The organism is Chryseobacterium sp. JV274, assembly GCF_903969135.1.
Taxonomy (GTDB): Bacteria; Bacteroidota; Bacteroidia; order Flavobacteriales; family Weeksellaceae; genus Chryseobacterium.
The window spans coordinates 2,625,001-2,682,671 of sequence record NZ_LR824569.1 but is presented as its reverse complement, the minus strand read 5'-3'; the positions used below and the strand labels follow the sequence as shown (position 1 = coordinate 2,682,671).

General features: G+C 36.4%; 50 protein-coding genes, 2 tRNA genes and 2 rRNA genes (2 of these 54 only partly in view). 32 read left to right on the top strand and 22 right to left on the bottom strand.

The features are described 5' to 3' along the window. A protein-coding gene (locus tag CHRYMOREF3P_RS12400) for an NAD(P)/FAD-dependent oxidoreductase (protein WP_180564752.1) crosses the window boundary here: on the bottom strand, positions 1 to 130 show its beginning. 1,127 nt of this gene lie to the left of the window's left edge; 130 of the gene's 1,257 nt are visible here — the first part of the coding sequence; it begins with the start codon at positions 128 to 130; the stop codon falls past the left edge of the window. 98 nt (positions 131 to 228) lie between these two features. On the opposite strand from CHRYMOREF3P_RS12400, the gene hutH reads away from it, so the two are divergent. The 9 genes from hutH (at position 229) to CHRYMOREF3P_RS12355 (ending at position 10,063) form a co-directional block, all read left to right on the top strand. Then, positions 229 to 1,749, top strand: a complete 1,521-nt coding sequence (gene hutH / locus CHRYMOREF3P_RS12395; protein ID WP_180564751.1) for a histidine ammonia-lyase — start codon at positions 229 to 231, stop codon at positions 1,747 to 1,749. Between the two features lie 81 nt (positions 1,750 to 1,830). Next, positions 1,831 to 2,562 (top strand): 3-oxoacyl-ACP reductase FabG, encoded by a 732-nt coding sequence (fabG, locus tag CHRYMOREF3P_RS12390; RefSeq protein ID WP_077419531.1) that lies wholly within the window; start codon positions 1,831 to 1,833, stop codon positions 2,560 to 2,562. Between the two features lies 1 nt (position 2,563). Further along, entirely contained in the window at positions 2,564 to 3,784 is a 1,221-nt protein-coding gene (locus tag CHRYMOREF3P_RS12385) for a beta-ketoacyl-[acyl-carrier-protein] synthase family protein (protein ID WP_180564750.1), read from the top strand. A 4-nt stretch (positions 3,785 to 3,788) separates the two neighbouring features. Continuing rightward, the gene (locus tag CHRYMOREF3P_RS12380; RefSeq protein WP_047377388.1) at positions 3,789 to 4,043 is read left to right on the top strand and encodes an acyl carrier protein; all 255 of its coding nucleotides are present in this window, start codon (positions 3,789 to 3,791) and stop codon (positions 4,041 to 4,043) included. A 121-nt stretch (positions 4,044 to 4,164) separates the two neighbouring features. Beyond that, positions 4,165 to 5,049, top strand: coding sequence for a lipid A biosynthesis acyltransferase (locus CHRYMOREF3P_RS12375; protein ID WP_077419533.1), 885 nt, complete (start codon positions 4,165 to 4,167; stop codon positions 5,047 to 5,049). Between the two features lie 175 nt (positions 5,050 to 5,224). Beyond that, complete coding sequence (locus CHRYMOREF3P_RS12370; RefSeq protein ID WP_077419534.1) at positions 5,225 to 6,751, top strand: phytoene desaturase family protein; 1,527 nt, start codon at positions 5,225 to 5,227, stop codon at positions 6,749 to 6,751. A 1-nt stretch (position 6,752) separates the two neighbouring features. Beyond that, positions 6,753 to 8,441 (top strand): C45 family autoproteolytic acyltransferase/hydolase, encoded by a 1,689-nt coding sequence (locus CHRYMOREF3P_RS12365; RefSeq protein WP_410500204.1) that lies wholly within the window; start codon positions 6,753 to 6,755, stop codon positions 8,439 to 8,441. After that, positions 8,438 to 8,803 (top strand): hypothetical protein, encoded by a 366-nt coding sequence (locus tag CHRYMOREF3P_RS12360; protein WP_180564749.1) that lies wholly within the window; start codon positions 8,438 to 8,440, stop codon positions 8,801 to 8,803. Before CHRYMOREF3P_RS12365 ends, CHRYMOREF3P_RS12360 begins: the two co-directional genes overlap by 4 nt. 6 nt (positions 8,804 to 8,809) lie before the next feature. After that, complete coding sequence (locus tag CHRYMOREF3P_RS12355; protein WP_232539020.1) at positions 8,810 to 10,063, top strand: DUF3887 domain-containing protein; 1,254 nt, start codon at positions 8,810 to 8,812, stop codon at positions 10,061 to 10,063. 51 nt (positions 10,064 to 10,114) lie between these two features. Here CHRYMOREF3P_RS12355 and CHRYMOREF3P_RS12350 read toward each other — a convergent pair whose 3' ends face one another. From CHRYMOREF3P_RS12350 to CHRYMOREF3P_RS12275, 16 genes are all read right to left on the bottom strand, one after another. Then, on the bottom strand, positions 10,115 to 11,287 hold the full coding sequence (locus CHRYMOREF3P_RS12350; protein ID WP_180564747.1) for a DUF2062 domain-containing protein: 1,173 nt from the start codon (positions 11,285 to 11,287) through the stop codon (positions 10,115 to 10,117). A gap of 4 nt (positions 11,288 to 11,291) precedes the next feature. Further along, a complete protein-coding gene (locus tag CHRYMOREF3P_RS12345) occupies positions 11,292 to 11,768 on the bottom strand; it encodes a hypothetical protein (protein WP_077419539.1) in 477 nt (158 codons plus the stop codon). Further along, on the bottom strand, positions 11,765 to 12,145 hold the full coding sequence (locus tag CHRYMOREF3P_RS12340; protein WP_077419540.1) for a 3-hydroxyacyl-ACP dehydratase: 381 nt from the start codon (positions 12,143 to 12,145) through the stop codon (positions 11,765 to 11,767). The genes CHRYMOREF3P_RS12345 and CHRYMOREF3P_RS12340 overlap by 4 nt, the downstream gene beginning before the upstream one ends. A gap of 81 nt (positions 12,146 to 12,226) precedes the next feature. Continuing rightward, positions 12,227 to 12,862: a hypothetical protein gene (locus CHRYMOREF3P_RS12335; protein ID WP_077419541.1), complete on the bottom strand. Its 636-nt coding sequence runs from the start codon at positions 12,860 to 12,862 to the stop codon at positions 12,227 to 12,229. After that, positions 12,828 to 13,454, bottom strand: a complete 627-nt coding sequence (locus tag CHRYMOREF3P_RS12330) for a LolA family protein (RefSeq protein WP_077419542.1) — start codon at positions 13,452 to 13,454, stop codon at positions 12,828 to 12,830. Before CHRYMOREF3P_RS12330 ends, CHRYMOREF3P_RS12335 begins: the two co-directional genes overlap by 35 nt. Next, the gene (locus CHRYMOREF3P_RS12325; RefSeq protein ID WP_180564746.1) at positions 13,447 to 14,202 is read right to left on the bottom strand and encodes a polysaccharide deacetylase family protein; all 756 of its coding nucleotides are present in this window, start codon (positions 14,200 to 14,202) and stop codon (positions 13,447 to 13,449) included. The genes CHRYMOREF3P_RS12330 and CHRYMOREF3P_RS12325 overlap by 8 nt, the downstream gene beginning before the upstream one ends. Positions 14,203 to 14,353: 151 nt before the next feature. Beyond that, positions 14,354 to 15,415, bottom strand: coding sequence for a beta-ketoacyl synthase N-terminal-like domain-containing protein (locus CHRYMOREF3P_RS12320; protein ID WP_180564745.1), 1,062 nt, complete (start codon positions 15,413 to 15,415; stop codon positions 14,354 to 14,356). Further along, positions 15,412 to 16,611, bottom strand: a complete 1,200-nt coding sequence (locus CHRYMOREF3P_RS12315; RefSeq protein WP_180564744.1) for a beta-ketoacyl-[acyl-carrier-protein] synthase family protein — start codon at positions 16,609 to 16,611, stop codon at positions 15,412 to 15,414. The genes CHRYMOREF3P_RS12320 and CHRYMOREF3P_RS12315 overlap by 4 nt, the downstream gene beginning before the upstream one ends. Positions 16,612 to 16,695: 84 nt before the next feature. Beyond that, positions 16,696 to 16,953 (bottom strand): phosphopantetheine-binding protein, encoded by a 258-nt coding sequence (locus tag CHRYMOREF3P_RS12310; RefSeq protein WP_034692439.1) that lies wholly within the window; start codon positions 16,951 to 16,953, stop codon positions 16,696 to 16,698. Positions 16,954 to 17,026: 73 nt separating this feature from the next. Then, entirely contained in the window at positions 17,027 to 17,566 is a 540-nt protein-coding gene (locus tag CHRYMOREF3P_RS12305) for a 3-oxoacyl-ACP synthase (RefSeq protein ID WP_180564743.1), read from the bottom strand. 10 nt (positions 17,567 to 17,576) lie between these two features. Further along, positions 17,577 to 18,716: a beta-ketoacyl synthase N-terminal-like domain-containing protein gene (locus tag CHRYMOREF3P_RS12300; RefSeq protein WP_077419546.1), complete on the bottom strand. Its 1,140-nt coding sequence runs from the start codon at positions 18,714 to 18,716 to the stop codon at positions 17,577 to 17,579. Then, positions 18,713 to 19,141: an acyl-CoA thioesterase gene (locus CHRYMOREF3P_RS12295; RefSeq protein WP_077419547.1), complete on the bottom strand. Its 429-nt coding sequence runs from the start codon at positions 19,139 to 19,141 to the stop codon at positions 18,713 to 18,715. The genes CHRYMOREF3P_RS12300 and CHRYMOREF3P_RS12295 overlap by 4 nt, the downstream gene beginning before the upstream one ends. Positions 19,142 to 19,217: 76 nt before the next feature. Next, positions 19,218 to 20,486, bottom strand: coding sequence for an ABC transporter permease (locus tag CHRYMOREF3P_RS12290; protein WP_180564742.1), 1,269 nt, complete (start codon positions 20,484 to 20,486; stop codon positions 19,218 to 19,220). After that, a complete protein-coding gene (locus tag CHRYMOREF3P_RS12285; RefSeq protein WP_180564741.1) occupies positions 20,473 to 21,231 on the bottom strand; it encodes an ABC transporter ATP-binding protein in 759 nt (252 codons plus the stop codon). The genes CHRYMOREF3P_RS12290 and CHRYMOREF3P_RS12285 overlap by 14 nt, the downstream gene beginning before the upstream one ends. A gap of 1 nt (position 21,232) precedes the next feature. Continuing rightward, positions 21,233 to 22,228, bottom strand: coding sequence for a BtrH N-terminal domain-containing protein (locus CHRYMOREF3P_RS12280; protein ID WP_149835523.1), 996 nt, complete (start codon positions 22,226 to 22,228; stop codon positions 21,233 to 21,235). A 56-nt stretch (positions 22,229 to 22,284) separates the two neighbouring features. Then, positions 22,285 to 22,689 (bottom strand): hypothetical protein, encoded by a 405-nt coding sequence (locus CHRYMOREF3P_RS12275; RefSeq protein ID WP_077419550.1) that lies wholly within the window; start codon positions 22,687 to 22,689, stop codon positions 22,285 to 22,287. Positions 22,690 to 23,001: 312 nt separating this feature from the next. On the opposite strand from CHRYMOREF3P_RS12275, the gene CHRYMOREF3P_RS12270 reads away from it, so the two are divergent. Next, entirely contained in the window at positions 23,002 to 23,181 is a 180-nt protein-coding gene (locus CHRYMOREF3P_RS12270; RefSeq protein ID WP_180564740.1) for a hypothetical protein, read from the top strand. A 474-nt stretch (positions 23,182 to 23,655) separates the two neighbouring features. Here the strand turns inward: CHRYMOREF3P_RS12270 and CHRYMOREF3P_RS12265 are convergent, their stop codons facing one another. The 5 genes from CHRYMOREF3P_RS12265 to CHRYMOREF3P_RS12245 are packed head-to-tail and all read right to left on the bottom strand — an operon-like array spanning position 23,656 to position 30,289. Then, complete coding sequence (locus tag CHRYMOREF3P_RS12265; protein ID WP_180564739.1) at positions 23,656 to 24,099, bottom strand: ABC transporter permease; 444 nt, start codon at positions 24,097 to 24,099, stop codon at positions 23,656 to 23,658. A 7-nt stretch (positions 24,100 to 24,106) separates the two neighbouring features. Next, positions 24,107 to 24,538 (bottom strand): hypothetical protein, encoded by a 432-nt coding sequence (locus CHRYMOREF3P_RS12260; RefSeq protein WP_077419553.1) that lies wholly within the window; start codon positions 24,536 to 24,538, stop codon positions 24,107 to 24,109. Then, positions 24,538 to 25,677 (bottom strand): beta-ketoacyl-ACP synthase III, encoded by a 1,140-nt coding sequence (locus tag CHRYMOREF3P_RS12255; RefSeq protein ID WP_077419554.1) that lies wholly within the window; start codon positions 25,675 to 25,677, stop codon positions 24,538 to 24,540. Before CHRYMOREF3P_RS12255 ends, CHRYMOREF3P_RS12260 begins: the two co-directional genes overlap by 1 nt. 1 nt (position 25,678) lies before the next feature. Further along, on the bottom strand, positions 25,679 to 26,593 hold the full coding sequence (locus tag CHRYMOREF3P_RS12250; RefSeq protein WP_180564738.1) for a dialkylrecorsinol condensing enzyme DarA: 915 nt from the start codon (positions 26,591 to 26,593) through the stop codon (positions 25,679 to 25,681). Positions 26,594 to 26,635: 42 nt separating this feature from the next. Beyond that, on the bottom strand, positions 26,636 to 30,289 hold the full coding sequence (locus CHRYMOREF3P_RS12245; RefSeq protein WP_180564737.1) for an MMPL family transporter: 3,654 nt from the start codon (positions 30,287 to 30,289) through the stop codon (positions 26,636 to 26,638). Between the two features lie 192 nt (positions 30,290 to 30,481). Here CHRYMOREF3P_RS12245 and CHRYMOREF3P_RS12240 point away from each other — a divergent pair, with 192 nt between their 5' ends. From CHRYMOREF3P_RS12240 to CHRYMOREF3P_RS12135, 22 genes are all read left to right on the top strand, one after another. Next, positions 30,482 to 31,480: a hypothetical protein gene (locus CHRYMOREF3P_RS12240; protein WP_180564736.1), complete on the top strand. Its 999-nt coding sequence runs from the start codon at positions 30,482 to 30,484 to the stop codon at positions 31,478 to 31,480. Between the two features lie 10 nt (positions 31,481 to 31,490). After that, positions 31,491 to 32,630, top strand: coding sequence for an EpsG family protein (locus CHRYMOREF3P_RS12235; protein WP_228408921.1), 1,140 nt, complete (start codon positions 31,491 to 31,493; stop codon positions 32,628 to 32,630). Between the two features lie 205 nt (positions 32,631 to 32,835). Continuing rightward, on the top strand, positions 32,836 to 36,249 hold the full coding sequence (locus CHRYMOREF3P_RS12230; RefSeq protein ID WP_180564735.1) for a T9SS type A sorting domain-containing protein: 3,414 nt from the start codon (positions 32,836 to 32,838) through the stop codon (positions 36,247 to 36,249). A 277-nt stretch (positions 36,250 to 36,526) separates the two neighbouring features. Further along, positions 36,527 to 39,103 (top strand): type I DNA topoisomerase, encoded by a 2,577-nt coding sequence (gene topA, locus CHRYMOREF3P_RS12225; protein ID WP_077419560.1) that lies wholly within the window; start codon positions 36,527 to 36,529, stop codon positions 39,101 to 39,103. Between the two features lie 378 nt (positions 39,104 to 39,481). After that, the gene (locus CHRYMOREF3P_RS12220) at positions 39,482 to 39,856 is read left to right on the top strand and encodes a hypothetical protein (protein ID WP_180564734.1); all 375 of its coding nucleotides are present in this window, start codon (positions 39,482 to 39,484) and stop codon (positions 39,854 to 39,856) included. A gap of 226 nt (positions 39,857 to 40,082) precedes the next feature. Next, positions 40,083 to 41,153 (top strand): formimidoylglutamase, encoded by a 1,071-nt coding sequence (locus tag CHRYMOREF3P_RS12215; RefSeq protein WP_077419562.1) that lies wholly within the window; start codon positions 40,083 to 40,085, stop codon positions 41,151 to 41,153. 3 nt (positions 41,154 to 41,156) lie between these two features. Further along, positions 41,157 to 42,158, top strand: a complete 1,002-nt coding sequence (locus CHRYMOREF3P_RS12210) for a glycosyltransferase family 2 protein (protein WP_077419563.1) — start codon at positions 41,157 to 41,159, stop codon at positions 42,156 to 42,158. A 115-nt stretch (positions 42,159 to 42,273) separates the two neighbouring features. Continuing rightward, complete coding sequence (locus tag CHRYMOREF3P_RS12205; protein ID WP_077419564.1) at positions 42,274 to 43,392, top strand: glycosyltransferase family 4 protein; 1,119 nt, start codon at positions 42,274 to 42,276, stop codon at positions 43,390 to 43,392. Positions 43,393 to 43,427: 35 nt separating this feature from the next. Further along, a complete protein-coding gene (locus CHRYMOREF3P_RS12200) occupies positions 43,428 to 44,312 on the top strand; it encodes a polysaccharide biosynthesis/export family protein (protein ID WP_077419565.1) in 885 nt (294 codons plus the stop codon). A gap of 2 nt (positions 44,313 to 44,314) precedes the next feature. Then, positions 44,315 to 46,807, top strand: a complete 2,493-nt coding sequence (locus CHRYMOREF3P_RS12195; protein ID WP_077419566.1) for a polysaccharide biosynthesis tyrosine autokinase — start codon at positions 44,315 to 44,317, stop codon at positions 46,805 to 46,807. Between the two features lie 213 nt (positions 46,808 to 47,020). Next, on the top strand, positions 47,021 to 47,911 hold the full coding sequence (locus tag CHRYMOREF3P_RS12190) for a DUF6089 family protein (protein WP_077419567.1): 891 nt from the start codon (positions 47,021 to 47,023) through the stop codon (positions 47,909 to 47,911). A gap of 1 nt (position 47,912) precedes the next feature. Further along, the gene (locus CHRYMOREF3P_RS12185) at positions 47,913 to 48,662 is read left to right on the top strand and encodes an isoprenyl transferase (protein ID WP_077419568.1); all 750 of its coding nucleotides are present in this window, start codon (positions 47,913 to 47,915) and stop codon (positions 48,660 to 48,662) included. Between the two features lie 28 nt (positions 48,663 to 48,690). Beyond that, positions 48,691 to 51,225 carry an outer membrane protein assembly factor BamA gene (bamA, locus tag CHRYMOREF3P_RS12180; RefSeq protein ID WP_077419569.1) on the top strand — a complete coding sequence of 845 codons (2,535 nt, stop codon included), beginning with the start codon at positions 48,691 to 48,693 and terminating at the stop codon, positions 51,223 to 51,225. An 8-nt stretch (positions 51,226 to 51,233) separates the two neighbouring features. After that, positions 51,234 to 51,788: an OmpH family outer membrane protein gene (locus tag CHRYMOREF3P_RS12175; RefSeq protein WP_047381939.1), complete on the top strand. Its 555-nt coding sequence runs from the start codon at positions 51,234 to 51,236 to the stop codon at positions 51,786 to 51,788. A gap of 66 nt (positions 51,789 to 51,854) precedes the next feature. Next, on the top strand, positions 51,855 to 52,358 hold the full coding sequence (locus CHRYMOREF3P_RS12170) for an OmpH family outer membrane protein (protein ID WP_047377419.1): 504 nt from the start codon (positions 51,855 to 51,857) through the stop codon (positions 52,356 to 52,358). Positions 52,359 to 52,428: 70 nt separating this feature from the next. Then, positions 52,429 to 52,914, top strand: a complete 486-nt coding sequence (locus CHRYMOREF3P_RS12165; RefSeq protein WP_047377420.1) for an acyl-CoA thioesterase — start codon at positions 52,429 to 52,431, stop codon at positions 52,912 to 52,914. A 48-nt stretch (positions 52,915 to 52,962) separates the two neighbouring features. Continuing rightward, positions 52,963 to 53,826, top strand: coding sequence for a dTDP-4-dehydrorhamnose reductase (rfbD, locus tag CHRYMOREF3P_RS12160; protein WP_180564733.1), 864 nt, complete (start codon positions 52,963 to 52,965; stop codon positions 53,824 to 53,826). Between the two features lie 5 nt (positions 53,827 to 53,831). Beyond that, positions 53,832 to 54,512: a hypothetical protein gene (locus CHRYMOREF3P_RS12155; RefSeq protein ID WP_180564732.1), complete on the top strand. Its 681-nt coding sequence runs from the start codon at positions 53,832 to 53,834 to the stop codon at positions 54,510 to 54,512. Positions 54,513 to 55,099: 587 nt separating this feature from the next. Further along, a 16S ribosomal RNA gene (locus CHRYMOREF3P_RS12150) occupies positions 55,100 to 56,616 on the top strand. Between the two features lie 197 nt (positions 56,617 to 56,813). Next, positions 56,814 to 56,887, top strand: a tRNA-Ile gene (locus CHRYMOREF3P_RS12145). Positions 56,888 to 56,970: 83 nt separating this feature from the next. Continuing rightward, positions 56,971 to 57,044, top strand: a tRNA-Ala gene (locus CHRYMOREF3P_RS12140). Between the two features lie 203 nt (positions 57,045 to 57,247). Beyond that, positions 57,248 to 57,671, top strand: a 23S ribosomal RNA gene (locus tag CHRYMOREF3P_RS12135); it runs 2,335 nt beyond the window's last position. The 16S and 23S rRNA genes sit together here with 2 tRNA genes alongside, the layout of an rRNA operon.

Sequence of the window (57,671 nt, the reverse complement as noted above, 5' to 3'; positions counted from 1 at the left end):
CAACCAGTCTTGGAAACTTTGTCTTTTCGACTACTTTTACGCTGACATTATTCTTCTTTAAGTAGGAAGAAGACACGCATCCGGAGGGTCCGGCTCCGATTACAAGAACGTCAACAAATTCTTTGCTCATCTTTGATTTTTTATTTTAATAATAACTTTTATCTTTGCCGCAAAATTAGTGACAAATAATTAATATTTTACAAAATTATCAACTATTACTTTTAATTGATGAAAATAAATAACTTTTTAGAACTGAAAGACTTTCAAAAAATTATCATTGAGAATGAAAAAATAGAACTGGATGAATCACTTTTATCAAGAGTGGATAAGAGTTTTCAGTTTTTAAAGGAATTTTCAAAAAATAAAGTAATATATGGTGTAAACACCGGCTTTGGGCCGATGGCTCAGTTCAAAATCAGTGATGAAGATACACACCAGCTTCAGTATAACCTTATAAGAAGCCATTCTTCAGGAATTGGAAACCCTTTACCTGCAGATGAGGTGAAGGCATGTATGCTGGCAAGACTGAATACTTTATCATTAGGGAATTCAGGAGTACATCAGTCTGTGATCTATCTTCTTCAGGAGCTGATCAACAGAGATATTACCCCATTGATATTTGAACATGGAGGAGTAGGAGCAAGCGGCGACCTTGTTCAGCTGGCTCACCTGGCTTTGGTACTGATAGGAGAAGGAGAAGTCTTTTATAAAGGAGAAAGAAAATCTACAAAACAGGTTTTTGAAACTGAAGGATTGGAACCGATAAAAGTAGAGATCCGTGAAGGTCTTGCTTTGATGAACGGAACTTCTGTAATGTCAGGAATCGGTATTGTGAATGCCTATAAAGCGAATCAGCTTACAGATTTCTCTCTTAGACTTTCTTGTGCAATTAACGAAATTGTTCAGGCTTATGATGATCATTTATCAGAAGCTTTGAACGGAACCAAAAAACATTACGGTCAGCAGAAAGTAGCAGAAAGAATGCGTGCTCACCTGGCAGACAGTAAACTGATCAGAAAAAGAGAAGATCATCTTTATACTCATTTCGAGGAACAGGAGAAAGTATTCAAGGAAAAAGTTCAGGAATATTATTCTTTAAGATGTGTTCCTCAGATTTTAGGTCCGGTATTGGATACGTTGGAATATACAGAAAAGGTGCTTGAGAACGAGATTAATTCTGCCAATGATAACCCAATCATTAACGTTGAAGACCAACATGTTTACCACGGAGGAAACTTCCATGGAGACTACATCTCTCTGGAAATGGACAAACTTAAGATTGTGGTAACCAAACTGACCATGCTAGCTGAAAGACAGTTGAACTATCTTCTGAATGCTAAAATCAATGAAATTTTGCCTCCTTTTGTAAATTTAGGTAAATTAGGTTTCAATTTCGGGATGCAGGGTGTACAGTTTACGGCAACCTCTACAACGGCGGAGAGTCAGATGCTGTCGAATTCTATGTATGTTCACAGTATTCCAAACAATAATGATAATCAGGATATCGTTAGCATGGGAACCAATGCTGCGGTGATCTGCAGAAAAGTGATTGAAAATGCCTTTGAAGTATTAGCAATCGAAGCGATTACGATTATTCAGGCTGTTGAATATCTTGGGTTCCAGGATAAAGTTTCATCCTCTACAAAAGAGCTGTATGATGAAATCAGAAAAATAATTCCTGCTTTCTCAGATGATATGGTAATGTATCCGTATCTGGAGGAAGTAAAGAGATATCTGAAAGGAATGTAACTATTTGCTGTTCTGGATTGTCTTCAAAGAAAGACGTATCACTCAACTTAAAAAAACTAAAAACGATATAAACACTAACGCATGAAATGTGCAATTGTAACAGGAGGTTCCAGAGGAATCGGGAAAGCAATCTGTATAAAACTGGCTGAAGAGAAAAACTATCATATCCTTATCAACTACGCTTCAAACGAAGTGGCAGCAAAAGAAACATTGGCTAAAGTTGAAGAATTGGGTGCTACCGGAGAAATCCTTAAATTTGATGTAGGAAACACTGAAGAAACACAAGCTGTTTTAACTGAATGGCAGGATAGAAACCCTGATTCAGTGGTAGAAGTTATTGTCAATAATGCTGGAATCACAAGAGATGGCCTTTTTATGTGGATGCAGAAAGAAGACTGGAATAGCGTGATCAATACAAGTCTGGATGGATTTTTCAATGTAACTAATTTCTTTATCCAAAAGCTGCTTCGTAACAAATACGGAAGAATCATCAATATGGTTTCGGTATCCGGTGTAAAAGGAACAGCCGGTCAAACGAATTACTCTGCAGCAAAAGGAGCTGTGATAGGTGCTACAAAAGCTCTTGCTCAGGAAGTTGCCAAAAGAAATGTTACCGTAAATGCTGTTGCTCCGGGTTTCATCAAAACAGATATGACCCAGGACTTTAATGAAGAAGAACTGAAAGCAATGATTCCTGCCAACAGATTTGGAGAAGCGGAAGAAGTGGCGGATCTTGTAGCATTTTTAGCATCTAAAAAATCTTCTTACATTACAGGAGAAGTGATTAATATTAACGGAGGAATTTATTCATAACATGGAAAATAGGGTTGTAATTACCGGAATGGGAATTTATTCCTGCATCGGGACGTCTTTAGAAGAGGTCAGGGAATCCCTATATCAAGGAAAATCCGGTATTGTTTTAGATCCGGATAGAAAAGAATTTGGTTTCAGGTCTGGCCTTACAGGAGTTGTTCCAAAACCCGATCTGAAAAACCTCTTAAACAGACGCCAGCGTATCAGTATGGGAGAAGAAAGCGAATATGCGTATCTGGCTACTATGGATGCATTGACGCAGGCGAATCTGGATGAAGAGTTCCTGAATTCTCATGAAGTGGGAATTTTATATGGAAACGACAGTGTTTCCCAGGCAGTCGTAGAATCTATTGATATTGCCAGGGAAAAGAAAGATACTACATTGATGGGGTCGGGAGCGATCTTCAAATCAATGAATTCAACAGTGACAATGAACCTTTCAACTATTTTTAAACTGAAAGGAATCAATCTTACCATCAGTGCAGCCTGCGCAAGTGGATCCCATTCATTGGGACTGGCTTATATGATGATCAAAAATGGTTTTCAGGACATGATTATCTGTGGCGGTGCTCAGGAAACTAATAAATATTCTATGGCGAGCTTTGACGGGCTGGGAGTTTTTTCAGCCAGAGAAGATGAACCCACAAAAGCATCCAGACCTTTCGATGCAGAAAGAGACGGATTGATTCCAAGCGGAGGTGCTGCCAGTCTGATTGTTGAAAGCTTAGAATCTGCCCAAAGAAGAGGTGTTCCAATCATTGCAGAAATTATCGGATACGGTTTTTCTTCAAACGGAGGTCATATTTCAACACCCAATGTAGACGGACCTGCTTTGGCCATGGACAGAGCATTAAAACAGTCAGGATTAAAAGCTTCAGACATCGATTATATCAATGCTCATGCGACTTCTACTCCAATTGGTGATGCCAACGAGGCAAAAGCAATCTATGAGATTTTCGGTAGTGAAGTTCCTGTAAGTTCTACCAAATCTATGACCGGACATGAGTGCTGGATGGCGGGTGCAAGTGAAGTGATCTACTCTATTCTGATGATGCAGAACGATTTTGTAGCTCCCAATATTAATCTGGAAAATCCTGATAATGAAGCACAAAAGATAAATTTGGTCGCAAAAACAAAAAATCAAAAAATTGATGTATTTTTGTCGAATTCTTTTGGGTTTGGGGGAACCAATTCTGCACTAATAGTAAAAAAATTTGATTAAAAACATGGAAAGGGAAAAAATTGTTGCCATCGTTAATGATTTTCTGGTAAACGAATTCGAGGTAGACGGAGACGAAATCAGTAATGATGCCAACCTTAAAAATACACTGGGCTTAGACAGCCTGGATTATATCGACATGGTAGTCGTGATCGAATCCAATTTCGGCGTGAAATTAGGAGAAGCTGATTTCAAAAAAATGGTAACATTTGATGATTTCTATACAACGATTGAAAATAAGATTGCTGAAAAAAACGCTTAGTTATTGAGTAAATCTTTATTCTATAAAATGGGCCAATGTAATAATATCAGGGTGATCCGGTAACGGTTACTTTTAAAAAAGGTATTATTACATTGGTTCTCTGTTATATTAAATTCTATATATGAACAAGTGGAAAGGTAAATCTAAAGGAACAGTACTCGGATACAGAATATTCGTCTGGTGTATTAGAAATATCGGAATCAGAAGTTCATATGGGGTGCTTTACTTTGTAGCAGCCTATTATTCACTGTTTCAGAAGAAGAGTAATCAATATATACGGTATTACTTTCAGAAAAGACTGAACTATGGATACTGGAAATCCAAAGCCTTTATATTTAAAAGTTATTTTACCTTCGGAAAAGTTCTGATTGATAAAACGGCAATTTCTGCCGGGCTCAGAGGCAAATACACTTATGAGTTTGACGGTATTGAAAATCTCAGAGATCTTTTAGCTGCTAAAAAAGGAGGAGTGCTGATCAGTGCTCATATCGGTAATTTTGAAATTGCAGAGCATTTTTTTGCAGATATCGACTTCGACTGCCAGATCAATCTCGTGACCACAGATCAGGAAGTTACCGTGATTAAAGAATATCTGGAGAGCGTTGCCGTAAAAGAAAGTAATATCAAGTTCATCTATGTAAAAGAAGATATGTCGCATATCTTTGAGATCAATAAAGCTTTATCCGAAAATGAGCTGATCTGCTTCACCGGAGACCGTTATTTTGAAGGATCCAAATATCTGGAGGCAGAATTGTTGGGAAAGAGCGCAAAGTTTCCGGCGGGTCCTTTTATGATCGCCTCAAGATTAGGAGTTCCTGTGATCTATGTCTATGTAATGAAAGAAAATAATCTTCATTATCATCTGTATGCAAGAGTGGCCCAGAATATCAAAAACCGAGATTCACAAGGGCTTTTGCAGTCTTATGTTCAGAATCTTGAAACCATGGTGAAAAAATATCCTCTTCAATGGTTTAATTATTTTGATTTTTGGGATGATGTTGATTAATTTTTCTATTTTTATCCTGTAAAAACAAACGAAAAACTAAAAACCATTAAGATTTACTGAGAATTAAGATCATTAAATAGTATTTTCCAAATAAAATTTCTTTGTTTACTGTACCAAAGTAATCTTTAAATATCTTAAATTCCCTGTTTCTTAATTATTAAAAGCACGTTCTCTTTTGAAGAAAGCATATGACATACTTGTAATCGGCAGCGGATTGGGAGGTCTTGTTTCGGCTCTTATTTTGGCGAAAGAAGGTATGAAAGTGTGTGTTCTTGAGAAAAATAATCAATACGGAGGAAATCTGCAGACCTTTTCACGGGACAAACTGATTTTTGATACAGGTGTCCATTATCTCGGAGGGCTGTCCAAAGGGCAGAATCTGAACCTCTTCTTTTCCTATCTGGAAATTATGGATGATCTGGAGCTTCAGCTGATGGATGAAGATGGCTATGACAGGATCAGTTTTGGAGAAGATGAAATAGAATATCCACATGCACAGGGCTATCAGAATTTCGTTGAGCAGCTTTCTAAGTATTTTCCTGAAGAGAAAGTAAACCTTGAAAACTACTGTGAAGAGATTCAGTATGTCTGCAGCCAGTTTCCAAGATATCATGTGGTAGGAAAAGATAATTACAACGAGGAAATACTGCATCTTAATACCAAAAGATTTATTGAATCCGTTACCCAGAACAAAAGGCTTCAGGCTGTTTTACTGGGTTCCAATTTTTTATATGCCGGAGACTCTGAAGATATACCTTTCTATGTACATGCTTTAACGGTAAATTCTTATATCCAAAGCGCCTACAAATGTGTAAAAGGAGGCAGCCAGATCTCTAAACTTCTGATCAGAAAACTTCGGGAATATGGAGCGGAAATACACAAACATTCAGAAGTTTCGGACTTTGTTTTTAATGAAAATAATGTACTGGTATCCGTAAAAACGAAAGAAGGAAAAGAATATTCAGCAAAACAGTTTATTTCAAATATAGAGATTCGTTCCACTATTAAACTAATTGGAGAGGAAAGACTTAAGAAATCCTTTCTGAACAGGGTTTTGAGCTGGAAGCCGGTTTCATCATGCTTTAGTATTTATCTGGTTTTAAGACCTCACAGTCTTCCGAATTTCAATTACAACAGATATCATTATTCATCAGAAGAACAGGTCTGGAATGCATTCCGTTACCGGAAAGAATCATGGCCGGAAACCTATATGCTTTCATCCACGCCCTCGAAGCATCATCCTGAATTTGCAGAAAGTCTGACTGCAATTTCCTATATGGATTTTGATGAGGTTAAAGAATGGGAAAATACATTCAATACCGTAGCGGATGAGCATGAAAGAGGAGAAGCGTATGAAAGATTTAAACTTGAAAAAACAGAAAAAATGCTTGATGCTCTGGAAAAGAAAATTCCTAATCTAAGGCATGCCATCAAAACAATATATACTTCTTCTCCCTTGTCTTACCGTGACTATATCGGGAATTTTGAAGGAAATATGTACGGATACATGAAAAGCTCGGAGAATCCTCTTAAAACAATGGTTTCTCCCCGTACCAAAATCGACAATCTGTTTCTTACCGGACAATCCGTTAATATGCACGGGATTTTAGGTGTTACCATTGGTGCTTTTAATACGTGTGCGGAAATCTTAGGAAAAGAGACCATAGATATTCGGTTGACACAAATGATTAATAAAAACTAAAGTGAAAAAAACGAATTCCATTTATTCATCCTATAAAAGAACTCTTCTTTACCTTGCTTTTTGTTTTTTCCTCACTTCCTGCGGAATATCAAAATCTATCCGTCATATTCCTGATGTAAAACAGTATTCGCTGGAGGTTCCGAAAGTAGCCCGTATCAATGACAGTACTTTCAGTTATAATCAGAATTACCTTACAAAAAACAAGCAGCAGCTCTGGGAACTTTATATCAAAGGAAATCCTTTGCAGCTGGGATATAATAATGGAGCATTGACTCAAAGTTTAATGCAGAAACAGGAAGGAATCTTCTTTTCAAAAGTTGAAGGATTTGTACCGTCAAAATTTAAGCAGAGGCTGCTAAGAGGCTTTTTAAAATGGTACACCAGAAAAATGTATCTCAATGTAAGAGAAGATTATCAGGCAGAATTGTATGGTTTGTCACAATATTCATCTGATCAATATGATTTTATCGCTCCGAAATATTTAAGAAACCTTTACCTGCATGGAGCTCATGATATTGGGCATGCAATGCAGGATCTCGCTATGGTAGGCTGTACTTCTCTTGCGGTTTGGAATGAAAATACAGAAGATGGTGATCTGCTGATCGGAAGAAATTTCGATTTTTATGTAGGAGATGATTTTGCAAAAAATAAGTTGGTAGAATTTGTTCAGCCGGAAGAAGGAATCCCATACATGTCAGTAAGCTGGCCGGGAATGATTGGTGTGGTGTCCGGGATGAATAAAGAAGGAATTACAGTAACTATTAACGCTGGAAAATCAAAAATTCCTTTAACGGCAAAAACGCCTATTTCCCTTGTTACAAGAGAAATTCTGCAATATGCTAAAAATATTGAGGAAGCGATTGCCATTGCTAAAAAAAGGAAAGTTTTTGTTTCAGAATCCATTCTTGTGGGAAGTGCTGCGGATAAAAATGCAGTCATCATTGAAGTTTCACCTAAAAATTTCGGAGTGTACAGAGTACAAAATACCAGCAGGGTTCTTTGCACCAATCATTTCCAGTCTGACGCCTATAAAGATGATAAAAGAAATCAGAAACATATTGAAGAAAGCCATTCTGAATACCGTTATGAAAGACTTCAGGAGCTGTTACAGGAAGAAAAAAAGATGACCCCGGAAAAGATGGCTTCCATTTTAAGAAACAGATCCGGCTTAAAAGATGAAAACATAGGCTATGGTAATGAAAAAGCACTCAATCAGCTTTTAGCTCACCATGCCGTTATATTTTCGCCTCAGAAAAAACTGGTCTGGGTGTCTTCAAATCCTTATCAGCTTGGAGAATTTGTATGTTATGATCTGAACGAAATCTTTTCAGAAAAAGGATTGCAGCCTGATGACTTTTCAAAATCAAGTCTGAATATTCCACATGATCCCTTCGCAGATTCTGAAGAATTCCAAAACTATGAATTGTCTAAAATGTACGGTAAAGAAATAAATGAGGCTGCCGACGATAAAAATACACTGTTAACAGATGATGTTATCCCTTCTTATCAATCTATGAATCCGGATTTTTGGCTGGTCTACTATCAATCAGGAAAATATTATTTTAACAAAAAAGAATACTTAAAGGCAAAAATTGAATTTGAAAAAGCTTTGACGAAAGAGATTACGACTGTTCCAGACAGAAAAAATGTAGAAAAATACCTGAAGAAAACTTTAAAGAAACTGAAATGATCCCTAAATATATAAAACTGCTGTTCTGCATTCCCTTTGTCATCATTATTGGCTATTCTGTTTATTTGTGTACGGTTTACAGCTCAATACCTGAAATCATAACCATTCATGGATATGGAAATATGAAAGACAATTACGGAAGTAAAATATTTCTGATAATGCCTGTAATTATGAATTTAGTTATTCTGCTTTTTATCTGGTTGGTTATCAGTAGGCCGGATAAGATAAAATTTACTTTTGAAATTGACGAAAACGAAAGAGAAAAAATATATCATATAACGCAATTAGCTCTGGTAATTATTGCGATATTTGTCACCATCATGATGACGCCATTAGCATTTTCTGATATTGTTTATAAATAATTGAATATGACAAAACTTTTAACCCTATTCCTTACTGTATGGTCTCTCTTATCATTTTCTCAGGACAGAAAAGAGATCGGAAATACTTTTATCAAAACCTTACTGGTAGATAAAAATATAGAAAAAGCACATTCTTACTTTGATCCTTCAGTAGCAGGACAGATTCCCGTGGAGCAGCTTAAGGCTATCACAGAACAGCTTCAGGGACAGATAGGAGGATTAAAAAATATCCTGGAAGTGTATAATGAAGGAAATATCTATTATTACTATTCCGAATTTGAAAAAACAAAACTGGATGTTCAGCTTACTTTTGGTGAGAATAATAAAATGCTGGGTTTCTTTTTAGTTCCTCACAAAATATTTGAAAAACCGGATGAGAAGACTACACTGAAAATAAAAAGCGATGGTATTGAACTGAATGGAACACTGCTGGTTCCTCCGTCGAATGATAAAAAGAAACTGGTTATTTTTGTTCATGGTTCCGGAGCGAATGACAGAGACGAAACAATTGGAGAAAACAAACCCTTTAAAGATATTGCAGAATACCTTTTAGCCAACGGAATTGCTTCCTACCGATATGATAAAAGAAACTATTCTTACCCTGAGACATTGAATGAAAAATCTACCGTAGAAGAGGAAACCATCAATGATGCCGTAAATGCAGCTCTTTATTTTAAAAATAATCCTGAGTATAAAGGATATCAGATTATCATTCTGGGACACAGCCAGGGAGCTTATATGATGCCTAAGATTGCAGAAAAAGCACAAGTTTCGAAGTATGTTTTTATGGCTGGAAATGCGAGACCACTACAGGATTTATTAGTAGAACAGTACGAATATCTTCACTCTATGGATCCAGCTAAAGTACCTGCTGAAGCTGTTCAGGAAGTGAAAAAACAGGTCGCATTTTTAAATTCACCCCAATTTAACTTAAATTCACCAGCAACAGAGCTTCCTTTGGGGCAGCCTGCTCCGTATTGGAAATATTTAAAGGACTATAATCAGCTTAAAGAGGTAAAAAAAATCAAAGCTCCCATGTTCTTTGCACAAGGAGGAAGAGATTATCAGGTGACAGAGAAAGATTTCAACCTGTGGAAAGAAACATTGAAAAATGATAAAACAGCCGTTTTTAAATTTTATCCAACATTAAGTCATTTATTCATTGCAGGTTCCGGAAAACCATCTCCAAGGGATTATGAAACAAAGGGGAAGGTGGATGAACAGTTTTTAAAAGACCTTACACAGTTTATTCTGAAATAAATGCAATGAGATCATTGCTCTCATAAGCCTGGAACTTTGTTCCGGGCTTTTTTAATTATTTTCCGGGCTTACTTTATTCAGAAACAGAAAAGAAGTTATCCCTGCAATAGCAGAAAGTGTAGTGCTTAAGATAAAACTGCCGATGATATATTGTACCAGATTGTTTTTAATCAGTTCAAAGTTTAAATCCTGGTTTAAAATATCGCTGTCACCACTTACAAATGGAGCACCCAGAAACAGAGAAGCCGCAATAATAAAAGGAATAAACGGAGGAAGGCTCACATTGGAGGCCACAAATGCAAGTACTTTATTGAGTTTAAAAAGTACAGATAAACTGATGACTAAAAGTGTCTGAAACCCCCAGAACGGTGAAAGTCCTATAAAGACTCCCAATGCAATAGAAAAGGCCTTTGTACGGTTGCTTCCGTCACTTTCTAAGACATCTTCCTGAATGAACTTTTTAAAGCTTTTTTTTTTGAAATTATTCAGAAAATTTCTAGGAATAATATAAAATAAAGTGATCGTTACCAGAATTGTATTCAGAATACTGATTCTCGTAAAATCTTTGAAAGGTCGGAAATGTGAAACACGTTCTGCCGGATCATACAAAACTTTGATTGGAACATTCTTTACCGGAACATGTCTCCATGCGGTTCTTACAATGATTTCAATTTCAAATTCAAACTTAGGGGTAAAATATTTCTTTGGAATTCTATGCAAAGGATAAAGCCTGTAACCGGATTGTGTATCTTCCAGTTTAATTCCGGTTTCAAACCAAAACCAGAAATTGGAAAAACGGTTTCCAAAGCTGCTTTTCTTGGGAATACCATCCTGAGACATATTTCTGTTTCCAATCAGAAGAACCTCCTCTTTTTCCTGAAGAAGGGCCTCTACAAATACAGGAATATCATCCGGATAATGCTGCCCGTCCGAATCAATGGTGATAGCATAACCATATCCTGATTTCTTTGCCGCTCTAAAACCTGTTTTAAGGGCATTCCCCTTTCCTTTGTTCTCCGGTAAAGAGATTATCATGATCTGAGGATATTGGGCAAGAATCTGAGGGGTAGAATCGGTGGAACCGTCATTGACCACAATAATACTTCCGGTGTAGTTGAGAACACCGTCAATAACCCTGTTCAGAGTCTTTTCATTATTGTAGGTAGGTATTAAAACGCATATCTTCTTTTCAGAAATTGCATTTTGTACTTCAGCAAGGGACATTCTTTTATTTTAAAGTGGCTCTTTCCGCCTCTGTAATGGTTTTAGACTGCATTGCAAACCTTTTGATGTAGCTTTTTAATGCTGCATTTTGTTTGCTGTAATTATTCAGAAGAAATGCTTTATCATCCTTCAGGCTTCCACGGTATCCAACAATTTTAGGGATGTTTTCCTGAACACTCATTCTGATCAGACGAAGTTCCGCATTGCTGGGGTTACTTTTGATAACCGCTTCAAGACTTGTAGCACCTGTTTTAACCAGCGATTTTCTGTTGCTTTTGACAACTTTTGCTTCCATAATCTTCGCCGCGGCTTTATACCCTACAGTCACCGCATCAGAACCGGATTGTTTTTCCGCGGTTTCAATGAAGTTTTGTGTATTACTGCTAGATTCATTGGCTTTAGCATAGCTGTTTCTCAGCGTTTCAAGGTCAGACTGAAAGAAAAAGACAAATGCTGTTATGAATGAGAAGATAAGATTCATGACGATAATTTTTTATAGCTTACAGACAATTTTAATGCAATAGTCTCGCCAAAAGAAGTTATATTTTTTACTTTCACATCTTCTTCACTTTCATTAATATCCAGTTGAAGTACCAGATCAGGTGTTTCAAAAGGATTGATAATTGCCATGAATTTTACATTGGATGCTGTTTTCAGAAACAATTTTGAATCTGTAAATTCCTCTGTCAGTTCTTTAATGATCTGCATCATACAAACACCGGGAGTCACCGGATTTCCAGGGAAATGGCCTTTGAAAATATCGTGGTCTTTATTGAGATGGATGTGAGCAGTAAACTTTCCGTCTTCTGCTTTCTCATAGGATGTTAATGTATAAAAATCTGTAAGAATGGTTTGCATGATCTTATTTTTTAAGATTAAATGTACAATACAATCTGATCTGAAAAGAACTCAAATAGGGTACAATTTTTCTATTGGAAATTACTCTGTTTCGGTTATTTGAAATAGTTTTATATTGATCTTAAAATCTTTGTGCTGTAGATTTAAGCTATCCGCGAAGATAGGTTTTTTTGCATCAAAAGTAAAATCGATTTTTTCCTTATTATTTTTCGTGTAAATGATTTGTTTTAGTAAGTTGTTTTCCTTGTTGAAGAATAGATAATAGCTTTTATTCTCAATTTTTGAAAGATAGATTCTAGCATTGTCATTCTCAAAACTTTCGCTCACAGGATATTGTCTTTTCAATAGCTGCTGAAAATCATTTTTTAGAAAATTGATGACTATTTTTTTATCCAGATCAGGAAGTACATAATTTAACTTGAAATTATCATCAGAAACCTCGAAATCAATCAGTTTATTCCCAAAATCTGATGTTAAAGCGACACGGTGCGTTGTTTCATTCAGTTTTTTGATGATCAGAATTCCGCTCACATGGTTTTTATAAATGTCCATCTGGCATTTGTATACATAATCTTCACCTGAAGAAAAGTATAAATTCTCAACCATCTTTTCAGAAGAGGAAACAGGTTTTACTTCTGTTAACTTGTACGTTTTACAGGAAGCAGCCAGAATCAGGATCAGGCTATAAAGTAAACTCTGACGCAGGAATTGAAGCATTGATCTTGGTGTTTTTGAAAACAATATTCGTGGTATCTCCGGAAGCCTCGGTCATATTCACCTGAGAAACCGTCGACTGGTTCTTTGGGAAATACAGCTCGATCTGTTTGATGTATTTCAACAGTTGTGATGTTTTAGGAATAAACTTCGCGATATTGTAATTTCCATTCTTAAAATAAGTTACGGTAAATTCCGGATCATTGAACATCGTTCCGTTTGAGCTTCCTACAATCAGCTTATTGATTTTTTCAAATGTTTTGCTCTTGGCATCTACAGACGATTTTTTCCCCTGGTCATTGATAAAGATCTTGTTGCTTTTAAAAACAATACTGTATTGATAAGGTTTTGTATATTTCCAGCTCAGCATGTTGGGAGTCTGCAGGGACATTCTTCCGTAAGTAACAATGCTCTTATCCAGGAAGTCCATTTTTTTTGTCTGGGTAAAATCACTCTGTAACGTTTTGATCTCTTTAGTCTCCGAAGATACTTTCGACACAAATGCTTTGGCTTCAGCTCCTGACATGGCCGCGTTTTGTGCAAAAAAGAAACCGGAAACTAGTAAGAATGCTCCTAAAGCAATATTTTTAATCATTTCTATTTGAATTTATAATTGTATCAACCGTAAAAGTTGAATATTTTTTGTCCTCCAAAAATACTAATAAATCTGCCAGCACGCGGAAGGTCTTTTCCGAAGTGTCATGAAGGAGGATAATACTTCCTTTTTTCAAGCTTTTAGTAACTCTGCTGTAGATTTTCTTTTCATCATCAATGATGGTGTCCAAAGACCTTACATTCCATCCGATGCTTACTTTATGCGTTCTTTTGATCGCTTTTGCAATATTGGGATTCGTCACTCCAAAAGGAGGTCTGTAAAGATGGGTTGTTATATTTCCCGAGTTTTTAATGACATCGTCGCATTTTTCAATTTCTTCAATCATTTTTGAAGCAGATAAAAATCCTGTGGAATTGGCATGTGATAAGGTATGATTTCCGATCGTATGACCTTCTGCAATGATTCTCTGAAATGTTTCAGGATACTTCTCAACCTGTTTTCCAATACAGAAAAAGGTGGCTTTTACCTGATGTTCTTTAAGCAGGTCTAAAAATTTTGGTGTAAATTCAGTTGGGCCATCATCAAAAGTAAGAGCAACTTCTTTGATCTTTGTACGCTTATGAGTGATACTGTTGACAAAATATCCCAGTTCAATATCAAAAGAGCCCCAGACTACCACCGCAGAAAAAGCAAAAAAACAAAACAGATATACCCAAAAACTTCCGTGGAACGCATAAATAAAAGCGTTACAGAAGAGATAAAACAGGATGAATGGATAGTGTTTCATTGCTGTGGTTTATTTATGTTGAACTTGTTATTATGAGTTGTATGGTCATAATATTTATTGTACACCATTGTCACTCCGTAGGAGTCTGGACTAATTCAGATTCCACGCTCTCTGAATGACAAATACACCGTGTAATTTTCAATTTCAACAATTATGCCTTTTCCAATAATACCAGGCTGTGATCATTTCCTGCCAGGTGATTGTAAAGAAGTATATTTTTTACACTTTCCTTTTTCTCAGAATTGATCATCATAATTTCCGGGATCTGCTGTTCCTTAAGGATATGACAGGCCATAAATGTTGAAAAACCGCTGGCTGTATTGAATTCTCCGCTCAAATGCTTGTAATAAAGCAAAGATGAGTCCGGAAACAGATTCACTGCTTTGGTATAATAAATATCAGAATCCGCATCTCCACTGAATCCTAAGATAACAGCATCAATATCATGAGTAGAAAGATTGTTTTGAGTTAAGAAATTCCGGATAAAATCCTGTACTTCATCCAAATCTACTTTATTACTGATACGAATGTTTTTAAGCTTTGCGTAAGAATTTTCAGCCTTATCTTTTCCTATCACAAAGAAGCTCGCGCCTTCACCCCAAACTACTCCATTGGTAGTGGAATGCAAATAATCGGCAGGAAGATCAGTTTCCTTTTTTATGGTATTATTTAAACAGTAAAGCTCCATTGTTCTGTTTGTCTGTTCATCTGTAGAACCTACAAGCACATTTTCCGCTTCACCATCATTGATCTGAAGCTGAGCATCCAACAATGAAAATTCCAGTGAAGAAGAAGTATTTACATACGTGAAGTTGTAAGCATGGCACTGTAATCCCAAAGCAATCTGTCCTGCTACGGTATTGTGCGTAGACTGGATGAAAAAGGTAGGCGTAAGGAATTCTTCATGATTATCAATTACATTTTTCAGAAACTTCTCTGAATCCTGTGAGCAACCCATTCCGGTTCCTATGATGATGGCATCCGGTTGTTTGATACCTGCTTCTTTTAAAGCGTAATGCGAGGCTACGGAACTCATTTTTACCGTTTTAGACATTCTTCTGATCATGGCTGGCGGAATGAATTCTTTGTAATTAGGTTCTATCGCTTTGATGATATTTGAAGAATGCCCAGAAGTAAGGTTCTGAAGAATATTTCCGTTTAAAGTGTCCTGAACTGAGATACAGGATGCACTGTTGATGTATACTGCACTCATGATTTAGAGAAAATTAAGGTAGAACAGTTTCCTCCAAATCCGAATGAGTTAGAAAGCACATGATTGATATTTTTCTCTTTCAGTTCGGTAACAGGAGTAAGGTCAAACTCTTCCATTTTTGTTTTGAAATTCAGGTTCGGGAAGATAACATTGTTTTGCATAGCTAAAATTGAGAATACCGCTTCAATTCCTGCAGCTGCAGCCAAAGTATGTCCTGTAAATGCTTTTGTAGAGCTGAATTCAGGAACCTGGTTTTCGCCGAAGATTCTTATCATAGCAATTCCCTCAGATAAATCATTATTAGGAGTCGCCGTACCGTGAACGTTGATGTAATCTATATTTTCTTTAGCTAATCCTGAGATTTTCAAAGCTTGCTGCATTGCTAAAAATGCTCCCTGTCCGTTTTCTGAAGATGCGGTCTGATGGTGTGCATCATTGGCATTTCCATATCCGGAAAGATAAGCCAGGACTTTTTTGTTTTCTTTTTTGACTATTTCTTCAGATTCAAGGACTAAGAAAGCCGCAGCTTCCCCAAGGTTCAGCCCTTTTCTGTTGTGGTCAAAAGGGGTGTTATAGGAATCCGTAAGAATCATCAGGGTATTGAAACCATTCAAAGTAAATTTTGACAGTGAATCTGTTCCTCCCACAATGACACGGTCCAAAATTCCGTTTTTGATCAGCTTAGCACCCATCATAATAGCATTGGCTGCTGATGAACACGCTGTACTGATGGTGGAAACCATACCTTTTAATTCCAGATAATCTGCAATAGCCAATGAAGAACTTCCGGCATCGTGAGCATCAATATATTTTTGCTTTTCAGGAAAGTCTTCGTAAGAGTAGAAGTATTTTTCAGTAATATCCATTCCTCCAACGCTCGTAGAAGAGATAAGCCCGGTTCTGCAGCTATTGATATCTGAAATTCCTGCACTTTCTACAGCTTCTTTAGCAGCAATCATTCCCAGTAAAGAAGTTCTTGTTACATTATTGTCTTCATCAAGCTGAAGTTTCTGTACAAGCGCTTCATTGGATAATTTTATTTCACCCGTTTTAATGATTCCAGCATGACGGGTTTCAAACATTTCGATATCCGAAATTCCGTGTTTTCCGGTTTGTAATGAAATAAAATTTTCCTCCACATTGTTTCCGATGGAGGAAATGATGCCCATTCCTGTTATGGCAATTTTTTGACTCATGGTTTAAGATAACATAACAATGTGGCAATCTGATAATTCACTAATCATTACCACATCGTTATACTGTTAGACTGTTGTATTAATTTATTTTGTTCTGTTGTCTTCGATAAATTTAGCCATCGTATCAATAGACTGGAAAATTTCCTTTCCTTTTTTAGGGTCAGCTAATTTTATTCCGTAGTCTTTATCAAGAAGAACAATCAGTTCCAAAGCGTCGATAGAATCTAATCCTAATCCTCCTCCGAACAACGGATCAGTATCTTTGATTTCTTCTACAGATACATCTTCAAGATTAAGAACTTCAATAATTTTGTGTTTCAATTCTGTTTTTAAGTTTTCCATAATTAAGTTGTTTATCAGTGTTTCAGTAATCATGAAGATCATTACATCATTACACTGTTATATTGTTACATTTCTATAAGGTTAGCAAATATACAAAAGCTTTGTAATTTTCCTGATACAATTCTACCCAGCCACATAGTACTTTGTCGGCTTTACCGGATAGCAGAATTTGTTCAGAATAGTTGTTTAAAAAGTTTTCATCAAATTCATCCAGAACAAAAAAAGCATTTTCAGTCTGCATTTTGTGCTTAATGCTGATTTCTCCTACACAGATGTTGGGCAAAGTATACACAAATACTGCCGGACTTGGATAAAAATTATCCTGATCGTTGATGCTTTCCTGATATTTGAAATCCGTATCCAGGCTGGATGACCTATTGGCAAAAACAATGGCCATTCTGCTGTGATCTTCGTCTTTCAAAATGGTTTCGGCGGAAAGAAAAGCCAGTTTGCTCAGGTTATCCATTTTATGAAATTTTGGATAGCTGATATCCAGACTTTTATAAGCTTCTTTGGCAAATTCCTGAAAAGTTTCGCTTTGATTTTCAAAAATAAGATCTCCGTCAACGGTTATCTTTGAATGTTCTACGGTACAGGTGTTCGTTTTCTTCATCACTTTCAATTTAACATTTTTCCAGTACAACAGCCGCATTACACCCTCCAAAACCAGAAGCTGTCTTTAGAATATATTTAATTTCTGCAGATTGATTTTCTTTGATGATATTCAAAGGCTGGGTTACTCCCATTTCTTCAAAATTCTTTGAGGGAAGTAAAGTCCTGTGAAGAGCACTTTCCATAGAGATAATACTCTCAAGAAGCCCTGATGCACCCAAACAATGTCCGTAATATCCTTTCATACTGTTGAGAGGAACATTCTGAAGTTCCATTCTGTTGAAGGCAATAGCTTCCATTTCGTCGTTATATAAAGTTGCCGTTCCGTGGGCAGAAATAAAATCGATGTGTTCCGGAGAAACCTTCGCTTCATCCATAGCATTGCTGATACTGGCATACAAACCGTCCCCGGTTCTTGAAGGTCCGGAAATATGGTTGGCATCATTGATTGCGGAATCTCCCAGAACTTTAAATCTGAATTTTTCGTTTTGTGAAGGATTGCTGGTTATATAAACTGCAGCTGCAGCTTCACCAATATTGATTCCGTTTCTGTTTTTATCATAAGGCTTACAAGGTCCCGATCCTATAGCCTGGAATGAGTTGAATCCTGAAATAACAAACTCAGAAAGCTCATCCCCAGCAATGACAAAGGCATCTTTATACTTTCCTGCCTGAATCATATTCTTTGCAACAGAAATTGCCATTACCCCTGAAACACAGGCGTTGGAAACAATGATTGGTTTTGTTTTAAATCCAAAAAAATCTGCTATTTTCTGCGCTAATTTTGATAAATAAACGCCTTCAGGTAATTCAGACTGGTTTTTTAACAGGCTGATATTCCCTTTTGTGGTAGACAGAAGAAAGGCAGTGTCCTTTGATACAGTATGTTTTTCAACAAGAGGAAGCAGGCTTAAAAGAAGCATTTTTTCAAGTCTTGTGAAATTGATGGTATTCTGAGCAAAGAATCTGTTGAATTCTTCATTCAGTTTTTCAGAATCAATCATGGAAGCATAAAAAGCATCCTGATTGTCTATGATTTTATGTAAAGCAACTCCTGATTTTCCTTCCAAAAGAGCGTTCCAGTTGGAATCCACATTGAAGCCTAAAGGAGTTACACAATTATAGTCTGTGATATAAATTTCTTTCCTCATGATAATCCCATTTTATCTTTCCAGTTTTGAAAAAACTCCGGGTTGTACAGGCATAAGCTTCCGTTACTGTCCAGAAATACCTGAATTGTTTCTCCACTGCAAACCAATTGATCTTCTTTGTTGAAGATTTCATATCTGTATATCAGCTTGGCAGATATCGAATTTACGTACGTTGTTACAATTCTGAAGGTTTCTCCATATTTTAAAGGAAGAAAATGTTCGCAGGTACTTTTTACAATGGGTGTCACATATCCTGCATTCTGAATATCAAGATAGGTTAAGCCATGCTCACGGCCAAAAGCTTCTCTTCCATCTTCAAAATACACGATATAGTGTCCATGCCAGACAATTCCCAATGGATCTGTCTCATTGAATCGTACTCTTACTTCTTCAGTACAGGTTAATATATTTTCTTTAGACTGCATTTTGTTTTCTTCCGGAATTTTTATTGTTTTTTTTGGCCGTCAGGAAACTCCTGGTAATATCTGTCATAAAAATAAATTAAATATTTTGGAGTTTTCTTTCGTAAAAAATGGAAATAGCTACGGTGGCAATATAAAATAATAATAAGAATGCTAATTCTTTAGCTATTTCTCCAATTCCGCTGTTTCTTAAAATAATATCATAGTAAGCATTCAGTCCCCAGTTCATGGGAGAAAATTTAGCAACGGTCTGCATGAATTCCGGCATTAAAAATACAGGAACCCAGATTCCTCCGATAGCAGCCAAAACTACTACAGATGTCGCTCCGAATGGGGCAGACTGCTCTTGTGTATCGGCAATAGTACCCAGTAAAACGCCAAACCCAATAGCTGCCAGTCCCGCAAACAGCGTTACTATGACAAGCTGGAACATTTTTCCGGATACATCAAATGCAGGAAGATCCATATAAGGGAAAAGATAAATTCCTACTGCAACCATCAGTAAAAACTGAATGATACAGATGATAAGATAGGTAAATGTTTTACCTAAAATATGTACAAAATATGGAGTAGGGCTTATTCTCGCTCTTACACTTGTTCCCTGACTTTTTTCTTTAACCAGATTGATGGATAAAGGAACTACAATAAAGAATATTGCAAAAAGAGTCCATGCAGGAACGTTGTGCTGAACAGAATTCGGCATTACGTCCATTTCTCCTTTCTTGGGAGTTATTTCTTTAAAACTGATCAGGTTTTTATTTTCGTCAAGATTTTCCGTGGTTCCCAGCTGATCCTGAAATGCTTTGTAAATCTTTTTATTTTCAATCTCAAAAACCATTTTGTTGACAGAATTCATCACTGAGTTTTTGAATCCTGCATTGGTAGCAGGGTCAAAGTACAAATGAATTTCTTTGGTCTTTGGGGCAGCTGTTTTTACTTTTGCAGAATCTCCTTCCAGTCCGAAAGAACTTACAATGGTCTGAACTTTTGAATCAATATTTGAATTTAAATCTTTCGTTAAATTTTCAGGAATGACGATCGCCATCTGATAATCTCCGGAAAAAACAGCATTCTGAGCAGACTTTTCATTGAAATTGGTCAGCAGCTGGAATGTTTTGCTGTTTTCCAGCTCAGCTTTTATATTTTTTGAAACTTCAGATTTATCCTGATCAATAAAAATGATCGGAATCTTTGATCCTTCAAGGTTTTTAAAGGTAGAATCCTGGATAAGGGTAATGGTTACAATCAAAAGTAATGGCATCACAAAGATGATGACAATCCCTCCGATATCTCTTTTCAGCAGAAGGATTTCCTTAATGAAGCTTCTCCACAATTTATACAACAACATCTCTTAATTCTTTTCCGGTTAATGAAATGAAAACATCTTCAAGGTTTTCTGCGCTTGCTACTCTGTTTACCAATTCTTCAGGTGTTCCTACTGCATGAATTTTTCCGTGGTCGATAATGGCAATTTTTGTACAGAACTCTTCCGCTTCCGAAAGGTGATGGGAAGTATAAATAATGCAGGTTCCCTGTTTATTTAAATCTAAAAGATAGTCAATAATTGCTTTTTTAGACTGAACATCAACTCCTACAGTGGGTTCATCCAGGAATAAGACTTTAGGATTGTGAAGTGTTCCTGCGATAAGGTTGCAGCGACGTTTCATTCCTCCTGAAAACTGTCCTACCTGTTTATTGGCAAATTTTGAAAGCCCCATAATTTCCAGAGATTCATCAATTACTTTTTTAAGCTGGTTGTGCTTCAAACCATACAGACTTCCAAAGAACATTAGGTTTTCTTTAGCGGTAAGAGTAGGATATAGAGCATATTCCTGAGGTACAATTCCAATAATCTGTCTAATTTTAAAACCCTCTTTTTGTGGAGATAAACCATTGATGGTGAATTGTCCCGAGGTTGGCTTTATCAATCCTGAAAGCATAGAAATCAGCGTTGTTTTCCCAGCACCATTAGGTCCGAGAATTCCATAAATTTCATCTTTATTGATATTCAGGGAAATATCATTTACAGAAAACTCATCAGAATTTTTGTATTTCTTATATAAGTTTTTGATCTCAATCATATTTTCTGCCATATCAGATCGCTTTTCTCAGTTTTTTATAAAAAGCTTCTTCTAAATCTGCAATGTGCAGCATCGTTTTAGAAAGTTCGTTATAAATATTGCTTTTTGAGTTTCTGTTTTTGTAAACTCTCGCAATATCTACAGCAAAATCTCTCCACAGGTCACCAATGGAAGTGATTTCTTTTGATAATTCCTTGAGTTCATCGTTTTTAAGAATAACAGAAGCTTCCTGAAGAAATGCTCCATAGATGAATCTGAAACCTCCGCCTCCGGTCCCGATTTCTTCCTGCATTCTGATCAGTTGGCCCAAATAATGGTTGGTCACTTTTGTTCCCTTCTTTTCGGCCCACTTCGGGATGCTCTTTGCTACCCATCTCATGGCTTTTACGCCGATAAGCGGTACCGGTGCCAGCATATTTTTGCAGGTGTCTTTAATTCCTTTTTTAATGGCTTCTTCAAGGTTTACATTTTCCGGAACATAAATAGGATAGTACATATGTCCTTTCGGAGGAAGCGCTCCTTTTGCATATCTTACTTTTTCCAGTTCTGCTTCGGAAAGGGATGTTGTATAATCCATTACAGGGTCGCTGATAAGGAATTTTCCGTCCTCTTTTCCGTATACCACAAGATTGTGGGCATTGAAGTGGAATTTATATTCTTCAGGAAAGTAGGTAAGGTTGAAAACTCCTACCTGAAGTCCTGTAGGGATATTTTGTTCCAGATTTCTTTCTAGAGCTTTTTGGGCGTCTTTAGGGTTTGAGAATTTTTCTCTTTTGATTTTAATTCCTAATCTTTTGGCTGCTTTACTGAAAATAGCACCCGGCATCGGACGATAGCTGAAGCCCGGCGCAAAATTCACCTTTAAAAAAGGGAGATAGACAAAAAATAGTCCGGAACCAATTCCGAAAATCATAGGCTCACTTAGTTTTAAGCCTTTATTAAGCAGTAGATTAGAAGCAACACCGTTTTCGCAATGCGCAGTCTGATGGTGTTCAAAGTTTAATTTCATTTGCTGATTGTATCTTTTCATTGGAAAATGAACAGGCATATATAGCCTTATTTCATTTATTTTCCGTTGAAGTTTTTTAATTCATCCACCGAAATTCCGAATGCATCGGCATATTTTTTCAGTGCAGTTTCGCTTAGTGTTTTAAATACCTTGGGTTTAAAATGTCTTTTTACCCTCCATTGCCATAATCCTACGTAAGAAGCAAGAACACCCAGATCCATTTTATTCAGTTCCATAAAATAGGCGATAGGGCTTGCCGTATTATTGGCAACATTTTGTTTTGCTTCCTCAATTCTTTCATGAATAAGTTCCATAGATTCATCCAGAGCAGCTTTCTTGGCATCCCAGCCTGTACTGTTTGCTGTGGTGTAATTATCGTTCTCATCCGTTACATACAGAACTTCAGTCATGTTGGCGGATTTCAGGTTACTTTCGTCTTGAGGTAAGTCTTGTTTTTTCATCTAAATAATGTTCATTTTTTTAGATTTCAGATGAAATAAAATTCACCTGTTTTTTTGATTATCTAATCAGGTGGCTAAAATAGTGAAAATACATTATATGTAAATCATATTAAATCTGAGTGAGTTATTGCTTTGACACAAAGGCTGTATCAAACATATTTAGAGGTACTGATAACCTAATCCAATTATGTTAAATTGTTGATATTTATAAAGTTTTGTTAATTATTAGGGATATATTTTTTATTTGATTGTTTTATCTATATTTGTCTGTGTTAAACAACAAAAACTAATAATCAAAAACAAATTAAATTAATGAAAAATTTAAAATTGCTTACAAAGAATGAGTTAAAAGAAGTGAAAGGAGGATTAACTGCTTACATTTCATGTGCTAATGGAACTAATGGTCAAATCCGTAATGTGAATGTCAATACTGATATTGCTTCTTCTGCAGAACAGATTTGCGGCGGAAATGATTACGAGGTGATTATCTAAGGAGATATTCAATACTTCAGTTAAAATTTAATCCTACTTTATTGTTTTATAAAAAAATAAAACCTTTAAGTAAATCATAGGCGGGGCAGAAATGTTCCGCTTTTTTCTTGTTTTAAACTGTTTCTTCCTGATGATCAGAGTTTCACGGATCTTTGAAATGTTTCACGTGAAATAATTCCTCTTGTGAGGATGTTTTTAATTTGTATTTCATTGGTTTTCAATTATATTATGATGGTTTTTTTTAATTTTAAATAAATAAAAAATGTTTTTTATTGTAAGGCAGTTGTAATCAATTCAATAGAAGTAGGCTTTAGCCCACTTGCAAAAAAGAAAAAATCACCTGGCTTTAGCCAAAACCTATATTTTTAACACAAATGGCACCAATGAATTGCACAAATATTCACAAGCCATAAGATCAAAAATAAAAAAGCTGTACGTTTTGTACAGCTTTTTTATTCTATGTTGAATTGATCTTTACGATTTTACCTCCTGAATAAACAGGTTGATTTCTGCTCTGATCAATAATTCGTCATTATAAAATGTTTCACAGAAGATGTGGCAGATGTTTTCAAACTGTGAAATAAGAGATGCCTTGGAAATGATTTTGTCATTCACTTTTGGAAGGGCAAAAACTTCAATCTTCTTGATATTGGTAATGAATCCGATTACTTTAGTATCTGCTTCAGGATTTTCAAAGAAGCTTTGTCCAAGAATTGATGAACAGGTTTGTGCCAGATTCTCAATTAATCCGGCTTCCACGAACTCATTGTTGTGAACAAAGACATTGTCTTCTTTTATTTCAAAGGAAGTCACTACTTTTTCTTTGGTCAGTTCCAGAATATAGTCTGCCATAAGCATCGGTTCACGATGCGGTAAAAAGTTGTGTATATTGATGATATTCTCTTCCTTTATTTCCATTTCCAGTTTATTTTACAGCGGTTTTCATTTGAGATTTTGCAATCACTTCACCGTTTAGTTTGGTAACAATATCCACAAGAGTTACTCCCATTACTTCATTGAGGATGGTTACCTCAGATTTCAGTTGGTCTCCTACTTTGGGCAGCATTTCAGCTTCAAAAGATTTGATGGCTCCTATATACCCGGTTGGGGCATCTTTTCCCAGCAGATAATATTTATATCCGGTATGAAGGGCAACACTCTGTGCCTGATGCTCAATAAGCCCAGAAGCCTGAAACAATCCGTCCTGGATGAAAAGATTGTCTTCTTTGATCTCAAAACCGGATAAAAGATGGTTTTCAGAATAATCTGATAACTCATGTACCATTACAAAAGGAAACCGTTGCGGAATAAGGCTTTCTACAAAATCTTTATCGGATGTGGGCAGTCTGTTTTCCATTAGCAAACTGTTAGTAAAGCACAAGAGTAAGCGAATCTTCCACTTTCAGGAACACAAAGAAGTACTTTTTCTCCTTTTTTCAATGTCCCGGAATTCATAAGTTCTTCAAGGGCAATAAATATAGATCCAGCTCCGATGTTTCCAACCTCAGAAAGATTATAGAACCATTTTTCTGCCGGGAAATCCATTCCTTTTTTAGCAAACTCTTCCTTCAGTCCGTCTTTGAAATATCCTGATGAAATATGAGCTAATACATGGTCGATTTTTTCAGGATCTAAATTATGTTTGTCAAAAGAAGATCTTAGACTTTCCGCTCCTTTTACAAGGATATATTTATCAAGGATTTTAGTATCCTGTTTGATGGCAAAGATAGATTGCTTCAACCATTCATCAGAAGGGTAATCTGACCATGATTTCAGGCTTCCGTCTTCAAGTTTGTCACATCCCGCATACATACATGCTTCAATTTCGTGTGCATAAGAATAGAAATCAATGAATTCTACTTTTAATGAAATACCGGTTTCTCTCGGTTTGTTTTGCAACAAGAAAGCACCTGCACCGTCAGAAAGCATCCATCTCAGGAATTCTCTTTTGAAAGCAATGATAGGTCTTTCTTCCAGTAATTTTAAATTTTCAGCCTCGTGGTTGAATTTGTCAGCAGTCATCCATGCAGACATTCTTTCGGAACCTGCGCATACAGCACTTTCCTGCACACCAGCTTTTACAGAAAGGAATCCATAGTTCAGGGCATTCATTCCTGAGTTGCAAAGGCCGGTTGAAGTATTAATCTCAATAGATTTTCCGATATTCAGTTCACCATGTACCATAGAAGCGTGAGAAGGCTGTATCTGGTCTGGTGAAGTAGTTCCTACGGATAATAATTTCATATCTTCCTTTTTGAAATTCTCATCAAAAAGTCCTTCAATTGCTTTTGCAGTAAGCTGCGCATTAGAGTGCGTAGGGTTTCCTTCTTTGTCTAAAGCGTAGTATCTTGTTGTGATTTTATTATTTCTTAGGATAAGTGATTTTGCTTTAGATGGCGCATCATTGATAAGCCCAAGATAAGTCTCCATTTCATCATTCGCTACCGGCTCATTGGGTAAGTATTTTGATGCTTTTGTTATAAATACGTCGTACATTCTATTTTAAATTAATTCCTTGTAAATATCTTTTTTGTTTTTGTCTTTTAAACCAAAATATAGGGGTTGTAAGCAGGTGTAAAACCAAAACGACAGGTGAGATAATCCATATCGCTGCCATCAAATATACCTTAAAGAATTTTATCAGCAATGGGCGTTTCTCTTTTTTCTTGATAATCAGGTTAGACCATACGGTGAAAATTTTATTTCCTACCTTTTCTACCCGTACCAAAAACGCACGGATTTCAATGGCACCGTTTTTAACAAGGTCCGGCTGCAAATTATTAAGGTCATTATTATTAAAATGTCTTTCAATAATCTCGCCATACTTTACTGAGCCCGTGATTTCTTCATCAGAAACCCCTGCAGCGGGAAGCATCCCTGATTTTTCTTTCTGCCCCGTTGTAAGCCATCGTAGAATAGTCAAAACACTCGTATAATTGTCATGCCTGTCTACCAGTGCAATATTCCCTACAAGTTTAGCTTGTAAATCTCTTAAGTATACCTTTAATTTCTCCTGGGAGAGCATCCACATATTTCTGGTTCCGGAGATGGTGACTACAGGCGCATCTTTAAGAATGCGTTGTGCATAACCACTCTTTAAAAATGAAATAATAGGAATGGATGGTGTGAGATACCATACCTGATATCCGAAAAGAATAAGGTCGTACTTTTTGTTCAGAATTTCTTCCGAAGGAGGAAGAATTTCTTTTGGAATCTGTAAATAAGACTCTGGGAATGTATTGAAAAAAACATCACCTGGCCAGGGAAAAGGAAAATCTTCCTTTAGCTGAATGTTGTAATATGTAATATCATAAGCCTCCTTTTTAGCTTCAAAAGGTTTGGCTATGTTTCTCACGATATCTTCGAGTTGTCCGGTTTGTGAATAATATATGACAAGTATATTTTTCTTCATTAGTTTTCTTTAGCGTTTACAAAAATATGTTTTTCATATTTATTATTTAGTTTTAAATACTTTTAATGATTCAGAACTAAATTCCAGTGTATAATTATCGTTTTCAAACGAAGCATTCTTTGTGTCGACAAAAATGATGGTCTCGGGAAGAACCTGAATCTCATTAAAGCTGAAATGATCATGGGAGATCAAAAGAACATCAATCTTTTTAGACACTTCCGAAAGGTCTTTTATATACTGTATCTTTCTTCTTTTTACCAGATAGCTGTGCGCAGCAATTGCTCTTTTTTCATCACTTTGTATCAGAGAAAAAATTCTTCGGCTGGCCTGATATAAAGTCAATAATACATCTTTCTGTCCGAAGTCATCTGCCATGTGAAGGATATTGGCTTCATTGGAAATATGCTTATTCAGTTCGAAATATACTGATTTTTTGGTGTTGAAGTCTTCTTTTACTTCATTTACCACTTCACTGTCTTTATAAAGGTAGCTCAGGAACAGTTTCTTTTTAAAATAATTCTCATCCTCAATCTCTTCTCTTAGTGTTGCAAACTCTTCTCTGAAATAAGCATTGATCTTCTTTGTTCTTTCAGAATAGTTTTTGCCGAAGCTCATATCGTCTTTACTTATTCTGTTGCCTACTTTTACGGTAATACTTCCGTCATAGATAATGAAATCTCCTTTCGGTAATACTTCAGAATTTCCGTGGATATAAAGTGGAAGAACATCCAGACCAAATTGCTCAGCAAGGTAGAATGCTCCTTTATGGAATCTTTTGACATCATTGGTATAAGAACGTTCTGCTTCAGGGAAAACAACCAAAGAATATCCCTGTGCAATTTTTTCTTTCAGCTTATCCATTCCATTTTCAATTCCCTGTGAAACGGGATAAAAGCCAAGTGCTTTTACCAGTTTTCCAAAAACAGGAGATTCATATACCCAGTCATTGACCAGATAGATGATTTTGTGGGTAGCCATTGCAATCGCCAGCGTATCTAAGAAAGACGTATGATTGGCAATGATGACAGCCGGTTTGCTGAAGTCTTCTGACGGATTTTTAATCACTCTTTTCTTTACAAAAGGGGTTAAATAAAGTACTGATGTCAAAAACTTAGCGAGAATTAATTTGATAATATCTAACGTTCTTCCCTTGGAGTTTTTAATAAATAAACTTCCGAAAGCAGAAAATATCAATCCACCCAATCCGTAATATAAAAATGAAAATATAGCCCGTAAAAATAACCTGAGCGTAATAGGCGACAGACCTTTCTTTGCCCGGTTGGTAATGAATAATCTGAACCAGAAAGGATATAGGGTAGAAGTGATGATAATCACGGAGAACATTCCGATCAGGGCAACTAATGCTAAAGAATGCAGCGCAGGATGCTTGGCAAAGATCAGGGAGCCAATCGAAAGAATGGTGGTGAAAACAGCAAGAATAATGGACGTTCTGTAGGTAGGTAATTCATTTTTGCCTGTTGTATGCTCTTTTTGCATCGCCTGGGTCAGGAAAATACTGAAATCATCCCCAACTCCAAATACCAGTGTACAGACTACGGTACTGAAAATATTTAATTCCAATCCTAAGAAATAAAGAATTCCAGCGGTTACAACACCCGTTAAAACAATCGGGAACATGGTAAGAATGGTGAGTTCAAGATTTCTGAAGAATACAATAATTGTCAGAACAATTGCTAAAAGAGAATAATTGATCAGCGTATTGAAGTCTCTCTTCAGCAAGCCGAGGAAATTTTCGTTCATCTGCTGGCGGTCAATCGCAAGAGCATCATGTTTCTTTTCAATATCTTTAATGAAAGCATCTCTTTTCTTTTCATCCACTTTTACTACATTGGAAACGGTGTAAAAACCATTTTCGCTGCTCATGAATTCTGAGATCTGAAGGGCCTTTACCTTTTCATAGTCTTTCAGGTTTAATGCAGTATAATTTTTATGCAGAGCTTCATTGAAGCTGTCAAAAGCTGAACCATTGAACCCAAATTTGTTTCCATTACTGACCAGTTCAGAAATAGTCTGATTTTTCTTAGAATCATTCCAGAAGCTGTTCCATTTCTCAATCTTTTTTTGCTGGTCTTTTTCTGAAAGAATAATATTTCCGATAGAATTGTAACTTAATATCTTACCTTCTTTTTTCTCTTTTTCAAGGAAGCTGCTTAACTCAGAATTACGGGTTAATGCCTCCTCTTCAGAATTTCCATAAGAGATCGTATAAATAGATTTTGAAGTAATATCCGAGAGCTTCTGTAATTTGGCTTCACTGATTTTCAGATCTTTTGGAATATAATTAAGATCACCAATATCTTCATTAAAACCTACATGCCTGAATCCGAAAAGGCAGGCAAGAATGATGATAGAACACCCTATAATCAAAGGTTTGTTTTTCTCATAAGGATAAGATCCTATCTTGTCGATGAAATTCGTGTTATGGTTTTCTCCTTTTTCTTTGGGTTTATACAGCTGAGGAACGATAATCAATGCTGAAACTGAAGAGAGAATGACGGTGATAGCAGCGAAAATCCCCAGGTCTTTCAAAGCTTCAGAGCGTACAAAAACCAGACACAGGAATGAGACAGCTGTCGTCGCGCTGCTCAATATAATAGGCTGGGTGATTTCTTTATAAAGCTCTTCAATATTATTGTTGTGCTTGTAATGGGTAAGAATATGCAGGGCGTAATCTATTGTAATTCCGATCAGAATAGCTCCTACACTTAATGAAATGGCTGAAATTCTGTCTTTAATAAAATAAAGAACAAGTAAGGCTAGAAGTACAGAGAATACTGTTGGTAAAAAGACAATGATAGGCGTAAAGAAATTCCTGAAATAATAGATCAGAAGAACCAGAAGTACTGTCATAGAAATAACTACTGTATTCTGAATGTCTTTTTTGATCTGTTTAGCATTCGCCACAGCAATCACCGGAGAACCAAAATAACTGGTTTCTGTTTTTCCCTTGAACTGTTTATTAAGACCATCTTTTATTGAGTTGAGCTGGTCTACAAAAACTTCATTGGCTTTCGTGTCATTACTTTTATTCTTTGGATCAATAAAAAGTAACAGGTTTTTGCCGTCTTTGGTGACAATATAACTGTCTTCAAGCTTGAAATCTTTGCTGATGTTTAAGGCATTTAATTTTTTAATTCCTAAAAAAGTAAGTCCTAGAGGATCTTTTTTTATAAATTCCTTAGTAACAAGACTTGTTGGGGAAACCAGTGATATATAATTATTCTCTACCTGCTTGGCAATGCTGTCTTTCTGAAGTTTGCGGTCTATTTCCCTGTAATCATTTTCATTAAGAAATAAGGGTAAGTTTTGGCTTACGAAATCAAATGTTTCCGAAATCTCATTATCATTCACTTTGCCCTGAACAGAACCTATATACTTTTGTAAAGGCTCTATCTTCTGCAAAAAAGTATCTGCCGTTTCGGAAAGCTGGAAGCTGTCTTCACCAGATTTATTCTCTATAATAACAATAATTTTATCCGAAAAATTAAGCTGCTTAAGAACTTTTGCTGTAAGATCAGATTTTTCATTTTTAGGAATGATCTGATTGATATCTTCCTCAAAATTGATCTTTGATGCAAAAAATAAGCATAAAACAGCAATTCCTAAGGCTGTAAGTACAGATAGGATTTTATTTCTGGAAATCAGATAATATAAAAATATAAAAAAACGATGCATTGCATGTGAATCAAGTCTGCAAATTTAATTTTTTAAGCATTAGTTCAAAATAGTTAGAGATAAGTTTTGTCTGAAAATCAATAAAATATTCTAGGAAGAATGAAAAAATATTCTACTTTTGCAAAAGTTCCCCTTTAAAAAAATGTATTTTAAATCACAATTATTATTAAAAAATAAGAATCTGTTTTAGATATGTTGAAAAGAAATGATGAAAAAATAAACGGATTTCTATTTGTAATAGTACTTCCGCTTCTGCTGTTTGCTATGTCTTATTATGGATTTGAATCTTCCTATACGAGACTGAAAACATCAGAAACAACTCCCGACTTCTTATTTTCCTCGGTATACGCCTACAGGGTGATTCCCAATTACCTGAGTGTGCAGATGACAGATCTGATGTATGATCTGATCAATGGTCCTTTTTCTTTCTTTAAAGATTTTTTGTCCAAAAACGGAACGCCGTTCTATCATGGGCTTTTCCTGATGAATAGTGTTTTTTTTATTGGATGTTCCCTGATCTTAAATGCCGTATTTAAAATGAAGTCCACAGGTCTTCTGCTCAATCTTAATGCAAGAAGAATTATCCATCTTTTGTCTGTTTTTTTTATCGTAATTACTCAGTATGCACCGACAAATTGTGATACTATTGCACTTTTCTGCTATCTGGCCGGCGTATTTTTAACATTAAAATATTTAGATACCGGGAAAAATATCTTCTTTTTTATTCTCATTGGTCTTATCGGAATCTCCACATTGGTAAGAGAGACTGCCTGCCTGAATATCGCTTTTTTTGCCGCCATATTTTTCAATATTGCCGAGTTGAAAAAAGGAAATTATCAGGTGATCTGGAAAATAATACCTCTGGTTATAGCTTTTCTTGTTCCCTATCTGGGATTAAGAGCACTGCTTATTCAGGATGAAACTACATTTGTAGAAGGCTTTTACATCAACAGGAACTTTTCCAGTCCTTTCAATCTTGCGGGATTGATTTTTGCCGTCATTGTGATTTACTTTATATACAGACTTTGTACTGATGAAGAAAACAGGAACATTTTTGGAAAATATTTTTTCTTTTCAATTCCTTACCTCATTATGATCACTTTAGTGGGCCTTTTTTGGGAGGTGAGACTTTTTCTGCCTTTAGTTCTAACGGGGATTATCGCAGCATATCATCAGTTTAAAAAAACATAAGAGATTTAACATGAGTTTACTACATCCATATTATATTATTGCAATTGTCTATATGCTGTTCTTCAGTATTCAGGAGGTGTATGGAAAAAAAGTTGATAAAAAATGGTTCTGGTTCCTTGCTGTTTATTTCATTCTTATTGCCGGTCTTAGAAATGAGGTAGGTCCTGACTACGGAAGTTACAAAGGGATTTATATTTACTCTGATACCAAAAGCTATTACAGTATCTTTATGAAGATGCTCCATATGGAAGGATCTGAAAATCTGGATGTAGAATGGCTGTATACATTGATTAATAAAATACTCCTCAATTTTTTTAACGCCCCTTTTTATATGTTGACGCTGGTCATTGCTATTTTTGCGATGATCTTTAAAGTAGAATATACAGAAGACAATACATTTTATCCATTTACCTTTACCCTTTTTATGTTTATCCCCAACTTTTTTATTGGGGAAAGTGGGCAGATCAGACAAAATCTGGGGACCTTTATCGTTTACTTTGCGATACGGTATATCAAAGAACGGAAATTCTGGCATTACTTATTTTTCATATTTATAGGATCAGGTATCCATAGTGTCTGTTATTTATTCCTGCCAATGTATTGGCTGGCCCGCGTTCCACTGAACAAAACAGTGATGCTGGTTATGATCATTGGCTCTGTCTTCCTGTCTCCGTTTGAAATATACAGAAGTTTTGGGGGGCTCTTGGATGGGATGGCCTCGAATAGTACGCTTGTAGAAGGCTTCAACGGATATATGGATGAAACGGTACAGCGATTGAACGGTGGTGTCGGTATTCCTGAAGTAATGATGGCGATCCTGACTTTCTTTCTTTTTGTTTTTGATACTAAGATGAAAGAGCTGTACCCTTATTATGAATACCATAGAAACTATGCAGTGGCTGGAATTTGCATGTATTTTATCTTTAGAAATAACCCTATTTTCTCATCGAGGCTTGCAGGAGCATTCATTGGGTTCTCATATATCATTATTCCAAATGCCATGTATGTTGTTTCTGCAAGGACCAAGAACATGATTTATGCATTTATTATCTCACTCGTTGTCTTCAATTTTGTTGTCTTCTCTCTCTTTAATAATATCAAGGCGGGACGATTTTCAATAGAACGTTACAAAAACCATATCCTTCCATAGTATTTTGGAAGTAAAAATATAAAGGCAGCTTTTTAGCTGTCTTTTTTTATATAAAGTGATTGTTTGGATTTGTACTGTTTATAAGGTTTTTAATTATGTTATTAATAACATAATATAAATATTTTATTTTTATTTATAAAATAAATCTATTTTTGTTGATGAGGGCTTAAAAATTGTATTTTGATAACACTCAAATCCATAAGATATGAAAAGGTTAGTTGGAAAATTAGCGGCAGCTATCTGCCTGATATCGTTGGGAATTTGTTCTAAAGGTAATGTTAGAGGATATCTTCCCTTAGTTGAGCATGATGTATTGAGTACTCATAATATAGACTCACTCACCAGACCGGTGCGTGAAAGGGCAAAATTATTACTCCCGGATTGGAAAAAAGCTCCTAACAGCTACATCTTTGACCCTAGTCAGAATAGTGAAGGCTTGCTGGTTCCCGTAAAGAAAGCATATGCTATGTGGGAAGGAGGCGGCTATCTCAACGGAAATGGCATTCCGGCAGGAGCTGTAACGGCAGATGTACTGTGGGAAGATGTTCATGGTCTGATAAAATCAGGGGTAAATTATGCTCTCGAAATAACAGGGACAGGTCAGGATGCGAAGATCAAAGTTCCTGTCAATAAAACAAAAAAAGGAAATGCCGTGGTTGCCTTTAAGGTAAATGGAGAAATCTATTGGAGCTGGCATATCTGGGTTACTGATGATCCTACAAATGGAACGACTTATCGAAGTTTCAATACTATTAAAAGGATGAAGTCAGATGGCACAACTGAAGTGATTCCGGATACAGATTGGAAATGGATGGACAGGAATTTGGGTGCACTTACAAGCTCCATCACCGTGTCAGACTGGAACAAAAGTATAGGACTTCTTTACCAGTGGGGGCGAAAAGACCCAATTCCGCCATTGGTTACCAGAGGGAATGACTTCTATGAAGCTTCGGGATCCATAGGAAGAGTCAGACATAGAGGAGCAAAAAATATGATCAATGCTGTAAGTATTGATGATCTTAGGAGATTCGTGTTACTTTCCGGAGCAGAGGTTACCAATAACTTAAGACTTTCTGTAAAAAATCCGCTGAGTCTTATCTATGTCAATAAAGAGGACAATTCCGGTCAGGCTTACTACAATAATAATGTCAATCTGCCTGTCAATTGGTTTGGGAAATCTACAACCTTGCCTAATAACCGGCTTTCAGAGCTTAACCTTTGGTCTGATAATGCACAGGGAAAAATAGAAGCTGTTTACAATACCGATGACAAAGCAAAACCTTATCGGGATAAATCTTCTTATGATCCTTGTCCCAACGGATGGCGAATACCCTCTATGCTGGTAGCGAATCTTGCCTCCGGATCCTATATTGATGATATCAGAATAGATTTTTCACCTTTCGGCGTAAAAACCAATATGGCGAAAAATGTTTTTGAGACCAATAAATACCATATTATAAAACCTACCAATGCCGGAATTCCCGCATTTATGACAGGATTTAAGGTGTATCCTAATCTTGGTTTTGATCTTTCTGCTGTTGGAGGGTACAATATGGGAATCTTTCCCGGAAATGGACAGCTTATCAGAGGGGCTCATTTGGGGCAGTACAGTGATCAGCACCATATTGCATTGTGGACAGCTACCATGGCCCGGCAGTTCGATGCTTCTCCGGCAGTTACCGTTAGAGGGCTTTCTATGATTCCGGATAAAACGCAGCCTGATATTCCGGATGCTAATTATCCTAATATTAAAGGGCGTTATTATTACTTTCCCATGTCAGTAATGTATACTTCAGATGCGAACGGATGCAGATGTATAAAAGACCCTTTATATCTCGTCAATGATTATGATTTTCCTACAGAATATCTGCCTGCTGCTACAGAATATAAAGAAGGGATTGATAACCCGAATACCTACCAGATTGTTAAAAGCGGGGCAGCTGCTGTCATTGAAATTCCAGTGAGTAAAGCATTTTCAGTACAAAGTCAATTGTTGAATAATCCTGAGATATTAAACTCTTCCAGTTTTAATAATTTAAAAGGAAATGTTCTCTGGACTACGAATATCGGTCTTATCAGTAAAATTTCAATAGTAAATCCGTCGCCTTCTTCACTGCAGGGTATTGCTAACTCAAAAATAGAGGTAGAAATAGCTCCTGATCAGAGTGGAAATGCCGTGGTGACTCTACATAACGGCAGTATATCAGCTCCTGTATATTGGAGTTGGCATATCTGGGTTACGGATTCTCCTATACAGTCTTACACCTATACTACAGAATCTCCTGAAGTAGTAGCGAATTATGTGAATTATGTGAACAAAGCGGATGTGATATTGCAGACCACTTTCATGGATCGTAATCTTGGGGCAACAGATGCTTTTCCTAATGTTGCAAATCCTCTTGCACCCACCGCCGAAGAGCTGCTGAAGATACGTGCTTCTACGGGATTGCACTATCAATGGGGAAGAAAAGATCCTATTCCTGCATTCCAAAATGCAGATAACAGAAATTTCTACAATATTTCTTTAGGAACTGCTGCTGCAAATGGAACAGTATCCTATGCTGTGCTTACTTCAGCTGATTATAACAATCTTTCCGGTAGTTATATAGTGCCTTACAATACCTACGCTGCTGCATCCAATGTGCAGAGTACAGATAAGCCGGTAGAAAAGATTTCCAAGATACTGTCTTATTCCGTTAAAAATCCTTTGGTATATATGATTCCAAGTACGTTTGCTCCTTATAACAGCGCAACACCCAACTATACTAACGGAACTGACTGGCTGGCAACAGAACCAAACCTGGCTCCTGACAGATGGGGAAGAGGAGGAGAGAAATCTCCTTTCGATCCTTGCCCGGAAGGCTGGCGAATTCCCGATCTGATGAATGTTGCTTTGGTTTCGGGGAGTGATTTCGGACAGACTCCATGGTATAAAAAAGACAAAAACATAGCTACATCATATAATATAGCCACTGATTATTTAGGAACCAGAGTGAGAAATTCTGCCAATGCCACCGTAGGATATATCTTTAATAATCCTGCATATCCTTTAGGAAACTACCCTGATTCCGGATCAAGAGGTTTCAGAAGTGTAATTGCCAATCAGACATCACAAGGAACCTTTAATATTCTCAATTTTCAATACCCTGCTGTATGGACAGCAGCTTTAAATTCAAATTATTTGGGAAGACCTGTTAATGTACTTTTTGATGCAGCTTCTACTACCAACAGGATGATGGTTTTTCATGATAATAATGATCCATATTTTGGTGTGGGGTGCCGATGTGTAAAAATAGAATATGACGCAAACGGCAATGAAGAAGGACCTGCTTCCAGAATCACAGTAGTCTCTAATGGCTCAACTTTGAGTACTGCTAATGCAGAATTTAAAATGACGGACAATAAGATTATTCTATACCCAAGCCCGGTTTCCAATATTTTGTATATCAAGGCTTCGGAAAACAAAGAATATCATTTTCAGATTTTTAATGCTTTGGGGCAGATTGTGAAGTCTGGCCAGTTTATAAATAATCAGACGGACCTGTCATCTTTGAATGCAGGAGTGTATTTGATAAGAATAAATAATTCGGAAGCAGTTGTCAAAATTATAAAACGATAAATTCCGGAAATGAGGATTTAAAAAGCGGAATGAGATCCCTTGTTCTGCTTTTTTATAGGTAAGCATATCTTTTACATCTATGATGGTTGATGAAAAATTCTATATCATAAAATGTTGATAACTATATAACTCTCTAAAACCTATACTACAAAGGGCTTGAATCTTTAAAAAATGGGTGCTGAAAAGGGGTATAAACCATCTGGATTGTTAAATTAAACCCGTTTTACAAAAAGTATATAATAAAAAAGCTTTACTTTTGCAAAAATTTTTAGTTAGAATGTCGAAAAATTTAGTAATCGTAGAGTCCCCGGCAAAAGCAAAAACTATTCAAAAATATTTAGGAAAGGATTTTGAAGTGAAATCCAGTTTCGGGCATATCCGGGACCTTCCTAAAAAAGGAATGGGGATAGACCTTACTACATTCAGTCCTGATTACGAAGTTTCCGCAGACAAGAAGAAATTGGTAACCGAATTAAAGGCTGCAGTAAAGAAAGCCGATATGGTATGGCTCGCTTCCGATGAGGACCGCGAAGGAGAGGCTATTGCATGGCACCTTGCGGATGAGCTGAAATTGAAGCCTGAAAACAGAAAAAGAATTGTATTCCATGAGATTACCAAAAACGCCATTCTAAAAGCAATCGACAATCCGAGAGATATAGATCAGAACTTAGTAAATGCCCAGCAGGCAAGAAGAGTGCTGGACAGAATTGTAGGTTTTGAAATGTCACCCGTTTTATGGAAGAAAGTAAAACCTGGATTATCTGCCGGAAGAGTACAATCTGTAGCAGTACGATTAATTGTTGAAAGAGAAAAGGAGATTCGTGAGTTTAAACCAAAAGCAAGTTTTAAACTTGACGGAATTTTTTTAAATAAAACAGAGCAGGAAATAGCTGCCAAACTGAAAAAAGACTTCGAAAAAGAAGAAGATGCAGAAAAATTTCTTGAGCAGGCAAAAACTACAGAATTTAAAGTTCTGAATGTTGAAACCAAGCCGGGTACCCGTTCTGCTTCAGCTCCATTTACAACCTCCACATTACAGCAGGAGGCTTCCTCAAGACTTGGGTATAATGTAACCAATACCATGCGTATGGCACAAAGGCTGTATGAAGAAGGGTACATTACCTATATGAGAACAGATTCCGTAAACCTTTCTCAGGAAGCAATTGAAGGAGCTAAAAAACAAATTACATCAGAATATGGAGCAGAATATTCTTCTCCAAGAAATTATACTACAAAATCTGCTTCCGCACAGGAAGCTCACGAAGCAATCCGTCCTACGGATTTTGGAGTGAAAAGTATAGGAGATGCACAGCTGAATAAGCTATACCAACTCATATACAGAAGAACACTGGCTTCTCAGATGGCCAATGCGAAAATTGAAAAGACTGTGATCGAAATCGGGAATGCATCATTACCCCATCATTTTGAAGCACAGGGAGAGGTGATCATATTTGATGGTTTCCTGAAAGCTTATGGTATTGTGAAGACAGAAGATGAAGATGAGGAAAACAATGATAAGTTACTGCCAAAAGTAAGTGTAGGAGAGGTATTGAACTATAAAACTATTACCGCTACTGAAAAATTCACAAGACCAAGTGCAAGATATACCGAAGCCGGATTGGTGAGAAAGCTTGAAGAATTAGGGATTGGAAGACCATCTACTTATGCTCCGACGATTCAGACGATTCAGAATAGAGAATATGTGGATAAGAGAGAAATCGAGCCGCATACCCGTGAAGTGATCAAAATGTCTTTAGCCAAGGATAAGATCAAAAAAGTAGTTCTTGAAGAGAAATTCGGAGGTGATAAAAATAAATTCTTACCCACAGATATAGGTGAAGTGGTAAATGATTTCCTGACTGATAACTTTAGAGAAATTCTTGACTACGGTTTCACGGCAAGAGTAGAAGAAAGTTTTGACGAAATTGCAAGTGGTGACCAGAAATGGAAAGAAATGATGACGAATTTCTACTCAAAATTCCACCCGAGAATCGAAGATGTAGAAGAAAATGCAGACCGTGCAACAGGAGACAGACTATTAGGGGTAGATCCGAAAACTGGTAAAAATGTTCATGCAAGAATCGGAAGATTTGGAGCGATGATCCAGATCGGAGAAACTGATGATGAAGAGAAACCAATTTTTGCTTCATTAATGACAGGTCAGAATATTGCTACCATTACTTTTGAAGAGGCATTAGAACTATTCAAACTTCCTTTCGATTTAAGTGAAGTTGATGGACAGCCGGTTTCTGTAGGGGTTGGTAGATTTGGTCCTTACGTGAAATGGGGAGAAACTTATATCAGCATTCCAAAAGGAGAAGACCCTCTTTCTGTAGATCAGAAACGTGCAGAAGAAATCATCAATGAAAAGAAAATTGCTGATGCTCCAATTGCCACCTATAAAGGTGAGCCGGTAACGAAAGGAACAGGAAGATTCGGGCCATTTATCAAATACAAAGCTATTTTCGTAAATGTTCCAAAAAAATATGACTTTGAAAATCTTTCTCAAAGCGATATCAATGAATTAATTGATGCCAAGCTTGAAAAAGAAGCCAACCGATATATCCAGCAGTGGGAAAAAGAAAAAATTTCCATTGAAAACGGAAGATGGGGACCTTTCATCAAATTCGGAAAGGCAATGTTCAAAATTCCGAAGAAAGCAGATGATACAAAATATGAAGCAGATGAGTTGAAAGAGCTTTCTTTAGATGAGGTTAAAAAATGGATTACAGATCAGGATCCTAAAGCTTTTGCAGAAAAGAAAAAACCTGCAGCTAAAAAAGCAGCCACAACTAAGAAGGCAGCTACAACAGCTAAAAAACCTGCGGCCAAGAAACCTGCAGCTAAGAAATAAATAGTCTTTATTAAAATATGAAAGCACAGATTTTGGTCTGTGCTTTTTCTGTTTTTATAAAGTAAGATAATAAGTGATAACATGAGTTTTTAACTTGTGTTTTTTCATTTATAATCACTTCAAAAAATGCAAAAATTATAACAAGATAATAACTAAATAAATTTCTCTGTATTGAGAATTAATATCTATACACGCTTATTACTTAGCTTTAAGTATAAATACGCAAATGAAAAATTCAGTACTAAGACTGTGATATTCAGTATTTTAATTCTATAGATTTACATCGTAATATTACAGACGGTGGAGTTCAGGAACCACTTTAAAAACGAGGCGGATTCTGAAAAGCCAAACGAGTAAGAAAAACAAAACTATCAAATCATGTCAGAATTTAATTTTAGCAAAGAAGCTATCTCGCACGCATTAGAAGCGGCAAAAAGATCACACGAAGACAGTCAGGCAAATCTTCGTTCATCAGGAGCAGACACAGACTTAAGCCTTGCCAATGCCAGTGTAGGTTATCTTCTTGTAACAGCAGAGTGTATCTCAATTACTGTTGAGAACAACAAAGTTTGTATCAACTTACCATTAGGTTTTGGGAAGTACTGTTTCAGTATACCCTTAAGTATTCCTAATGGAACAGCTGGTCAGGCTTGTTTATCTATATGTACTACCTGGGGAATTCCAACAGGAATCAGAGTTACAATTATTATAGGCGGAATAACAATTATCAGCCAATCATTCGGAAAGTGCTAATTAGTTAACATACGAATTATAATAAAAAAGTCCGCCTCATACAATATGTGAGGCGGATTTGTTTTTATAAGGTTGATGAAAAATAAGGTTGGCGAAAATATAAAGCTATTAAAAGATGTTGAGGGCTTTTTTATGAACAAAATATACCACATTCTGCTCAGTTCCCATGTTTTTTGTATGTTTGTTATATCAAGCAATTAATCAATTATTACATTCAAATTAAAATATGGATTTCGAAGACTTTATCATTTCACCAAGAAATTTCAAAACAGAAAGCTGGCAGATAGGAAATCGGATTACAAAAGATATCAGAGAAGACAGTATTGTTCTTTTGTTTGTGTCTGATTACAGAGGTGTGGGCGGAGATGCAGAAGTGCAGGATTTTACAGCAGTGAGGAACGAGTTTTATAAACTTTCGCAGATGGATTTTGAAATTCCTGTTGTAGATCTCGGGGATCTGGTATCTGGAAAATCTGTTCAGGATACCCATTATATTTTGCAGGAAGTACTGTCGGCATGTCATTACAAAAGAGCAATTCCGGTGATTGTGGGTGGATCCAATGATTTTGCGTTCTCATTATTTTCTGCTTTGAATTTTCATCAGAAAAATATCAATTATACCCAAATCAGTAATATTATTTCCCTTCAACAGGGTGAAACAATCAATGAACATACTTTTCTAGGCAAAATTTTCGGAGCCAAGAATTTCTCTATTAAAAATTACCACCATTTAGGATATCAGAAGCATTTGAATGAAATGGATTCTGTAAGACTGATCAAAGAAGTAGAGTTTGATATTATCCGTCTCGCTGAAATGATGAATTCTACAGAAAAAACAGAACCTTTCTTCAGAAAAGCAGATCTGGTGACCGTAAATTGTGATGCTGTGGAAAGCTTCAGCGAACCTTTTTCTATGAATCCACAGGTCAATGGACTCAACAGAAGAGAGATCTGTGCCTACATGAAAGAAATCGGATTAAGTGAAAATCTGAAATCTGTTGGGATTTTTAATTATAATATTTATTCAGAAAACCAGTTGAACCACCAGCTTTTAGCACAAATGTTATGGTATCTGATTGAAGGAATCAATATTCAGCATTCCCATCCGAAAGAAAGGCATTATGAACTGTTCTATGTTTTGATAGATGACAGGCAATATGCTTTCAAGCGTGATACTTTCAGTAATTTGTGGTATTTTGGCGATGATGAAAATATAGAAAACTGCATTCCATGTTCCAGAAAGGATTTTGATGAAGCTAAAAAAGGCTGGCTGAATGCAAGACTGACGAAAATTTAATGTATGACAAATGCTCCCCCAAAAGTATCCATTATTGTTCCTGTTTACAATGTCGAAAATTATCTGACAAAATGCCTTGACTCCCTGGTGAACCAGAGCCTCTCTAATATTGAGATTCTTGTAGTGAACGATGGAAGTAAAGATAATTCTGGAAAAATCATTGAAGGATATGCACAGAGATATCCGGAAAAAATAAAAGCTTTTACTAAAGAAAACGGAGGTTTAAGTGATGCCCGTAATTTTGGGCTTGACAGAGCTTCCGGAGATTATATAGGTTTTGTAGACAGTGATGATTATGTTTCCGAGACAATGTTTGAAGAAATGTTTCTTTTAGGAGAAAAACATCAGGCAAAAATGGTGATCTGCAATATTCAGAAAGTTGACGAAACCGGGAAGGTTACCCAAAAACTGACTCAGCTTCCAAACATGCCCGAGAAAATAACCCTTGAAAATAATTTTTCAGTGTTCTCGGATATCAGCTATTTTGCATGCAATAAGCTGTTCAAAAAAGAACTTTTTAACCAAAGAAGATTTAAAAAAGGTGTTCATTTTGAAGATATTCAGTTGATTCCACAACTTTTGCTGGAATGTGATGCCATTGCCCAGACCCAAAATTTCCATTATCAATATCTTGAACGTACAGATTCTATTACGAAGACCCATACGGAAAAAGGACTTGATATGCTGAAAGCAGTGGCCGATGTGGAAAATGTATTCACCGAATCTCAATATTCTCACAAAAAAGAGGAATTAAAAAACTTCCAGATTTTTGAAGGAGTTTATTCATTTCTGGCTTATCTGGCCTTTGTGAAAAAAGAAGAAATATTTTATAGTATGTCTGAGCAGCTGGTCCTTTTTATGAAGGAAAGACAAATAAAAATTCAAGATATATTGAAGTATAGTCGTTTTGGTAAGAATTATCTTTTATCTTTGCCTTTGAAGAAAAAAATTTTTTATCTGCTGTTTTTTGGAGGACAGAAAAGATTGATAAGGAAGTTAATTTAATAAACACAAATGTACGTGCTATTGTTTCGAGCAGTAGAAAATGATGATGAAGTTCTTTATAAGTTCTACATGATGAGTTTTTATTGAGAGAGAGACAAGTGCTGAATAAGAAAGAATGAAAAATTTTGAATTGTTCTTAAGCGGATCGGGAATACCTATTTTCTATGTAAAAATAGGACTTGGTTTCGTATTCGCCTTTTTAATTACTTTTTTCTCTATTCCTACCATCGTCAAGATCTCAAGAAGGAAGAATCTGATGGATGAGCCTGGGATAAGAAGTTCGCATCTTAGAGAAATTCCTAACCTTGGTGGAATTGCTATTTTCTATTCAATTGGAATTTGTGCTTCTATTTTTGCCTATGAGCTTTTTGACCTCTACAAATTTTTATTTGCTTCATTGATTATTCTGCTTTATGTAGGGGTAATGGATGATATTGTTGTAATGAGGGCTTATAAAAAACTTGTTGCACAAATTGTAGTGTCTTCACTGGTGGTGATTGGGTCAGATATTAGAATAAGAAGTTTATTTGGGATATTTGGTGTGTATGAACTGCAGTATTTTGTAAGTGTACTGTTCAGTATTACCACCTTTATTATTCTGATCAATGCTTTCAACCTGATCGATGGGATAGACGGACTGGCAGGCGGTTATTCTGTAATCTGCAGTGCTTTATTTGGAATAAGCTATTACCGGTTGGGAGAATATAATTATCCGCTGGTGGTATTATCTGTTGTTATTATCGGGACTGTATTGGCTTTTCTGTATTATAACCTGTCTAACTACCGTACCCGTAAAATATTTATGGGAGATACCGGATCTATGCTGCTTGGCTTTTTACTGGCCTTTACCTCCATTTGTTTCATAGATATTTTTATTGATAAAAACCTGGTAGATGTACCAAGATATCACCTTCAGTCTGCTCCTGTAGTAGCTGTAGCGATCCTGATTCTTCCGATCGTAGATACATTAAATGTAATATTTATAAGGCTTTACAATAAGAAATCACCATTTGACGCTGATAAAAATCACATTCACCATAAGCTGTTGAAGCTAAATCTTACCCACAGAAGATCTACTTTTTATATCATTCTTTACTATTTGATGATTGTGGGAGTTGCTTATTATTTAAGACATATTAATGTCAATCTGTTATTATTGGTGATTATTTCATTAGGCTTTTTCGGAGCTTATCTGCCAGATTTGCTATATCGATTAAGAAATAACAAAAATTAACAATTAAATATTACTTTTGTAAACAATATTCAAATATGATGAAGAATTTTAAATATTTATTTTTAATATTCCCTTTTTTAGTTACCTCATGTATCACAACAAAAGATGTGAGGTACTTGCAGCCAAGCGAAAGTCTTGTCATTAACGAAGAAGGTCTTATCCCGTACAATATTCCCGTGTACAGGATTACTAAAAACGACATCCTTAATCTTAATATTGTAACTACTCCCAAAGGAGATGCTGCACAGTTTTATTCCTCTTACAATACTTCAGGCGGAGTTACCGGCGGAGGGGCAATAAGTTCTGCAATATCAGGAGGTGGTAGTGCAGCAGGTGTAGTGAGTGCTAATTCCGGAGGTGGAAGAGGTGGAAATATGAATTTTTACTTTAACGGACTGAAGGTGGACTCCAATGGTGATATCAATGTGTTCGGGATAGGATATGTAAAAGCTGAAGGAAGAACTCTTGACGATATTACAAAAGAAATACAGGATAAAGTAAATGAAAATTTCCAGGAAGGTAAATCTGAAGTACGACTGAATACAGACGGTATTACATATTATATTCTTGGTGATGTGGAAACTACAGGACTTTCAGGCGAAAAAGTAGTCCACAAAAATACCCTTACCATTACTGAGGCATTGGCCATTAATGGTGGATTGAACAGAACTATTGATAAAAGAGAAGTCGTTATTCACAGAAAGCTTCCAGAAGGAATCAAAATTGCAAAAATAGATCTTACCCGTGAAGATCTTATGAACTCTCCTTATTATTATATACAGAACGGAGATGAAATCTATCTGAATACAAGAGCGAAAAGCTTGAATGGATTCGGAAAAGACCCGATCCAGACTTTGACTACAGGAGTTTCTGTAATTACTACTGCATTATCTATTTATTTACTCCTTAAAAATCTTTAGCCATGATTCCAGAAAGAGTAAACACTGCAGAGAAGACTAATTCTCAGAAAGATAAATCCGGGACATTTGCCTTATTTGATTTAGAACACTTTTTAAAAAGGATTCTTAAAAACTGGTACTGGTTTGTATTAATGCTTATCATTGGCTATGCCATAGCGTGGGTATACAGTAAATATTATGCACAAAATATTTATGCATCAGACTTATCATTAAGTACCTCCAGTAAAGCTTCGGAGTTTCTGCCAACTCAATCTAACCAATCTATTAACTTCATTTGGGGAGATACAGGAAATCAGGATGGGCTTTATTTGAAGAAAATGCTTTTATCCAGATCTCATAACGAATTTTTGGTAAAAGAATTAGATCTTTTTGTAAACTATTCTACCAAAGGGCTTATAAAATCTACTTACCTGGACAAAGATGATTCACCTGTTTTTCTTCAGATTGATAAAAAGCACCTTCAGCAGATCAATTATCCTATTACATTGATACCGAAAGGAAATGGAGCATATGAAGTGGTTTTGCCTGAAGAAGGAGAATCAACGAACTTATATAACTATGAAGTAGAAGGATTCCAGGATATTAACGCTTATAGCAGACCAGCAGATAAAACCATCAAAATTAATGAGTGGTATAATTCGCCTAACCTGAGATTCAGGCTGCTTCAAAATCCTGTTGCTACCAAAATTAAGCTGGATAATATTATTATCAATCTGAACTCTGTAAACCAGAGTGTAGATGAAATTGTTTCTACTACAGGAGTAGACTTTGACAAAGAAATCAGGTCTATTATGATTATTACTAAAAAAGGATACAACCTTAATAGTACAGTTAATTTCCTGAATAAATCTGTTGCAGAACTGCAGAAAAAAAGACTTGCTGATAAAAATATCGTTAATAAGAATACGGATATTTTTTTAAAAGACAACCTTGGGAATATCCGTAAAAAACTTGATTCAAGCGCAAATGTGCTTAATTATTTAAAGACTTCAGAAAAACTTTATAATATTAAAGACAGAGATGAAAAATCTCTCGAAAAAATAAAAGAACTTGAAGCTAAAAAAGCTGATATCATCAGTAAAATCAGCTCTCTGAATAATATCAAGAACACACTTCAGTCTCAGAATTTTGATAAAATGATCGGAACAAATGCGGCAGGTTTTGAAGATGGTGTTTTCACAGCAACGGTTTCTGAACTTAAAGCTTTATATATCAAAAAAGCTGAAATGGCCACTATTTATAAACCGTCATCAGAGCCTATGAGAGAAATCAACAGGCTTATTGATGAGGCAAGAATGGGGTCGTCCAATAGTTTGAGAAGCTATTATAACCGATATTATGAAGAAATCAATAAGATAGACCGTGAAATGGCTGGTGCCAATTCTGATTTAGCGACTTATCCTGAAAAAGAAAGAAGATATCTGGACGCAGAGAGAGGCTATAACATGATTGAAGCTACTTATAACAGTCTTTTGGGCAGACAGAGTGATACCCAGATGAGAATGGCTACCAATCAGTCTGATATAACGGTCATTGACCCGGCTAAAAATTTAGGACAAAGACCAATTGGGCCTAATGTTAAATTGGCGAAAACGGCTATTATTTCTGGAATGTTACTGCTTCCACTATTATTTATCCTGATTGGTGAGGTGTTTGACAACAAGATCCGAAATATTAAAGACCTTTTAAGTGCTACAAAAATTCCGCTTCTTGGGGTTATCGGAAATAACAACAATGAAAATATGCTTACTGTTCTGGAGCAGCCAAAATCATCCGTATCAGAAGCCTTCAGGGGAATAAGAGCCAATATGAGATTTTTGATGGATAATGAAGATCAAAAAGGGAAGGTTATATTAATCACATCATCCATCGGAGGAGAAGGAAAAACTTATATTTCCATTAATCTGGCATCTGTAATTGGATTAAGTGATAAAAAAACAATCTTATTGGGAATGGACCTTAGAAAACCAAAAATCTTTGGAGACTTCAAGATTGATAATAAATATGGTATTTCAAATTATCTGACCGGGGAAGTGGGAATTGATCAGATTGTCAACAAAACAAAAATCCCAAATCTGGATGTTGCCACTTCAGGACCTATCCCGCCAAACCCTTCTGAGCTTTTAATGAGCCAGAGAAATATCAAATTTATAGAAGAACTGAAAGAAAAATATGATTTCATTATTATAGATTCACCACCGGTAGGATTAGTGGCAGATTCATATGAGCTTATGAAGCATTCTGATGCCAATATTTATGTTGTGCGCCATGAATACACAGAAAAGTATATGCTGAAAATGATCACGGATAAGTATCATAATGATGAGATTGACAATTTAGGACTTGTTTATAATGATTATAATACAAAACAAGGCTACGGTTACGGTTATGGCTACGGCTATGGTTACGGATATTTTGATGAAGATAAAAATTATAAAGAACCATTGTTGATAAGGATCAGAAATAAAGTACAGGTATTATTTAATAAAAAATAAAGCATTAAACCCTCATTTAATGGGGGTTTTTTCATATTTAATGTATTTTCATTCTATGAAAAAAAGAATATTTTTGCCACTTTGCCGTTTACTTTATAACAAATTATGTTTTTTTGTTTATTTTTAACTAAACATTAAGATTATCATTAATATAAAAATGTTTTATATTTGCAAAAATTAAATTTTAAAATAACCATAAATCCATATTCTTTTATGAATAAAAAATTATTGTTTAGCTTCCTTGCCTTCCTTGGAGTGGTAAGTGTTAAAGCACAAAGAAACGAATTGGGAGTTCGTCTAGGTATGAGTAACCTAGTGGGAGATGTAGGAAGGACAAATTATATTTTACAGAAGCCGTTGGATTTAAACAGAGTGTCAGATTGGGGCATCCCATTTTATGGAGGTTTGTTATATAGATTTAATTTTAACCCGCATCAGACCGTTAGATTGGATTTAGGATACAACCAGGTTCAGTTTAGTGATAAAGCTGCGAAAGAAGATTATAGAAGAAATAGAAACTCATACGGAAAAAATAATGTGTATGAGGCGAGTTTAATGTTTGAGTATAACTTTTTCCCGGTAAATAATGAGCAGATCAGCATGCTAAGCCCTTATATCTTCGGAGGTGTTGGTGCTTTAATGTTTGATGCTCCTAAAGCAAATCTTGTGAATGATTTCAGAAGAGATGCAGATGGGGTGGCGCAGGCTCCAATCAATGAATTGGACTTCACCACAAGAACAGAGTATTCATTAGGGAAAAAAGTAACGATGCATATTCCTTTTGGGGTAGGTTTGAAGTATAAATTCAACCACTCCTGGGCAATATTTGCAGAAGCTACATTCAGATATACATTGACGGATCAGCTGGATCATAGTAAGATTCTTTCCGAAGATGTAAAAACTTCTTTTAATGCTGATATTTTGGACCCTGCAACAGGAGGTTCATTATTACAGTCAGGAAATTATTATGCGGTTTCTAAAGAAAGAGAAACAGAGTTTATTAATAAGAGAAATATTGGAGATGGCAGATCTAAAGATTGGATGAATACGTTTAGCTTAGGGCTCACGTATTCGTTCGGAAGGCCTCCATGTTATTGTGAATAATATGTCGTTGATTAAAGATAAAATAAATTCTGAGAATTTACCAAAACACGTAGCCATCATTATGGATGGTAATGGAAGATGGGCAAAATCTCGTGGCGAAGAAAGAACTTTCGGTCACAAAAATGCCATTAATGCAGTAAGAAATGCTATTAATGCCTGTAATGAGATTAATATCCCTTACTTAACACTTTATACATTCTCTTCAGAAAATTGGAGTCGTCCAACCGAAGAAGTAAATACCCTTATGAACCTGCTGGTAGAAACATTACTGCTTGAAGCAGAAGAAATCTTCAGCAAGGGATTGAGAATGCATGTGATAGGGAACCTTGATAAACTGCCTGCTTTGGTAAAAGAGCAGTTGGAACGTGTGGTAGAACTCACAAAAGAAAACACAAAAGGAAACCTTGTATTAGCTATAAGCTATGGCTCACAAAATGAAATGCTGGAAGCCGTTAAAAATATAAGTTCTGATGTAAAAGAAGGAAAAGTAGAGATAGAAAATATTAACGAAAGTTTATTTGAAAGCTACCTTTATACAAAAGATTTTCCTCCTGTAGACTTACTGATCAGAACCAGCGGTGAAATAAGAATAAGTAATTTCCTGCTTTGGCAGATCGCTTATGCAGAACTACAGTTTTTAAATGTTCTGTGGCCGGATTTTACCAAAGATATTTTCTTTCAATGTATTGTAGATTATCAAAACAAAGAAAGAAGATACGGTTTAACCGGTGAGCAAGTAAAAGGCCAATAAAATTTTAAGAAAAGAAAGACTCGATAAAATGAAGTTTAGACTATTACCCATCATTATGTTTGCTGCTTCTGCACATTTTTATGGACAAGTAACTCCACAAGACAGCACAAAAGTAAATAATGCTGTCCACGCAGAAAATGAGGCAGGCACTTATACACTTAAAGACATCGTTGTAGATGGGGTAAAAAAATATACACCAGCTCAGATCTTAAGATTTACAGGTCTTACTAAAGGAGAAAGCGTAGACATTCCGGGACAGAAAATCAGCAATGCTGTTAAAAAACTTTGGGATACCCAATCTTTTTCTGAAGTGGAAGTTTATGTTCAAAGCATTGAAGGACAGACAATCGTTCTGAAATTTCACCTGCAGGATCTGAAAGAACTTGGAGAAGTGAAATTTGCAGGAAAAGGAATTGGTAAATCTAAGAGTGAAAAGCTGGCAAAGGATAACAACCTTAAACCAGGAACTAAGATTACTCAAAACTTAGTGTCTAGTCTTAAAACAAATGTCCCTAAAGACTATATTAAGAAAGGTTTTGCAGATGCTAAAATCAGTATTCAGGATAAAGTAAACGCAGGAGATCCTGCTTTAGTAGACTGGACTATTAATGTAGAAAAGGGAAAAAGAATTAAGATTGATCATATTGAATTTGAAGGAAACGAAAATGTAACCGATAGAAAGCTTAGAAACAAAGCTTTCAAAGAAACAAAACAAAAACGTTTTGGTATTGGTGGTATTTTGAAATCCTCAAAATTCATTGAAGATAAATATCAGGAAGATAAGCAAGGTCTTATCAATTATTATAACTCCCTGGGATATAGAGATGCGAAAATTGTTTCAGATTCAGTGTGGAGAAACAAAAGAAATAACTACGAAATCAATGTAAAACTTAATGAGGGTAAAAAATATTACATCGGGGACGTTACATTCACGGGGAATACAGTATACGCTACAGAATATTTACAGAGATTATTAGGATACAAGAAAGGAGATATTTACGATGCAGTAGGATTCAACAAAAAAGTTGGAGAAGATGGAGGTAAAGAAGATGATTCAGATATCAAATCTGTTTACATGAACAACGGTTACCTTTTCTCCAATGTTACACCTGTTGAAAAATCGGTATCAGGAGATGCTGTAAACCTTGAAGTTAGAATTAATGAAGGTGAGCAGGCTACCTGGAATAAAGTAACATGGCAGGGGAATACTACAACCCATGACCACGTTATCCTTAGAGCACTGAGAACAAAACCGGGAGAACTATTCAAGAAAACGGAAATTAAAAGAACATATTTCGATTTAGCAGGGATGTCATTCTTTGACCCTCAGCAGATCGGACAGGATATCCAGCCAAACCAGCAGGACAACACTGTTGATATTAACTGGAAGCTTGTAGAAAAAGGATCTTCCCAAGTACAGCTGCAGGCAGGTTACGGTGGTAACAGCTTCATTGGTACTTTAGGATTAACTTTTAATAACTTCTCATTAAAGAACTTCCTTAAGTTTAAAGACTTCAAACCAGTACCTCAGGGAGACGGACAAACGTTCTCTATTCAGGTGCAGGCAGGACAGTATTTCCAAAATTACGGGGTATCATTTACAGAGCCGTGGTTATTTGGTACAAGAGCAACAGCCCTTTCTGTAAGTTTGAATAACTCCAGAGTAAGATATACGGATCAATATGGAGCAGCTCAGAAGCTTAATATCTTCTCTGCTTCAGCTGGTTTAAACAGACTATTGAACTGGCCGGATGATTATTTCTCATTGTACACAGGATTACAGTTCCAGAAGTATGATTTCAATAACTATCCATTCCAGTTTGGAAATACTACAGAAACGAATGGTACTGCCAATAACTTCAGTGTGAACTTAGGGTTGAGCAGAAACTCAGCAGGTATCGACCCAATCTTCCCGACAATGGGATCCAATATTGAGCTTTCAGCAAAACTGACACCTCCATACTCATTGTTTAAAAAGAAAGATTATTCTACAATGTCAGCTATTGACAAGTATAAGTGGATGGAATTCTATAAGATTAAATTCAAGGCAGATGTATACAATGAAATCGTTGGAAAACTGGTCTTGAGATCTTCTGCAGAAATGGGATTCATGGACGGATATAACAGTAAACTGGGAGCTCCGCCATTTGAAAGATTCTATATGGGAGGTACAGGTCTTTTCGGAGGTAGATATGACGGTAGAGAATTGATTCCTTTAAGAGGATATGAAAATGCCAGCACAGAAGGAGGTCAGGCAGATGATATTACTCAGACAGGTGGTGGTACAATCTATAACAGATTTACTTTAGAATTAAGATACCCGATCTCAATGAGCCAGACTGCAAAAATCTATGCATTGACATTTGCTGAAGGAGGTAACGTATGGAATTCATGGAGTTCTTACAGCCCGTTCCAATTGAAAAGATCAGTAGGTATAGGAGTAAGAGTTTATATGGGAGCATTTGGATTAATCGGATTTGACTTCGCACTAGGTCTTGATAAAACATTATCAGGTGACAAGTCAGGATGGAGAAACCACTTCTTGATGAACCAAACATTATAATTACAAATATGAAGCACTTTAAAATAATTTTCACGTTCGCATTACTATTGCTTTTTGGATTCAGCAATGCCCAGAAAATAGGAGTAGTGGATACTAATGAAATTTTAAATAAATTACCTCAGTATAAAGAAGCTGAAGCAAGATTGAATTCTCAGATCGATACCTGGGAGTCAGAACTTCAAAGTCTTCAATCTGAATATGAAAGAAAAAAAGCTGCTTTTGAAAGTGAAAAAGTATTATTGATAGGTGACCAGCTTAAACTGAGAGAAAAAGAAGTTGTAGACCTCGATAAAAATATTAAAACGACTACTAGCTTACGTTTTGGAGCTAACGGTGAAATTACAAAACTGAGAACAAACCTTGTTTTGCCTTTTCAGGACCAGATCTGGGGAGCCATCAAAACAATGTCCGAAAAAAATGGATTGGGCATAGTTCTTGATAAAAGCAATAACATTAGTGTTATTTTCCTTCAGTCAAAATATGATTACACCGAGAAAGTATTGTCTGTTTTGTTGAAAGGAACAGATAAGAAGGAAAAAACAAATAGCAAAGGCAAAAAATAAGTTTAAAAATTAACTTTTGCTATATTTTAAAATCTAAAAACAAATTAAATTATTTATTTACCAGTTATGAAAAAATTAAGTGTATTATTTGCAGCAGTAATGATGGTTGTATCTGTAGGTATGGCAAAAGCTCAAAAAATTGCTACTTTAGATGTAATGGGAGTTCTTAACGCTATGCCGGAGAAAAAGAAAGCAGATGCTGATCTTAAAACATTCTTAGATACTAAACAAGCTGAGATTAAGAAAAAAGCTGACGCAGCTCAAACTAAATATCAGCAATATCAAACAGAAGCTCCGAAAAAAACAGCTGACGAAAACGCAGCAAGAGAAGCTGAAATGAAAAAATTAGCTGAAGAAATCCAGCAAATGCAGGACAAAGCTCAAAAAGATCTACAAGCTAAGCAGGATTTGGCTTTCGGTCCAGTTGAGAAAAAACTGAACGATGCAGTAGAAAAAGTAGCTAAAGCTAACGGATACGATTATATTATGGATGCTAACTCAACTGCATTCCTTTATAAAGCAGGACCAGATGCTACTCCAGCTGTAAAGAAAGAACTTGGAGTTCAATAATTTCAGCAAATTAACAAAGATTTATAAAACTAACCATCTCTATTAGAGGTGGTTTTTTTATTTTTGCGGAATGGAAAAAGAAGTATCAACTACGGTAAAAGTTAGATTTAGTGACTGCGATCCGATCGGACATTTGAATAATGTAAAATATCTTGATTATATGTTCAATGCCAGAGAAGATCATGTGGAAACATTCTACGGATTTACCTATGAAGAATATACCAAGAAAACCGGCTGTACCTGGATTGCTATTCAAAATGAAATAGCCTATTTAAAAGAAGTAAGATATAACACACAGGTAGTAATCAGCAGCAAAACCATCGATGTACAGGATAGAACGGCAAAAGTGGAAATCCTTATGAAAAGTTTAGATGAAAAGACAATCCATGCCGTACTTTGGGTAACTGTTATTTATTTCAATGTTAAAACAAGAAAATCTGAAGTTCATCCCGAAGATGTCAAAGAAATTTTCGACAAGTTTTATGTAGATTTGATTCAGAAAGACTTCCAGTCAAGAGTGAAGTTTTTAAGAAGCCAAAATGCAAAAAATTCTTAATCAGCAACTCTTATTGAAGATTCCAACTTAAAAATTAATAATATATAAATGAAAAAAATAGCAGTAATAGGAAGCAACGGACAATTGGGAAACTGCATTAGAAAAATAGCTCCAGACTTTGAACATCAATATGAATTCTTATTTACAGACTCATCCACTCTTGATGTTACCAATGAAGACCAGGTGAATGACTTCTTTTATGATAACAAACCTGATTACTGCATTAATGCTTCAGCATACACAGCGGTAGATCTGGCTGAAACAGAAAAAGAAAAAGCTTTTGCAGTAAATGCTTATGGGGTAGCTCATCTTGCCCAGGCGTGTGTAGATTATAAAACGACCCTGATTCATGTTTCTACAGACTATGTTTTTGATGGAACCACAAATCTGCCATACTCGGAAGATGATTTTACAAATCCGATAGGCGTATATGGAGAATCAAAAAGAAAAGGTGAAGAACTTGCTCTGGAAATTAATCCTAAAACAATTATCCTGAGAACCTCATGGCTGTACTCAGAGTTCAATAAGAATTTTGTGAAAACCATGCTGAACCTTTTCTCTCAGAAAAAAGAACTGGGAATTGTTGCTGATCAGTTTGGACAGCCGACCAATGCAAATGATCTGGCGGAAGCTATCATGGATATCATCAAAGCTCACCGTAAAATCTATGGAGTCTTTCACTTCTCAAACTATCCGGAGACAACATGGTTTGAATTTGCAAAAAAAATTGCTGAATTTTCAAAATCTTCAGTAAAACTGAATCCACTAACAACCGAACAGTATCCAACACCTGCCAAAAGACCCGTAAGAAGTACAATGTCTTTGGATAAAATAGAAGAGACTTACAAAATAGAACCCAAACATTGGGAAAACAGCCTTGAGGAATGTGTTGATACACTTTCACAACAATAATATATATGAAGAATATTGCAATCATCTTTTCCGTATTGTGTGTCCAGCTGTGGAATGCACAGAATGTTTATCTGACTAAAGTTGAAAAAACAAATGATAACCCGGATAAATTCTTTTATAAAAAAGAAACCGCCACTGCTGATGCCGTTTATTTAGGAGAAGTAGAAGTTCAGGGCTTTTCAAAAGATGATGCACTTACATTTTCCTTAGTCTATAAAAAGGCAAAAGAGATCGGTGCCAATACTTTTGAATTAAAACCTTTCGAAAGCATAGATGGTGTAGCTCAGCCATTCAACGCTTCCAATTATAAGATTGCTTTATATTATACACCTAAAGAAAAGCTGGCAGCTCAGCATGGCGAGATGTATATATTTGCATCCTCTGAAAAAGATCAGAAAATAAACATCAATCGTAAAGACTATATTATCTCTCCAAGATCATTTTTAAAATTAAAAATTGTTCCGGGGGAAGTCTATACAATTTCAACCAAGAAACTTCTGGGTTCTACTATCAAAGTTCAGCCAAAAGCGAATGATGATAACTTATACTTTCAGGTTTCATCTTTAAAAGTAAAGCCGGATAACTCAGGAGTAGGAGGGTTGAATCTTAAATCCGGTGATATTATTGGGTTGGAAAAGTCCTATGCCGAATTTTTAAGCGCTATTTACAAAGAAAAAAATCCTTAAAAAATTACCTGCAACAGTATTATGACAGGTTTTCCTTTTGGTAGATTTAAATTGAGAACAAATGTTTAAAATTTTTCTCTCTGCGTTCCAGCGTATTAGGGTTAAATATTACGGGTGTGTAAAATTTATGTTAAATAAAGTTGTTTTGCGTTGCAATAAGTTGTTATCTTTGCCCCACTGAAAAACGAGAGTAATACAGTAGCGCAGGAGAGCTTTTAGATAAGCATAGACATTATGATACTTCAAAAAAGAGGCAGACAAAAAACTTTAATTTTTTATCAAAAAAAGTTGCGAGTTTAAAAAGAGTTTGTATCTTTGCAGTCCCAAATAAAGGGAGCGCAGGAGTAGAGTGATTGAGGTTTAGGAGAGGGATTAAGGTTACTTAAAAAACTTTAAAATTTTCTTTCAAAACATTTGGTCATTAAGAAATAAAGTTTTACTTTTGCACTCGCAAATACGGAGCGCCACTGACAGAAGAGAGTGCTTCGTTACAAAGCGAAAGATATAAAGATCATTGACATACAATATAACAACCAAGTAAGGAAAAACTAAAGCGTAAAAAAACTTTGAGTGAGTCAGACAAACATACAATGGAGAGTTTGATCCTGGCTCAGGATGAACGCTAGCGGGAGGCCTAACACATGCAAGCCGAGCGGTATTGTTTCTTCGGAAATGAGAGAGCGGCGTACGGGTGCGGAACACGTGTGCAACCTGCCTTTATCTGGGGGATAGCCTTTCGAAAGGGAGATTAATACCCCATAATATTTAGAATGGCATCATTTTAAATTGAAAACTCCGGTGGATAGAGATGGGCACGCGCAAGATTAGATAGTTGGTGAGGTAACGGCTCACCAAGTCAACGATCTTTAGGGGGCCTGAGAGGGTGATCCCCCACACTGGTACTGAGACACGGACCAGACTCCTACGGGAGGCAGCAGTGAGGAATATTGGACAATGGGTGAGAGCCTGATCCAGCCATCCCGCGTGAAGGACGACGGCCCTATGGGTTGTAAACTTCTTTTGTATAGGGATAAACCTACCCTCGTGAGGGTAGCTGAAGGTACTATACGAATAAGCACCGGCTAACTCCGTGCCAGCAGCCGCGGTAATACGGAGGGTGCAAGCGTTATCCGGATTTATTGGGTTTAAAGGGTCCGTAGGCGGATCTGTAAGTCAGTGGTGAAATCTCACAGCTTAACTGTGAAACTGCCATTGATACTGCAGGTCTTGAGTGTTGTTGAAGTAGCTGGAATAAGTAGTGTAGCGGTGAAATGCATAGATATTACTTAGAACACCAATTGCGAAGGCAGGTTACTAAGCAACAACTGACGCTGATGGACGAAAGCGTGGGGAGCGAACAGGATTAGATACCCTGGTAGTCCACGCCGTAAACGATGCTAACTCGTTTTTGGTTTTTCGGAATCAGAGACTAAGCGAAAGTGATAAGTTAGCCACCTGGGGAGTACGTTCGCAAGAATGAAACTCAAAGGAATTGACGGGGGCCCGCACAAGCGGTGGATTATGTGGTTTAATTCGATGATACGCGAGGAACCTTACCAAGGCTTAAATGGGAAATGACAGGTTTAGAAATAGACTTTTCTTCGGACATTTTTCAAGGTGCTGCATGGTTGTCGTCAGCTCGTGCCGTGAGGTGTTAGGTTAAGTCCTGCAACGAGCGCAACCCCTGTCACTAGTTGCCATCATTAAGTTGGGGACTCTAGTGAGACTGCCTACGCAAGTAGAGAGGAAGGTGGGGATGACGTCAAATCATCACGGCCCTTACGCCTTGGGCCACACACGTAATACAATGGCCAGTACAGAGGGCAGCTACACGGTGACGTGATGCAAATCTCGAAAGCTGGTCTCAGTTCGGATTGGAGTCTGCAACTCGACTCTATGAAGCTGGAATCGCTAGTAATCGCGCATCAGCCATGGCGCGGTGAATACGTTCCCGGGCCTTGTACACACCGCCCGTCAAGCCATGGAAGTCTGGGGTACCTGAAGTCGGTGACCGTAAAAGGAGCTGCCTAGGGTAAAACAGGTAACTAGGGCTAAGTCGTAACAAGGTAGCCGTACCGGAAGGTGCGGCTGGAACATCTCATTTTAGAGCGTCGTAAGACGATAAAAAAACAAAGGTACTTAAATGTACCATGCACTTACTTCAAAGTAAAGCTTTAGTTTTTTGTTTGGTTGGTTATATAAAAAATACAACACCCACTAGAAATTAGTATAGGGAAAGAGATTGAGAAATGAAGAAGAGGAAAAGTATAACTTACTTACTCATCCCCATAACTCATATAAAGTCTCGTAGCTCAGCTGGTTAGAGCGCTACACTGATAATGTAGAGGTCGGCAGTTCGAGCCTGCCCGAGACTACTAATTAAAGCGGCTGGCAAATAGCTTATAGCTGATGGCAAAAATGCCAGAAGCCAGAAGCAAATAGCCAACAGCAACTAGAGGGGGAATTAGCTCAGCTGGCTAGAGCGCCTGCCTTGCACGCAGGAGGTCAAGGGTTCGACTCCCTTATTCTCCACAGTTTTGGAAGACTGATTTAAAAGTTACGGATAGAGCCAAAAACAATATCTGTTCATCAGTTGTACAAAAAGAATTTAAGATCATTGACATTAACGGTAAAGACATCACAAAGAGATAACCGAGCACTTTCGAGTGCCGAGTTTATAAAAATATCGATAAATTAAATTTATCAAAAAATACTGAACTAATATAATTATTAGGAAAGAAATCGTTAAGGGCGTATGGCGGATGCCTAGGCTTTCAGAGGCGACGAAGGACGTGGTAAGCTGCGAAAAGCTGCGGGGATTGGCACACACGAATTGATCCGCAGATGTCCGAATGGGGCAACCCGGCTGGTTGAAGACCAGTCACCTCGTAAGAGGAGCAAACCCGGAGAACTGAAACATCTAAGTACCCGGAGGAAAAGAAATCGAAGAGATTCCGTAAGTAGTGGCGAGCGAAAGCGGATTAGCCCAAAAGCTGATATATGTTTAATAGAATGTTCTGGAAAGAACAGCCGTAGAGGGTGATAGCCCCGTATATGAAAGGCATATTTGAGTGATAAATGAGTAGGGCGGGACACGTGAAATCCTGTCTGAATATGGGGGGACCATCCTCCAAGGCTAAATACTCCTGAAAGACCGAT

What these genes read in the sequence shown, in the direction of transcription:
- CHRYMOREF3P_RS12290 (WP_180564742.1), bottom strand. Translation starts at nt 20,486, where the DNA reads ATGTTGTTGTATAAATTGTGGAGAAGCTTCATTAAGGAAATCCTTCTG.
- CHRYMOREF3P_RS12205 (WP_077419564.1), top strand. Translation starts at nt 42,274, where the DNA reads ATGAAAAATTTTGAATTGTTCTTAAGCGGATCGGGAATACCTATTTTC.
- CHRYMOREF3P_RS12305 (WP_180564743.1), bottom strand. Translation starts at nt 17,566, where the DNA reads ATGAAGAAAACGAACACCTGTACCGTAGAACATTCAAAGATAACCGTT.
- CHRYMOREF3P_RS12165 (WP_047377420.1), top strand. Translation starts at nt 52,429, where the DNA reads ATGGAAAAAGAAGTATCAACTACGGTAAAAGTTAGATTTAGTGACTGC.
- CHRYMOREF3P_RS12325 (WP_180564746.1), bottom strand. Translation starts at nt 14,202, where the DNA reads ATGAAACACTATCCATTCATCCTGTTTTATCTCTTCTGTAACGCTTTT.
- CHRYMOREF3P_RS12310 (WP_034692439.1), bottom strand. Translation starts at nt 16,953, where the DNA reads ATGGAAAACTTAAAAACAGAATTGAAACACAAAATTATTGAAGTTCTT.
- CHRYMOREF3P_RS12210 (WP_077419563.1), top strand. Translation starts at nt 41,157, where the DNA reads ATGACAAATGCTCCCCCAAAAGTATCCATTATTGTTCCTGTTTACAAT.
- CHRYMOREF3P_RS12200 (WP_077419565.1), top strand. Translation starts at nt 43,428, where the DNA reads ATGATGAAGAATTTTAAATATTTATTTTTAATATTCCCTTTTTTAGTT.
- CHRYMOREF3P_RS12175 (WP_047381939.1), top strand. Translation starts at nt 51,234, where the DNA reads ATGAAGCACTTTAAAATAATTTTCACGTTCGCATTACTATTGCTTTTT.
- CHRYMOREF3P_RS12355 (WP_232539020.1), top strand. Translation starts at nt 8,810, where the DNA reads ATGACAAAACTTTTAACCCTATTCCTTACTGTATGGTCTCTCTTATCA.
- fabG (WP_077419531.1), top strand. Translation starts at nt 1,831, where the DNA reads ATGAAATGTGCAATTGTAACAGGAGGTTCCAGAGGAATCGGGAAAGCA.
- CHRYMOREF3P_RS12185 (WP_077419568.1), top strand. Translation starts at nt 47,913, where the DNA reads ATGTCGTTGATTAAAGATAAAATAAATTCTGAGAATTTACCAAAACAC.
- CHRYMOREF3P_RS12270 (WP_180564740.1), top strand. Translation starts at nt 23,002, where the DNA reads ATGAAAAATTTAAAATTGCTTACAAAGAATGAGTTAAAAGAAGTGAAA.
- CHRYMOREF3P_RS12155 (WP_180564732.1), top strand. Translation starts at nt 53,832, where the DNA reads ATGAAGAATATTGCAATCATCTTTTCCGTATTGTGTGTCCAGCTGTGG.
- CHRYMOREF3P_RS12195 (WP_077419566.1), top strand. Translation starts at nt 44,315, where the DNA reads ATGATTCCAGAAAGAGTAAACACTGCAGAGAAGACTAATTCTCAGAAA.
- CHRYMOREF3P_RS12345 (WP_077419539.1), bottom strand. Translation starts at nt 11,768, where the DNA reads ATGAATCTTATCTTCTCATTCATAACAGCATTTGTCTTTTTCTTTCAG.
- CHRYMOREF3P_RS12265 (WP_180564739.1), bottom strand. Translation starts at nt 24,099, where the DNA reads ATGGAAATAAAGGAAGAGAATATCATCAATATACACAACTTTTTACCG.
- CHRYMOREF3P_RS12235 (WP_228408921.1), top strand. Translation starts at nt 31,491, where the DNA reads ATGAGTTTACTACATCCATATTATATTATTGCAATTGTCTATATGCTG.
- CHRYMOREF3P_RS12295 (WP_077419547.1), bottom strand. Translation starts at nt 19,141, where the DNA reads ATGCAGTCTAAAGAAAATATATTAACCTGTACTGAAGAAGTAAGAGTA.
- hutH (WP_180564751.1), top strand. Translation starts at nt 229, where the DNA reads ATGAAAATAAATAACTTTTTAGAACTGAAAGACTTTCAAAAAATTATC.
- CHRYMOREF3P_RS12360 (WP_180564749.1), top strand. Translation starts at nt 8,438, where the DNA reads ATGATCCCTAAATATATAAAACTGCTGTTCTGCATTCCCTTTGTCATC.
- CHRYMOREF3P_RS12340 (WP_077419540.1), bottom strand. Translation starts at nt 12,145, where the DNA reads ATGCAAACCATTCTTACAGATTTTTATACATTAACATCCTATGAGAAA.
- CHRYMOREF3P_RS12250 (WP_180564738.1), bottom strand. Translation starts at nt 26,593, where the DNA reads ATGAAGAAAAATATACTTGTCATATATTATTCACAAACCGGACAACTC.
- CHRYMOREF3P_RS12380 (WP_047377388.1), top strand. Translation starts at nt 3,789, where the DNA reads ATGGAAAGGGAAAAAATTGTTGCCATCGTTAATGATTTTCTGGTAAAC.
- CHRYMOREF3P_RS12385 (WP_180564750.1), top strand. Translation starts at nt 2,564, where the DNA reads ATGGAAAATAGGGTTGTAATTACCGGAATGGGAATTTATTCCTGCATC.
- CHRYMOREF3P_RS12170 (WP_047377419.1), top strand. Translation starts at nt 51,855, where the DNA reads ATGAAAAAATTAAGTGTATTATTTGCAGCAGTAATGATGGTTGTATCT.
- CHRYMOREF3P_RS12280 (WP_149835523.1), bottom strand. Translation starts at nt 22,228, where the DNA reads ATGAAATTAAACTTTGAACACCATCAGACTGCGCATTGCGAAAACGGT.
- CHRYMOREF3P_RS12300 (WP_077419546.1), bottom strand. Translation starts at nt 18,716, where the DNA reads ATGAGGAAAGAAATTTATATCACAGACTATAATTGTGTAACTCCTTTA.
- rfbD (WP_180564733.1), top strand. Translation starts at nt 52,963, where the DNA reads ATGAAAAAAATAGCAGTAATAGGAAGCAACGGACAATTGGGAAACTGC.
- CHRYMOREF3P_RS12230 (WP_180564735.1), top strand. Translation starts at nt 32,836, where the DNA reads ATGAAAAGGTTAGTTGGAAAATTAGCGGCAGCTATCTGCCTGATATCG.
- CHRYMOREF3P_RS12255 (WP_077419554.1), bottom strand. Translation starts at nt 25,677, where the DNA reads ATGTACGACGTATTTATAACAAAAGCATCAAAATACTTACCCAATGAG.
- CHRYMOREF3P_RS12320 (WP_180564745.1), bottom strand. Translation starts at nt 15,415, where the DNA reads ATGAGTGCAGTATACATCAACAGTGCATCCTGTATCTCAGTTCAGGAC.
- CHRYMOREF3P_RS12330 (WP_077419542.1), bottom strand. Translation starts at nt 13,454, where the DNA reads ATGATTAAAAATATTGCTTTAGGAGCATTCTTACTAGTTTCCGGTTTC.
- CHRYMOREF3P_RS12215 (WP_077419562.1), top strand. Translation starts at nt 40,083, where the DNA reads ATGGATTTCGAAGACTTTATCATTTCACCAAGAAATTTCAAAACAGAA.
- CHRYMOREF3P_RS12275 (WP_077419550.1), bottom strand. Translation starts at nt 22,689, where the DNA reads ATGAAAAAACAAGACTTACCTCAAGACGAAAGTAACCTGAAATCCGCC.
- CHRYMOREF3P_RS12375 (WP_077419533.1), top strand. Translation starts at nt 4,165, where the DNA reads ATGAACAAGTGGAAAGGTAAATCTAAAGGAACAGTACTCGGATACAGA.
- bamA (WP_077419569.1), top strand. Translation starts at nt 48,691, where the DNA reads ATGAAGTTTAGACTATTACCCATCATTATGTTTGCTGCTTCTGCACAT.
- CHRYMOREF3P_RS12240 (WP_180564736.1), top strand. Translation starts at nt 30,482, where the DNA reads ATGTTGAAAAGAAATGATGAAAAAATAAACGGATTTCTATTTGTAATA.
- CHRYMOREF3P_RS12315 (WP_180564744.1), bottom strand. Translation starts at nt 16,611, where the DNA reads ATGAGTCAAAAAATTGCCATAACAGGAATGGGCATCATTTCCTCCATC.
- CHRYMOREF3P_RS12245 (WP_180564737.1), bottom strand. Translation starts at nt 30,289, where the DNA reads ATGCATCGTTTTTTTATATTTTTATATTATCTGATTTCCAGAAATAAA.
- topA (WP_077419560.1), top strand. Translation starts at nt 36,527, where the DNA reads ATGTCGAAAAATTTAGTAATCGTAGAGTCCCCGGCAAAAGCAAAAACT.
- CHRYMOREF3P_RS12285 (WP_180564741.1), bottom strand. Translation starts at nt 21,231, where the DNA reads ATGGCAGAAAATATGATTGAGATCAAAAACTTATATAAGAAATACAAA.
- CHRYMOREF3P_RS12190 (WP_077419567.1), top strand. Translation starts at nt 47,021, where the DNA reads ATGAATAAAAAATTATTGTTTAGCTTCCTTGCCTTCCTTGGAGTGGTA.
- CHRYMOREF3P_RS12350 (WP_180564747.1), bottom strand. Translation starts at nt 11,287, where the DNA reads ATGTCCCTTGCTGAAGTACAAAATGCAATTTCTGAAAAGAAGATATGC.
- CHRYMOREF3P_RS12220 (WP_180564734.1), top strand. Translation starts at nt 39,482, where the DNA reads ATGTCAGAATTTAATTTTAGCAAAGAAGCTATCTCGCACGCATTAGAA.
- CHRYMOREF3P_RS12335 (WP_077419541.1), bottom strand. Translation starts at nt 12,862, where the DNA reads ATGCTTCAATTCCTGCGTCAGAGTTTACTTTATAGCCTGATCCTGATT.
- CHRYMOREF3P_RS12260 (WP_077419553.1), bottom strand. Translation starts at nt 24,538, where the DNA reads ATGGAAAACAGACTGCCCACATCCGATAAAGATTTTGTAGAAAGCCTT.